Source organism: Pseudoalteromonas sp. S1727 (genome assembly GCF_005886375.1).
Taxonomy (GTDB): domain Bacteria; phylum Pseudomonadota; class Gammaproteobacteria; order Enterobacterales; family Alteromonadaceae; genus Pseudoalteromonas; species Pseudoalteromonas haloplanktis.
On sequence record NZ_PNDT01000091.1, the window covers coordinates 1 to 45,379 of the forward strand.

Consider the following 45,379-nt stretch of genomic DNA (forward strand, 5'->3'; position numbering starts at 1 on the left):
TAAAGAACGTTGCGATTAAAGCGCTTGGCTTTATCTCGCTAGGGCTGCGCATGTTACGCTTTCCTATTTTTTTGTCAACACTTAATTTTAAACTTTCTAAAAAATCTAAACTCAAGTTTTACTCGACTTACTAAGTGACTTACTTGGCTCGCTATGCGTTGCCTGCTCTGCCGTCTCAGTGGGGTCGCATTATAGGGAGATCCAGAAACAGATCAACCCTTTATTGAAGAAAACTTAAAATAAAACTCTGTTCGTTCAAAAATCAAACCAAACTCTACAAAAGTGATACTTTTTTTACTTCACCTTAACCTGTGGGAGTTATAAAACGTAAAAAGCCCAGTGATGATCACTGGGCTTTTTGTTAGATAACAATTTAACAAAGCTTAATTAAGCAATACCGTATTGCTCTCGGTAGGCTTTTACAGATGCTAAGTGCTCATTCATAGTACCTTTGCTTTCAAGGTAACTAATAAGATCGGCCAGTTTTACTATCGAAATAACTTTAGTACCAAAGTCACGCTCTACTTCTTGAATAGCTGATAACTCTGCTTTACCTTTTTCTTGACGATCAAGCGCGATTAACACCCCACTTAAGTCAGCACCGTTTTGTGCAATGATTTCCATTGATTCACGAATAGCTGTGCCTGCGGTGATCACGTCATCAACTAACATGATTTTACCTTTAAGCTCAGAGCCAACTAATGTGCCCCCTTCACCGTGTGCTTTCTTCTCTTTACGGTTAAAGCAATAAGGCACATCTTTATCGTGATGATCAGCAAGTGCAACTGCAGTAGTTGTTGCAATCGGAATACCTTTATAAGCTGGGCCAAATAATACATCATAGTCAATCGCAGCATCTTCAAGGGCTGCGGCATAAAAACGACCAAGACGTGCAAGGTCACGTCCTGTATTAAATAAACCAGCATTAAAGAAATAAGGGCTAGTACGGCCAGATTTTAAGGTAAACTCACCAAACTTTAGCACCTGCTTTTCAAGTGCAAATTCAATAAACTCGATTTGATAATCTTTCATTACTATATAAACCTATTTCTTTATTAAGCTAATGCTTGTTTTTGGACGTCAATAATTTCGCGAATCGAATGCTTAGCAAGAGTTAGTAACTCATCTAGTTCATCAAACGAGAATGGTTCACCTTCTGCGGTACCTTGTACTTCGATAATTTTACCGGTTTCAGTAAGAATGACATTCATATCGGTTTCAGCATCAGAATCTTCTAAATATTCTAAATCAGTAATTGCTTGGCCTTTATAAATACCAACCGAGATTGCTGCTATCATAAATTTAAGTGGGTTTGAATTGATCATACCTTTACTACGCATATGTGTAAGTGCATCGACTAACGCTACACACGCACCACTAATTGACGCGGTACGAGTACCGCCATCAGCTTGAATAACATCGCAATCGATAGTGATGGTATTTTCACCTAACGCTTTTAAGTCAACTGCGGCACGCAGAGCACGCGCAATTAAACGTTGAATTTCCATGGTACGACCGCCTTGCTTTCCACGCGCCGCTTCACGACCATTTCGAGTATGGGTTGAGCGCGGCAACATACCGTACTCAGCTGTGATCCATCCTTTACCTTGGCCTTTCATAAAACGCGGTACACCTGATTCAACAGTTGCTGTACAAAGTACTTTAGTGTTACCAAACTCAACCAGCACAGATCCTTCAGCATGTAATGTATAATTACGGGTAAATGTAACCGGTCTAATTTGGTTAGGTGTTCTTTCGCTTGGACGCATTAACGATCCCCTTAATTCATAATTTTACGTATTATAAGTCGATGTGTACTCAGATGCCATGCTGATTTGTACAAAAGCCGATTGTAAAATTCTCATCAACAAAAATTTCCGCTAGAGCTTATGCAGTGTTACGGTATAATCAAATTAATATTGAACAAATAAAACTAGGAAATCATCCATGATCCACAGTATGACTGCTTACGCGCGTCGCGAAATTAAAGGCGATTGGGGCACTGGCACGTGGGAAGTTCGTTCAGTCAACCAACGTTACCTTGAAACTTTTATTCGCGCCCCTGAGCAATTTCGTGGCATGGAGCCTGTTATTCGCGAGCGCTTACGTAAACATTTACAACGCGGTAAAGTCGAAGTCTTTTTAAAGTTCGTCGCAAATCCAGCCCACGTTGGTGAGCTATCTATTAATGAAGCACTGGCCGCGCAGCTAATTAATAGTGCTAAATGGGTTCAACAGCAAAGTAATGGCGATATTAACCCTGTTGATATCCTGCGCTGGCCTGGCGTTATGGAAGCTGAAGAGCTTGACATGGACAGCGTAAACACCGCACTTATTGCAGGTTTTGATCAAGTAATCGAAGACTTCAAGTTAGCAAGAGCTTCCGAAGGTGCTAACCTTGAAGAAATGATTGCAACGCGTCTTGATGGTATTTTAGAACAAGTTGCTGTTGTAGAAACCCATATGCCAGAGATTGCCAAATGGCAACGTGAAAAACTCAACCAAAAGTTGGAAGATTTAAAAACCGATATCGATGAGTCTCGTCTTGAACAGGAACTTATTTATCTTGCACAAAAACAAGACGTAGCCGAAGAGTTAGACCGCTTAAAATCGCATGTGAAAGAAACTAAAAAAATCCTTAAAAAAGGTGGCGCATGTGGTCGCCGTTTAGATTTCATGATGCAAGAGTTTAACCGCGAAGCTAACACCCTCGCCTCTAAATCAATCAACAGCGACATCACTAATGCCGCAGTAGAACTTAAAGTATTGATTGAGCAAATGCGCGAGCAGATCCAAAATATTGAATAATCAATAACTCGCTCAACTTGAGCAAAATTACTCAAATAAAGTACAATACAACTATTAAAGGCTTGAGTTACTCGTAACTCAAGCCTATTTATTTTTAGTAAGAGAACAAATTCATGACGCAAACTCGCGGAAACTTATTTATTTTATCGGCCCCTTCTGGTGCGGGTAAATCGAGCTTAATCAATGCATTGTTAGCAAAACATAGTGATATGAAAGTATCGGTATCACATACGACTCGCTCGCCTCGTCCAGGGGAAGAAAACGGTGTGCATTACCACTTTGTTACTGTTGAAGAATTTAAAGCGCTGATAGAGAAAAATGATTTTTTTGAGTGGGCGCAAGTTTTTGATAACTACTACGGTACATCTAAACAGGCTATTGAGCAGCAATTGACTGCTGGCATTGATGTATTTTTAGATATTGATTGGCAAGGCGCCCGCCAAGTTCGCGAACTAGTTGCTGATGTTGAAACTATTTTTATTCTACCACCATCGAAAGCTGAGCTTGAATCACGCTTAAATAATCGTGGCCAAGACTCTCAACAAGTAATTGCTGGCAGAATGGCAAAAGCACAGTCAGAAACATCTCATTTTGACGAATACGATTATGTTGTCGTTAATGATGATTTTGCTACTGCACTCAACGAAATTGAAACAATCGTATTAGCAAAGCGCTTATCACTTCAAAGCCAAGCTATACGTCATCAAAAATTGCTCACTGATTTGCTTAAATAATCGTTATTTTTATTAAGCCCGTATTTTATTTGTTTAAATTAACCACAAGCTATTGGCGAATCTGACTACGTGCAGTAAACTACGTCTTTGCTTAAAAATTTATTTGGAGTGCTGAAGATGGCTCGCGTAACTGTTGAAGATGCAGTAGATGCAATTGGTAATCGTTTTGACTTAATTTTAGTTGCGGCTCGTCGTGCCCGCCAAATCGCAGTGGGTGGTAAAAAACCATTTGTTGACCCTGAGAACGATAAACCAACAGTTGTTGCTTTACGTGAAATTGAACTTGGTTTAGTAGATAGTTCATCAATGGATCTTATCGATCGTGAAGAGCAACAACACCAAGAAGCAGCTGAAATGGCTGCTGTAGCAGCAATTGTAGGCGGCAACCAATAATCTGACTTACTAGTCTGATTTAGCCAACGGCGTAGTATTTCTACGCTAGCCGTTGGCAATCCCTTCTTTTCATCGTATATTCTTAACATACCGTTACCTAATTGCTTCACGAGAACATTGGAGTGTGAATGTATCTTTTTGAAGGTCTAAAAAAGAAAATATCTGAATACTTACCTGCGGCCGATGTAGAGTTAGTACAAAAAGCTTACGTGGTAGCCCGAGAGGCCCATGAAGGTCAAACTCGCTCAAGCGGCGAGCCTTACATTACTCACCCTGTTGAAGTAAGCCAAATTTTAGCTGGCATGCACTTAGATCATGAAACATTAATGGCCGCATTAATGCATGATGTGATTGAAGACACCGACTTTAGCCAACAAGATTTAGCAGAAATATTTGGCGATACTGTTGCCGAGTTGGTTGAAGGCGTTAGCAAACTAGATAAGCTCAGCTTTAAAGATAAAAAAGAGTTCCAAGCTGAGAATTATCGAAAAATGATTATGGCAATGACCCAAGACATTCGGGTTATTTTGATTAAGCTTGCCGATCGCACCCACAATATGCGTACTCTCGGTGCTCTACGTCCGGATAAGCGCCGCCGCATAGCACGTGAAACACTAGAAATTTATGCGCCAATTGCTAACCGTCTAGGTATTCACGATATAAAAAATGAGCTTGAGGATTTAGGCTTTCAAGCACTCTACCCTATGCGTCATCGCGCTTTAAAATCAGAAGTTGCTAAAGCCCGAGGTAATCGTAAAGAAGTCATTTCAAATATTCAAACAGAGATCACTGCTCGACTTGAGGAAGCAGGTATCAAAGCTACCGTTTCAGGTCGTGAGAAACATTTATATAGTATCTACAAAAAAATGTTGAATAAAGAGTTGCTATTTAATGAAGTGATGGACATTTACGCCTTTAGAATTGCAGTTGAATCAATGGACACCTGTTATCGCGTATTAGGGGTTGCACATAATTTATATAAACCGATTGAAACGCGCTTTAAAGACTATATTGCGGTACCAAAGACTAATGGCTATCAATCACTACATACTTCATTAGTAGGCCCACATGGTATCCCTGTTGAGATCCAAATTCGTACTCACGATATGGATCATATGGCAGATAAAGGCGTTGCTGCACATTGGATGTATAAAAAGGCCGGTGATAGCGCAGGCCACACGGCACAGCAACGTGCGCGTCAATGGATGCAAAGCTTACTAGAGTTACAACAAAGTGCCGGCTCGTCATTTGAATTTGTTGAAAACGTTAAAACAGAGCTATTCCCTGAAGAAATTTATGTGTTTACTCCCGATGGTCGCATAGTTGAATTACCCATGGGCGCAACAGCTGTTGATTTTGCCTATGCGGTACATACTGATGTTGGCAATACTTGTGTCGGTGCTCGTGTAAATCGTAAGCCTCATCCACTTAGTAAGGCACTTGATACGGGTCAAACTGTTGAGGTTATAACAAGTTCAGGTGCCCATCCTAATGCAACTTGGCTCAACTTTATTGTCACTGGCAAAGCCCGTTTGGGTATTCGAAACTACCTGAAGAGCCAACATCATGAAGAAGCTCTACTCCTTGGCCGTCGTTTATTGGATTCAGCTTTAGGTGAAACTAAATTTGATGACTTACCTGCAGAAAATATCAACCGTGTTTTAGCAGAGCATGAACTTAATACAGTGTTAGAGCTATTAGTTGAAATTGGCTGCGGTAATTTAATGAGTATGTTGATCGCGCGTCGCCTGTTACAAAACGATAATGATGACTTAAGCGATCTAACTAAAAATGCCAAAGCGACCATTATTGGTACTGAGGGCATGTTAGTTAACTATTCTAAATGTTGTAGACCAGTGCCTGGAGATGCAATTACGGCACACATTAGCCAAGGTAAAGGCATTACAGTTCATCGCCAGGAATGTAAAAATATTCGTGGTTGGGAAACTGAACGCTCTAAATATTTAGTAGTAAAATGGGATGATAACCCTGAGAAAGAGTATATTGCAGCACTGCGAGTAGAGATTATTAATCACCAAGGTGCATTAGCAAAATTAACCAATGTGATTGCGACAACCCAAGCAAACATAGTGGAAATTGCCACTGATGAAAAAGAAAGTAATTTGTACGTGATAGATTTAGGGATCACTGTTAAAAACCGTGTCCATGTTGCTAATATCATGCGCCGCATTCGCGTTATGCCTGATGTTCAAAAAGTCTATCGTAAAAAATAACATAGGAAAATCATGAATAAAGCATTTATCTCTACCGAACAAGCACCTGCTGCAATCGGTACATACAGCCAAGCTGTTAAGGTTGGCACGGCCGTTTACTTATCTGGTCAAATCCCTTTAGTGCCAGCTACGATGGAAGTGATCTCTGAAGATTTTGCAGAGCAGACACATCAAGTATTTAAAAATATCAGCGCGGTATGTAAAGAAGCCGGTGGTAGCATTCAAGATTTAGTAAAAGTGAACATCTATTTAACTGACTTATCTAATTTTGCTACTGTAAACGAAGTAATGAGCCAATATTTCAAAGCACCTTACCCTGCACGCGCAGCAATCGGTGTACGTGCACTACCAAAAAACGTGCAAGTTGAAATTGATGGAATTATGGAATTACCGTCTACAAACTAACCAAGACTAAAGGGGTAATAAACCTAAGAATAAATACTTAGGTTTATTGCCCTTATCTAATCTCACCTTCGATTTTCTTGACTCTACCCCAAATCTCTAGCACTCTATCATTATAAATAATAAAAACCTTTAACTTAATTGTTGTAAAAGGATAATCCGTGTTTAAGCTTGCTCATAACGGTAATGTATTACTTGATGTTATAGAACATTCACCACCCAGTGCCGCCTTCATTATTGAAGCACTCGAAAAATCGACATTCTGTGAATGCCGAATAGATCACGATGCCATAAACGCTTATTTTAAAGAACCCAATAGTGAACGCAGTTTAGTTGTCGCTAGTAAGCATGATGCCAGCCTAGTCGTGACTATCAGCGATGATAAAATGTTAGCCACCGGTGAACTTACAATTGCGCAAGGTGGTAAAGTGCTAGGTTTAGATTTAGCGAAGCAGCAATTAATTAAAGCGGGAGTTGCGAGAGGCTACAAACAAGTTTTTTTAGAACAGCTTTTACAGAAACAGTTTGAATTACCCGCAGGTACCACAGTTAAAGGCATACTCGCAAAAGGTCGCTTGCCTGAAGACGGAAAATCATCCAAACTTTTCCCTCAAGTACAAACACTAAAAGAACGGTTAAAAACACCGAAGTTACGTGAAGATGGCACTGTAGATATGCGCGACTTTGGCAAGTTGGCCAGTGTTGAACCGGGAACATTATTAGTTAAACAGCAACCTGCAACTCCAGGTAAAGAAGGCTTTACCGTCAAAGGTGATATTTTACCCGCGAAACCGGGGGAAAGTAGCCCTTTGGTTGCCGGAGAAGGCAGCGAAATATCTAAAACCAATCCGCTAGAGCTAATATCAACCATTGCAGGCGTACCAGTCGAAATTCAAAATGGTATGCGCGTTGATGATATTTTTACTATTTCCGATGTAACCGTGAAAAGTGGTCATGTTAATTTTGATGGCAGTGTTATCGTCACTCACAACATTGAGCCGGGCATGAAAGTGACTGCCAAAGGCGATATTACCGTTATGGGCACGGTTGAATCCGGTGAGTTAACTGCTCAAGGCGATATTACTATTAAACAAGGTGTTATTGGCCACCAGCTAGAAGATAAAACCCTCTCGTGTAAAATTATTTGTGAAGGTAATATTCATCTATCGCACGCCCAATATAGTTACCTTGCTGGTAATAATATTTTTATTGAACGCCAAGCGAGCCACTGCGCAATGAAAGCGACGCAGTTACTACAAATTGGCCAAGCTGATAATCCTCAAGGTAAACTATTTGGCGGTGAAATTCTTGATGCTGGGATGATCACAGCCGGTGAGATTGGCAATGAGTCTGGTGCCAAAATGCTCATTAATATGGCTGCATCAGGGCGAGCTATTACTGCAGAAACAGATGAGTGCCTAAAAGAGCTAGCTAAAACAGATGAGCAACTTGATACGTTGCAAGCGACTATTGAAAAAGCTGATTTACTTAAAGACGCGGAGAAGAAAAAACTCCTGCTAGCCAAAATAGGCGCTACTCAAACTCATTATTGCCAACAAGCTGAACAACTCGAAAAGCGCTTATCGAATTTAGAACATCACTTATATGGGCTACTCAATAATGCCAATCTAGCAGTTAATAAGAAATTACACTCGGGTGTTGAAATCCATATTTTTGATAAGGTATTGAAAACTAACCGTAGCTACCCTCCGTGCAATGTAAAATTGCAAGAAGGGAAGATAGAAATTGAATTTAAAACCAGTTGATCACAAACAGATAGAGACTACCCTTAGTTAGTCTCTTATTGCTTAATACTACTTACAAAATACCCGCAATATTTTGTTTTAAATCTGCAGGCCACACACCTACTTGTACTTGACCAATGTGCGACTTTTGCAATAACAACATAGCCAAACGTGATTGACCAATACCACCACCGATAGTTTGTGGTAGCTCTTTAGCGAGCAATTGCTTATGCCAATCAAACTCTAATCGTCCTTCGTCACCAGTGATCGCTAGTTGAGCAACTAACGCCTCTGGTGATACACGGATCCCCATTGAAGAAATTTCAAAAGCATCTTCAAGCACTGGGTTCCATAGTAAAATATCACCATTTAAACCACTATACTGCTCACAGGTTTGGGTTGACCAATCGTCATAATCAGGCGCACGTACATCATGAATTTTGCCATCAGCCAATACTCCACCAATACCTATTAAAAACACCGCGCCATACTCCTGAGTAATGGCTTTTTCACGCTGCTTAGCGGTAAAATCAGGATACATTTGACGTAATTGCTCACTATGCACAAAGGTAATTTCAGCTGGTAAAAAAGGGCTGATAGCAAATTCATCCGCAACAAATTGCTCAGTTGCTTTTAACCCTTTATACAATGCACGCACTGTTTCTTTTAATTTATCTAAAGAGCGCTCAGTGCTAGCACAAATGACTTTTTCCCAATCCCATTGGTCAACATACACTGAGTGGATCGGGCTTAGTGACTCTTCATCCGGGCGCAATGCTTTCATATGTGTATATAAGCCTTCACCAATAGCAAAACCATGATCCGCTAATGTTTTACGCTTCCACTTTGCTAAAGAGTGAACCACTTCAAATTGGCTCTGTGGAATGGTTTTAACATTTACCGCAACCGCATTTTCAGTGCCACTAAGGTTATCTTGAATACCGTCGCCTACTTTAGCCAAAATAGGGGCTTGTACTTCAATTAAGCCTAATTGTTGCTCTAATTGCTGTGAAAAATAGTGTTTCACTTTGCTAATTTGCAGCTGTTGCTGCATAAATTGTGAACTCATAATAATTGGCCTCATTCCCAGTTATTGTTACTTGCTAAAAGTGCATAGTTGCGCTGCAGCAACCATGTCGTTAAAGCAATCCTCAACTATTTAGCATTTTAATTCAATAACCAATAACAAAAAGAGCTTTAATATATGATTTCAATTAATTTGATGGTATAAAAAATAGAGATTCAATAATTATAGCGACTTATTTACATGGAAAATTATCAAATCGATAATCTCGATAAACAGATCCTTCACGCCTTAATGGATAATGCCCGTACTGCCTATGCAGAATTAGCTAAACGATTTGCAGTCAGTGCCGGGACTATTCATGTTCGTGTTGAAAAAATGAAACATGCAGGGATCATCACCGGCACTCAAGTAAGCATTAATGCCAAACAACTTGGCTATGACGTCTGCTGTTTTATAGGTATAAACCTTAATAATGCTCGGGACTACCCGCAAACTTTACTGCATTTAAAAGAACTTGAAGAAGTGGTTGAGGCTTATTACACAACCGGTAACTACAGTATTTTTATTAAGGTAATGACACGTTCAATTGATCATTTACAAGATGTACTGATCAATAAAATTCAAGCTATCGAAGCCATACAGTCAACCGAAACGCTCATTTCGCTACAAAATCCAATAAGCCGCTCAGTAATGCCTTAAGGCACTAATTCCCGTATAATTGCGGCAATTTTATGAGTTCAGACAAGGCTAAAAATGGAAAATACTCGCTACCATCGTATAAAACACGTACTTGATCGCCGTCAAACTGATTTAACCGTGTGCTTAGAAGATGTGCATAAACACCATAACTTGTCTGCGATTGTTCGCAGTGCGGATGCGGTAGGCTGCCATCATGTACATGCTGTGTGGCCACAAAACCAAAAATGGCTAACTAATAACACCTCTGGTGGCAGTAAAAATTGGATCGCAACGCACCTGCATAAGGATATTGATAATGCAGTGGCAATGATGCGTCAGCACAATCCGAAAGTCCAAGTTCTTGCTACTAATCTTAGCCCTGATGCCGTTGATTATCGCGATATAGACTACACACTTCCTACAGCAATTATTGTCGGCCAAGAAAAAACTGGCATATCGCCACAAGCACTGGCTCACGCTGATAAAAATATCATTATCCCAATGCAGGGAATGGCGCAGTCACTCAATGTATCAGTAGCAGCTGCTTTGATTTTATTTGAAGCACAAGACCAGCGCCTAAAAGCAGGTTTATATGAACGTACTATGCTTGATGAAACTGTAAAACATGCAATGCTATTTGAAGGCTGCCATCCAATCATTGCGCAAAAGTGCAGAGAAAAGTCACTCCCCTACCCAGCACTTGATGATAGTGGCGAGATCATGGCTGATGATGCCTTTTGGCAACGGCTAAAACATGCTTGATGACTAAAGCTTTCGCACGTAAACTAAAAACCATCTAAAAATGAATGATTTGAGCCTATTTTGTCAAAACCAGCTTTAAGTCGCTATCCAATTACTGATCTCAAAGGTGTTGGCCCGAAGATGGCTGAGCGCCTTAAAAAGCTGGGGATCAGCACAGTACAAGATATGCTCTTCCACTTACCACTGCGTTATGAAGACCGTACCCGTGTTTACAATATCTGTGATTTAGCTGTTCATAGCCATGTAACAATTGAAGCAACCATAGAAACCAGCCAAATCACGTTTGGTAAGCGACGTATGCTGGTGTGCCAAGTAAATGATGGTACCGGACGATTAACATTACGCTTTTTTAACTTTACGGCAGCACAAAAAAATAACTTAAGTAGTGGAAAAGTGATCCGCTGTTTTGGTGAAATACGCCGTGGCAGAGTGGGCTATGAAATGACCCACCCTGAATACAGCCTCAGCGATACACCGAGCGAACAGCCTACAGCGACCACGCTAACCCCCGTTTATCCAACAACTGAGGGCTTAAAACAACTCTCGATTCGCTCTTTAAGCGATCAAGCAATTGACTTGCTCAATAAGTATCACGTTGAAGAGCTATTACCCAAGCAATTTCAGCATGGCAATATTAACTTAACTGACGCACTATTATTACTGCATCGCCCAGCAAATAATGTTGACTTAACAGCCCTTGAGCAAGGCTTGCACCCAGCGCAGCAGCGGTTGGTATTTGAAGAGTTGCTAGCACAAAACCTAAGCTTATTGAAATTGCGCCAACAAGGTCAACAGCAGCAAGCCGTGCCACTGTCGCCAATAAATCAATTAGAGAAAGAGTTTTTAGCGCTACTGCCTTTTGCCCCAACCAATGCACAAAGTAAAGTGGTGGCAGAAATAAAAAGTGATTTACAGCACCCTTACCCAATGATGCGCTTAGTTCAAGGTGATGTTGGCTCAGGAAAAACACTCGTTGCCGCCTTAAGCGCCTTAACAGCAATCGCACAAGGCTATCAGGTCGCATTAATGGCACCTACTGAGATTTTATCTGAGCAACATGGCATAACCTTCGAAAACTGGTTTCAAGCGCTAGGTATCACTACAGCTTGGCTAGGTGGCAAAACCAAAGGCAAAGAGCGCAGTGCTACTTTAGAGAAAATAGCCTCTGGCGAAGCGCAAATGATTGTCGGCACCCACGCGTTATTTCAAGAGCAAGTAGTGTTTAATAACTTAGTATTGATCATTATCGATGAGCAACACCGATTTGGTGTCCACCAGCGCTTATCACTGCGAGAAAAAGGTCGCTTTAATAACTGTTACCCACATCAATTAGTGATGACGGCCACACCAATACCACGCACCTTGGCAATGACCGCCTATGCAGACTTAGAAACATCGATTATCGACGAGTTACCGCCGGGTCGAACCCCCATTACCACCGTTGCACTGCCTGACATTCGCCGTGATGAAATTATAGCTCGGGTAAGAACAGCTTGTACTGAACAAGGTCGTCAAGTTTATTGGGTATGCACATTAATTGATGAATCAGAAGCACTGCAATGCCAAGCAGCTGAAGACAGTGCTCAGCAATTAACCCAAGCCTTACCACAATTGAAGGTTGGTTTGGTGCACGGGCGCATGAAAGCCGCTGAAAAACAAGCAATTATGAGCGAATTCAAAGCGGGTAATATTCATGTATTAGTCGCAACCACGGTTATTGAAGTCGGGGTTGATGTGCCAAATGCTAGTTTAATTATTATTGAGAATCCTGAGCGCTTAGGTCTTGCCCAGTTACATCAGTTACGCGGCCGCGTAGGTCGAGGAGCCACGGCGTCGCATTGCGTATTACTGTATCACGCACCACTTTCATACACTGCACAAAAACGCCTAGCAGTACTCAGAGATAGTAATGATGGATTTGTTATCGCAGAGCGCGATTTAGAAATTCGTGGTCCTGGTGAGGTACTCGGTACCAAGCAAACGGGTTTAGCTGAATTTAAAATCGCTGATTTAACCCGAGATAAGCACACCTTGAACCAAGTCCGGCCGATTGCCTTGCAAATGTTAAAGCATCACCCACAACAGGTTGATATGTTAATCAGCCGCTGGCTTGCTGGTAAAGCTGACTATGCGCAGGCATAAAAAAGCCCCGCTAAATTGCAGGGCCTAGTTGATTACCGTAATTCGATAAACTAAAACTTATATTCAAGACCTAATGCTAAGTAGCTAGCATCATCTTTTAATGCGTAATCATAGTCGGTATAAAATGTGAATAAACGAGTATTCTTATTCAAGTTATAATCAGCACCAATACTATACCCCGATTTATCTAAGCCATCATCACTATCAAGGGTTTGATACTGTGCTTTTAGTGTAAATTGACTAATATCGTAGGCAGCTGACACCAAAAAACCATCCGAGTCTACTTTATCTATTAAACGCTCTTGGCTTTGATACATTGCACCTAGCTTTATCCCTGCAACTTTAGTTGCAACAGTTGCACGAATAATATCGTGACCTTCCATTTCGTAATCACCGGCAATGGCAGCATAAAACTTAGTTTCTTTTAATCTGCTATCGCCGTAAGTAACAGCAGCTGAATAAGAGTTATCGCCTTGTGCATTATCTTCCACTACATATGTTGCGTAAGCGCTAAAACCATTCATTGAGTTTGAAGTATAATGTAATGCATTACCGGTACGTACTTCACCTTTAAATACATTCTTTAAGTCACCTTCAAGGTCATTGAATTGGTCAATTTTACCTTGTGACTTACGCAAAGCCGAGTAATCACGACCTGCTGTCAACATTCCATAGCTACCTTTAAGACCGACAAATTGATTGCGTGCAGTTATGTTGTCTTCATCGCCTTTGGAGTCCGCATCCGATACATCAACTTTAAACTCAAATTGATAAATAACTTCTAATCCATCATTTATTTTTTCGCCGCCTTTAATACCGAAGCGTGACTCATTACTTTTTAGCTCAGTAAACGAGCCATCGCCTTCATCTGAAGACTGTGCTGTGATATTTGCTTTACCATATACTTCAACATCAGCTAATGCCGAGAAAGACACACCACTAATAGCCGCTAGTAACAGGCTCGATTTTGCAAATTTCATATTCTTTCCTCAATAAACGCAACAGACTAGTTTTGATACGGCTGCATTTTGCCATCGATAAATGACAGAAATATTACAGCAGACACATTTTCGACTTAAATATTTCATTAAAAATCATTCAAACTGAAATCAAATCAACATGAAATTGTCACAAACATTTATTGCACTGTGGCATGATAAAGTACCAGTAAAGCTATTTTACGCCAAATTCACTACTCATATTTGGCGTTAACTCAACCAACAGATTAACTAACGTTTCAAGTAACGGCTTTTGTTCGTTGTCTCTATGATACGCCACAAAAATATCGCGAGAAGTATGCTCGACATCTGGTACTCGATATAACTCACCTTTGTCTAAGTGAGGTTTCGCTAATACTTCTGGAATAAATGCACTCCCCCCGCATTGCAGTATTAAGTCTAGTGCAATACGTCCAGTACTGGTACGAAAATAAGGTGGAGTATGACCAGTAAACTGTCGCGCATGCCAAAGAGAAAACGTGGTTCCCCAATCTACGTATACATATTGATTATCAAAAAAGTTTTCATTGCCAACTCCTTCAAAGGCACTAATAGGAATAATAGGCAACGTGCAAATACGTTCAACAACCAACTCATCGACTTTAGGCGGATCAAATAAAATAGCGAGATCTAAAGTACGCTCTAATAATAACCGCGTGCTTTCTTGTTGCGCTTTCACTTCTGCAACCAGTGATACACCAGGCATAGCTGAAACGATATTTGTAATACCAAACTGCAAAAAAGCATCCCAAATATTTGGGGTACCTGCTAAACTCACTTGCTTATGCATATTGTCCGCAAGTGCAACGTCTAATTTAGCTCGTTGCATACCTGTTATAATCATTTGTGCATGGGGCAGCAAACGCTCTCCAGGAGCGGTCAATTGGATATTATTGCGTTGGCGGATAAATAAGTTAACCCCTAACCCTTGCTCTAATTGACGAATACGAAAACTCACTGCAGACTGTGTGATATAAAGGTTTTCAGCTGCTTTACCAAAGTGGCGAGTACGCACCACTTCAACAAAAGTTTTTAATAAATCTATATCCAATTATTTATCCTCACGATAAAAATTTTTTGTTTAATAAATTGCGCAACTTGATCCATACTCCAGCCAGTAAATAGGGCATGAGGAAACAGCCATGAGCAATGATATTTCATTACTTCGCCAAGCATTTGTAAGCCAACGTCAGTTTTATGATGACCAGAATTTTCCACGCGGATTCGGCCGCAGCGGTAACTTCACTTTATTAGAAGCTAGCATACTCGAGCAGCACGGCGTTGTTCTCAAAGGGTTATACAACAAAACCCTTGAACCACAAAACGAAATTCAAGCACAATTTCTTGCTGTTGTTTCAGGTAGTCAAGAGCCAACCAACGCAATTGAACGTGCGTGGATTAAATACCTCAAGCTGACAACCTGTAAAGCCAAGTTTCATACGCTATTTGGCCGCTCTAGGATCTCAAGTCCAACACCGCAGAGCCAAGACTACTATTCGGAGTCAGATAGTCTATAAAAATAATGATGTTATTTGCTTTTTCGTGTTTTAACAGTTACAACTTGTATAAGCAATTATATTTGGCTCAGCCAAAAAACAAGGTGTTACGTGACACGGAAAATACTCATCATTGAAGATACGCCAACTATAGCGCGAGTGCAAAAACACATTGCAATTAAAGTTGGCTATGACGCTGATATAGCCGAATCCCTAGCGCAAGCAAAAGAGTTGATCAGTAAAAATAACTATTTTTGTGCTGTTGTGGATTTTATTCTACCAGATGCCCCGCAAGGGGAAGCCGTTCCCTGCACTATTGAAGCAGAAATCCCCACTATTGTAATGACTGGTAACATCGATTTAAAAACCCGTGATACCGTTGAAAAATATCCCATTATTGATTACATCACCAAAGAAAATAAACAAGCTTACCAATATTTAGAGAAACAATTACAACGCCTTCCCCGTAATGAAAACGTTAAAGTATTAGTGGCCGATGATTCTCTTTCAACCCGCCGTCATATTTGTAGTTTATTAAAGCGTCATAAATACCAGGTTTTAGAAGCCAATGATGGTGTGGAGGCACTTGCTATACTTGCACACACTCCCGACATTGCCGTGATTATTACCGATAACGAAATGCCGAATATGAATGGCGATGAGTTATGCAGTGAGATCCGTCGCCTATACAGTAATGATGAAAAAGCCATCATTGGAATTTCTGGCTCTGATTCATCTCATCTATCAGCACGCTTTTTAAAAAATGGCGCTAACGACTATCTACGAAAACCCTTTAACAGTGAAGAGTTTTACTGTCGATTAAGCCAAAACGTTGATATGCTTGAGCAAATTGCCACGATTCGCTTACAAGCCAATACTGATTATTTAACTAAGCTTCCTAATCGTCGTTATTTCTTTGAAGAAACAGCAAAGTCATTAAAGCAAATGCATAAAGCAAAATTAACACCTTCGTTAGCCATGTTTGATATTGACCACTTTAAATCAATTAACGATACCTACGGCCATGATGCCGGTGATGAAGTACTTAAAGGACTTGCGAGATGCTTTGCTAAATACTTTAAAAAGTATTTGGCAGCTCGTTTGGGTGGTGAAGAATTTGCGGTCTATTTTAGTGATACCAACAGCAATGATGTGTTAAAGCATCTAGAAGGCTTTCGCCATTTCATTGAGCTCAACAGCCCAGAATTTAGCCAGCAAAAAATTCAATTTACGCTGTCTATCGGTTATGCGCATCAGCCTGTTTATCAAATCGATGAACTGTTGAAACAGGCTGATATTAAGCTTTATGAAGCCAAAGAAACAGGCCGCAATAAAGTCTGTACTTAATTAGTATAAACTCTGGTTAAATAGGCTTAGTGGGTGCTGGGATATTTTCACGCTTGCGCTTTTGTGATTGGCGGTAAGAATCCCAGCTAAAAATAGCAAGGGCGCTCCAAATACATGCAAAAGTCACCACTCTTTCATTGCTAAATACTTCCCCATAAAACATAACTGCCAAGATAAACATTAAGCTTGGCCCTATGTATTGAAAAAAGCCTAAGGTCGTATACTGTAAGCGCTTAGCAGCCCCTGTAAAACAAAGTAATGGTAAGGTGGTAACGACACCAGCACTGATCAGTAATGCATTCATATGCCAATCGTTTAAAATCAAATTAGAACTTGCAGTCGGCGCCATTAACCACCAATAAATAAGCGCAACAGGTAATAAAATCACAGCCTCTAATAGTAAACCAGGCAGAGACTCTATCGGCAGTTTTTTACGTAATAACCCATAGATAGCAAAAGATCCTGCTAATGAAAATGCCACAACAGGAAACGAGCCAAAACTGATCAACTGAATCGCAACACCACTTAATGCAAGTGCAACCGCAACGCCTTGCCACTTACGAAGTTTTTCATCTAAAAAGAGCATACCAAGTAATACATTTAAAAGCGGGTTTATGTAATAACCTAAACTTGCATCCAACATATGATCATTGTTTACCGCCCAAATGAACAACCCCCAATTAAAACCTAATAGCGCAGCAGTTAAAGCCAACATCAATAATAATTTAGGCTTCCTTATTACAGCTTGAATTTTATGCCATTGCTGCATAACGGATACAATGACAACAATAAACAAAACAGACCATACAACACGGTGCATTAATATTTCAAATGCTGATATATGTTGTAATAACTTAAAATAGATCGGCGCAAGGCCCCACATAAAAAAGGCCATACACGCTAATATAACGCCTTTACGCTGCTCAAGATTAGTTGGCATAAATTGATTCTAAAAGGGATGAAAGGCGGCTAGTTTACCTGCCTCTTAGGCTTTATCCAACTAAATAAGTCGCGGTACCAAAAGCTATTTGTGTACCAAGTTCATTATGCAGCTCCATCCGACATACGCACACCTTGTTTCCTGAGCGGATCAGCTTTGCGCTGGCGGTAAACTCAAGCCCTTTGCCGGGTCTTAAGTAGTCGGTTCGTAAGTCAATAGTACCTAAGGTTGCCAATTTTTTTTGTAGGCTTGGCAGGTCAAGTTCGGTAAGTTTATCGATCATCGCTGCCGCAGCAAGCATCCCCCCAACATTATCAAGTACTGAGGAGATCACTCCGCCATGAAGGATTTTTTGCGCCGGATTACCAATAAAAACATCCTGCCAAGGAAAACTTATTTGTGCTTGTTCTGCATCCAGTGACTCTACTTTTATTTGTAGAAACTGATTAAACGGCATTTGCTCAACAAACACCTTAGCAACTCGATCAATTAAAATAGCTTTATTCATTATTATTATCCGCTTTTTATGACTGGTAAGACGAGTAAAGCACAACTAAAAAGAAAGTGCGATAAAATCACCTATGCAAGGTCGCCTAAAAGCTCTAAAATGACCGCGATGAATACACCAACCCCCACTCCAAGCACCATTGTGCGCAGTCCCGCCGCTATACTCAAACAAGTGTTTGGTTATAGTGAATTTCGTGATGGCCAAGAAACGGTGATCAATGCAGCCCTCAGTGGCCAAGACACCCTCGTGTTATTACCCACTGGCGGTGGCAAATCAGTATGCTACCAAGTGCCGGCACTGGCCTTGAGTGGCCTTACCGTGGTTATCTCACCATTGATCTCACTCATGCAAGATCAAGTGTCACAACTCCAAGCGCTTGGAGTAAAAGCGGCGTATATTAACAATAGCCTGAACCGCGACGAGCAACAACAAATATACCAACAACTACACAGTGGCTTGATAAAACTACTGTATGTTGCTCCAGAAAAAATTCTACAACACGAATTTAAAGAACGCTTAGGTCACCTTAATATTAGTTTATTTGCGATTGATGAAGCACATTGTGTGTCGCATTGGGGTCATGATTTTCGCCCGCATTATTGTCGCCTAAGCGAGCTTAAGCTGCATTTCCCACACGTGCCTATGATGGCACTAACTGCTACAGCTGACAAAGCAACGCGGTTTGATATTGTGCAACAGTTAGGTTTACAAGCTCCCTATATTCATACTGGCAGTTTTGATAGGCCTAATATTCGTTATACCATAGAAGAAAAGTTCAAGCCGCTCGCACAGCTCTTACGCTATTTAAAAGAACAACAAAATCAAAGTGGCATCATTTATTGCACTAGCCGTAAACGCGTTGATGAAATAGCTGAAAAGATAGCTGACGCAGGAATGAACGCTGCGGCTTACCATGCTGGCATGAGTAACGAGCAACGCCAGTTTGTGCAAACAGGTTTTGCCCGTGATGATATTCAAATCGTGGTTGCCACCGTGGCCTTTGGGATGGGTATTAATAAGCCCAATGTGCGATTTGTACTACATTACGATATTCCAAAAAGTATTGAATCTTACTATCAAGAAACGGGCCGCGCTGGGCGTGATGGCCTTGCGGCTGAAGCAATCATGTACTTTGATCCTGCTGACATTGGTCGAGTAAGACGCTTTTTTGAAGACATTGAAGATGAACAGCGTCGTCGTGTCGAAGAGCAACGATTTAATGCCATGGCCAGCTTTGCAGAAGCACAAACCTGCCGCCGACAAATACTGCTTAACTATTTTAGTGAATACCAACGAGAACCGTGTGGCAACTGTGATATTTGCTTGAATCCACCAAAAAGCTTTGATGGTACTTTAGTTGCCCAGCAAGCACTCTCATGTGTGTACCGTGCCGAGCAGCGTTTTGGTTTAGGTTATATTGTTGAATTATTACGCGGGGCTAATACTAGCCGCATTCGTGATAACAATCACCACCAGCTAAGCACCTACGGTATCGGCAAAGATCACAGTAGTGAATTTTGGCTGAGTATTTTACGCCAACTTATTCACCAAGGATTGCTCAGCCAGGATATCACCCAAGGTTCTGCTCTGCGTTTAACTGAAGGTGCTCGTGCGATTTTTAAAGGCGAATACGCACTGCAAATGGCCGAGCCACGCTTGCAGGCTAAGCACGTTTATCAAGATAAACTGGCCCAATTTAATTATGATAAAAAGCTCTTTGCTAAACTACGCGCCCTGCGCAAAGAACTTGCTGATGCTGATGATGTACCACCTTATGTGGTATTTAACGATAAAACTCTTGCAGAAATGGCACAGTTGATGCCAACCAATGACAGTGAATTTCTCAAAGTTTCAGGAGTTGGTTTTACCAAACTTAACAAATACGGCAGCCCATTTTTGCATGCTATTCGCAACTATTTAGCGACTTCCTAAGTACCGAGTAACAACATGACTGAATTTCAATTAGACCCCCGTCATAATGTAATCATTATCAAACCAAGCGAAATGCCCAATGATGATGACTTTGAACTATGGGCACATTTATTTTTGCATGCTCCCGCGCTCAGCATTAGCGAATTTGCCAGTGGTGCCGATCGCCACCAATGTCGCTTTAGCTACGCGCAACAAAACTTTAATTTAAACTTTGAACATTACAGTAATAGTATATGGATTAATGGTGAAGGAGTTGAAGCTGAGCAATTATTAGCTGTACTTGTGCATTATTTTCTTACACAAATGCAGCAATGAGGTGGACTTATACTGCAAGTTAGTGTGTAGTAAGCAAAGACTAAAGTTCATTTTCAAGGATTTAAATGGCCGTAAGCAGATGTTTTAAATTTTTATTTTTGAGCTGTTCTAGCTACCTGCTCTATGCCCCCTATTGCCTTGCACAATCACCTATGCAAAGCGAATCTAGCTGCCAAAAACAACAAACAACAACAGCCACTGAAACAAACCTTCACCGCCAACTTGATGGTGAGGAACTACTGCCTGAAAAAACCCCGGGCGCTAAAATAGCAAAAATCGAACTGAACCAACTTAACGTTTTTAATACTGAACTCGAAGAAGAGAATAACGCATTATTTAGATTTGCTAATCGTGCACATATGACCACCGAGCCTGATGTTATTAAAAGCATTCTGTTATTTATGCCTGAAGATAACTATGAGCCAAAAAAATTAGCCGAATCAGAACGCTTACTACGTCGCCAAGCTTACCTGTACGATGCAAATATAAGTGCACAAACTAATTGTGACGGTAATATTGATGTCACAGTTGAGACCCGCGATTTATGGACATTACTCCCAGAGGTAAGCTTTAGTCGAAGTGGCGGCGAAAATAAATCGAGCATAGGCTTTCGTGAGTCTAACTTATTTGGCTGGGGAAAACGCCTATCACTGTCACGTACAACTGATGCTGAGCGCAATGGTTATTTATTTGTTTATGATGACCCGAACATACTGTCTAGCCGTTACCGTGGCCGCGTCGAGTATTCTGATAACGATGATGGGAAACGCCATTTACTTGAGTTAACTTACCCGTTTTATTCAATTGACACACCTTATAGTTATGGCTTGTTGAGCTACTCAGATCAACGAACTGAATCGCTTTATGAACGCGGCGAAGTGTTCAGCCAATTTTCCCAAAAAACTGAATATAACCGTATTTACTTCGGTCATTCTAAACGCCTAAGTAATAGCTGGACACAGCGACTTACCGTAGGTTATACCCACGAACAACAGAGCTTTGCTAGTACTTTAGAGACCAATACACCACTGGCTGAAGAGCGAGAGCTAAGTTATCCCTATGTAAGCGGTCATTGGTTTGAAGATCACTTTGTAAAAGTTAGAAACTTCGACAGTATTTATCGCACCGAAGACCTTAATTTAGGGTGGAATGTACAAGCTTTACTCGGTTACTCAAGTGAAGAAGTCAGTAATGATGCCAGTCGCGCTGTGTACTCTTTTAATGCCAAAAAAGCGCACTTTAGCGGCAACGATACACTTTGGCGCTTTCATGCCAGTCTCGATGGTTATTGGAACGAGGAGCAAGGCAAAGTAGAGAACCTTTTAGCCAGCAGCCAAGTACAATATTATTTAAATACCAGTTTAGAGCAATCATGGTATGCCAGAATGCGACTTGATTATGCGGGTAATCTCACCCCAGATAAACAATTGAGTTTAGGTGGTGAAAATGGCTTACGTGGCTACCCATTGGACTATCAACAAGGTGATCGCAGCTTTTTGATTAATTTAGAGAAACGTTATTATTGGGAATACGACTTGCTGCAGCTTTTTAAAGTCGGCGGGGCTGCATTTTTTGATATTGGGCGCGCCTGGTTTAACGATAAAAATAACGGCGATAATGGTCAGGTATTAAAAAATATTGGTGTTGGTTTAAGGCTAGCACCGAGTAGAGCCAATGCCGGTACGGTGATTCATTTAGATATTGCCGCTCCCCTAGATAAAGATGATGACGTTGATTCAATCCAATGGCTTGTTACTGTAAAAAATACCTTTTAAAGGTCGCGAAAAACGCTAGAATACGGCTTAAGTAAAGCTGATTGGGACAACCTGTGGAACTACTTGATATTCTTATTATGCAATATAGGTGGGTGGTAACATTAGTTGCCTTGCTGGCATTTCCATTACTATTAAAACTCACTACTAAATTACTCGAAAAAACTATCAAAGGTAAGGTCGATATTCACAGAAAGTACCGTGCCGAACTGTTGCTAAAAATTATTCTCGCATTTGTGATGATCTGTTTAGTGCTGGTTTTTTGGGGCATTGAGCTACGAGGCTTACTGGTGTTAGGGTCTTCCTTGTTTGCTATGTTAGGGGTTGCGCTTTTTGCCGCATGGTCACTTTTAAGCAATCTAACTTCCTTCTTACTGATGTTTATCCAAAATGATTGCCGTGTTGGCTATTGGGTTCGCGTGATTGATGGCGCTAATTTTGTGGAAGGGCGCATTGTCGAAATGGGCCTAATGAATGTGGTACTTGAGCATATCGATGGCCACCGTGTTATTTACCCAAATAACTTGTTTGTTACCCGGCCTGTAATGGTATTAAGCAATGAACCCAAACCCACTAAAGTAGCTCCAATAAAGCGTATTATCGGCCCTAAAAAGTCACCTCAGTAGTCTAACGGGTACAAAAAAGCCGCTGAAGAAAAAACCTTTTCAGCGGCTTTTTAAACCAATGTGTTCGTAAATCTCTTAAGCAGACTAATTATTTAAATCAGCAGTTTTTAACTCATCTTCAAGATCACTAATTTCATCAATAAAGGTTTCTAACTGTTGCTCTACTAAGCTATTCGCGTGGGCAAAATAAGCTAAGTGGAACACGGCATCCCCTTCATTAACTAATGGCATTGTTTGTTGCCCTATAACAATACCACTGCGTGGAGCTAACAGCTCAAGCTCTGAGTCGCCTAATGGGCTGCTGATATATGCTAATATCTGGCCCTTCATTACGCGCTCACCTAATGATACTTGTGCGCGTACAATACCATCAACCTCTGCACGCACCCAACTGGTCGAGCTCGCGATGATAGGTTCAGGCAGCTTTTTAGCACGCTTACCACGGATCATTTTTAAATGTCGCATCACGTAATCTACGCCTTGCATACCTGCGGCAATGGCTATTGGGTCAAAACGTAATGCTTCACCTGCTTCATAGGTAATAACTGGAATACCTAAGTTAGCAGCTTCGCTACGCAATGAGCCATTACGTAAAGAGGCATCAATCACCGCCGGCGTACCAAATGCTTTAGCCATTTGTGCTGTGGCTTCATCACTTAAATTGGCACGGATTTGTGGCAAGTTAGTACGATGAATCGCCCCAGTATGTAAATCAATAATGTGCGTACAGTGAACGGCCACTTGCGAAAAGAACATATGCGCCATACGTCCTGCAAGAGAGCCACGAGTAGAACCCGGAAAGCTACGATTCATGTCGCGACGATCGGGTAGATAACGTGACTTATGGATAAAGCCAAATACATTCACAATAGGCACCGCAATTAACGTACCCCGTAACTGAGACGGATCTATTTTCGCTAATAATTGGCGTACTACTTCAACACCATTGAGTTCATCACCATGAATTGCTGCGCAGACCATTAACACTGGGCCAGCTTGCACTCCATTCACTACTTCGATAGGAATATTTAACGGTGAGTGGGTGTACAGCTTTGCAGCTTCCAAGGCCAGTGTTTTACGCTCGCCTACACCTACCGTTTCACCTAATAAAGTAAACGCACTATTGATTTTAACCTTTGCCACGCGTTGCGGTCCTTTTAGTCGCAGCGGTTTTTTCGATAAATTCGATCACCATGCCTGCAATATCTTTTCCTGTCGCCACTTCAATACCTTCAAGACCTGGTGATGAATTTACTTCCATTACCAAAGGCCCGCGAGATGAGCGAAGTAAGTCAACCCCAGCTACATTCAAGCCCATCGCTTTAGCCGCAGCCACAGCTGTTCTACGTTCTTCAGGCGTGATACGCACTAATGTTGCACTGCCACCGCGGTGTAAATTAGAACGGAACTCGCCTTCTTGTGCTTGACGCTTCATCGCGGCAATCACTTTATCACCTAATACAAAACAGCGAATATCAGCACCACCCGCTTCTTTAATATACTCTTGCACCATAATGTTAGCTTTTAGACCCATAAAGGCTTCAATAACACTTTCTGCTGCTTTACGCGTTTCAGCTAACACCACACCAATACCTTGTGTACCCTCGAGCAATTTAATGACCACGGGTGCACCACCTACCATTTCAAGTAAGTCTTTCACATCGTCTGGTTTACTAGCAAAGCCTGTTACTGGCATGCCTACGCCTTTGCGCGACAATAACTGTAACGAGCGTAATTTATCTCGCGAACGTGAAATTGCCACAGACTCATTAACAGGAAACACATTCATCATTTCAAATTGACGTAATACGGCGCAACCATAAAACGTAACCGAAGCACCAATACGCGGGATAATGGTATCAAAGTCTTTTAGATTTTCACCGCGGTAGTGGATCTCTGGTTGTTCAGAGTTAATGTTCATGTAGCAACGTAATGCATCAATCACTTTCACTTCATGACCACGCAACTGGGCAGCCTCGATTAAACGACGTGTTGAATATAAATTTTTGTTGCGAGATAAAATACCGATTTTCATAGTTAATACCTTAACTATCTAATAAATGAGATAAAGCCGGATCAACGACTATACGATTTTCCATGGCTGTACGCCCTAATAACATTCTAAATTTCATGCTGGCTCGACTGGTTAAAGTCACCTCAATAGTCCAACTTTGACCACCTGCACAGAGCTGAGTTTCAATAAAATACCGTAACTCCCGTTGCCCACTTGAGCTAGTTACATACTTCATCTTTTTTACTTTAGCATGACACTGCACTTGAGTATGTTCGTCTTCTTGTAAAGGCTGGGCAGTAAACTTCACCCATTTTTCGCCTTCTAGTTCATATTCTTCAATATTAAGTGCATGGATACATGAGGTACGGGCACCCGTATCAATTTTAGCCTTAATTTGATTAATGCCAAGCTCAGGTAAACTTAACCACTCACGCCAACCAACAATTATCTTTGCCGTCATAAATGTGCCCTTTAATAAAAAACTGTCTTATACGCTACACGAGTAAAAACACCAATGAAATAAATTTATTAAGTCGATGAGTCAATTTGATTGACCTAAGTCTTTCAATAGTCAACTATATTAACCATACAGCAATTAAGGGAATTTACTATGTTCAATGGTTTACTTCACGCACTTACCCTCGATGAGCAGGGCGGAGCGCATATAATAGAGAGCAGCACTGACTTAAATAATTGGCAACCTGAGCAAGGAAAACTCTGGGTCCATCTAGATTATAGTCAAGCTGATGCTATTGAGTGGCTAAAAAACAGTGAACTACTCACTGATTATGAGCTAGCTTCATTAACTGCCGATGAAACGCGGCCTCGGATCACCAAAGTCACCAACGGCTGTATGTTATTTTTACGTGGCGTTAATCTAAATCCGGCACAAAGCCCAGAAGACATGGTGTCTATTCGTTTATTCATTAATGAAAACATCGTGATCACGACACGCAAACGCCGCCTACTTTCGGTACAAGATGTGCTTATGTCATTAACAGAAAAAACCGGCCCCAGCAGTATTTCTGAGCTTGTTTGCCAATTAACGCATAATCTTACTTCTCGTATGCAAGGCGTTATTGATAACTTAGACGATTCTCTTGACGAGTTTGAAGATGAAATTGACGAGCCAACAAAACGTTTCGATAACCAAGGTTTGTCGCAATTACGTCGTCAAACCATTGGCTTAAAGCGCTATCTAAAACCGCAAAAAGAAGCGCTTACCATGCTAATGACAAACCGCTATAGCTGGTTAGATGAAAATGATAAAGCGAAACTAAATGAAACAACCAACTTACTTATTCGTTTTATTGAAGAGTTAGACAACTCGATTGAACGAGCACAAATTATTCAGCAAACGATGACCAGCCAAGTTTCTGAGCAACTTAATCAGCGTATGTATGTCATGTCGGTCGTTGCCGCATTGTTTTTACCACTAGGCTTTTTAACTGGATTGCTCGGCGTCAATGTCGGCGGTATCCCGGGCACTGAAAGTCCTTATGCGTTTAGCGCCTTTGTAATTTTTCTGGTAGTCCTGACTGGTGCAATTGGCGTGTACTTTAAAAATAAGCGATGGCTTTGATCTGGTCAAGGCGAACTAAATGTTCGCCTTGACCTTCACATTTAATAAGTAAAAACTCCCCCTGCCCTTTATAGTTCTCAAGATTAATAGCTTTACCAATTAACGTTTCATCATCCGTTGTTGTAATTGTGACCTTAGCTTGCTGTATACAAAAAAGTTCAAGCTGATCGTAAACTGTACATTTTATAGGCTGATAAGTCATAACAATAAACTCCTATACTCAACGATTAGTAACGCTTACCTCGTTTCCTAGTCAAGATAGTCACGACGGCCAATGCGCTCAACGACAATTGCCCACACCACCATACAATGGCCGAGCCTGCATTTAATTGCGTGATATTTATTAACAAGGAAAGACTAATAATGAGCAAACCAGCAGATAAATAGATCTGCTCACCAATGGCTGATATTGGCGTCAAAGCAAACGTTTTACGGTGCCTTGCCATTCCCAATGCTAATACTATAAAACCAATAAGGCTAATAATTAAACTGATAAATAATATCATCAACGAGACTCCACAGGCTGATGATTTTTATGCAACATATCACCGGCATACAATGCAGCGCTAGAGATCACAATACCAGCAATAATAATTACACTACACCGCATTAATTTATTACTGGCAAATATCCACATAACTAAACAACAATATAAGACGATACCAATCAGCATCAACCATAACATCAGTGTGGCTTTACTCAGGTGAAATAAAGCACTGCCTAAGCTTGCTACGCCAGCGATAAACACACTTAAAAAAATGAATCCTAGAACACTTGCCAGCACGACTCGCCATAATATTTGCATACCCTTAGCATTGCTGATTGCTTGTAAAAAAGCCTTGATTGTCATTGTACGACTCCTCGTGGCGGCCTTTTAGGACGAGCAGTCACAGCTGGCTCATGTCCTTTACGCCAAACTATATGCGCAATATAAATAAACAACCCTCCGGTAAAAAATAACAATAAATCCATAAACAGCAAAGTGGCATCTCGCTCAAATTGATAGTTGAGAATGTGGCGTGAAGTAGTAAAAATACTGATTACAGGTAATGCTAAATAACTCACGCCTGTAATAAAGCTCAGTTCTTGCCAGCTGTGTTTGCACCCTCTTAGTATCGGGTAAACAAACGCCATAAGCCAAACAATAAAAAAACAATGAATTTCCCATTCGGCACGACTTTCAAGCTGCAAAGGTAGTAACCGGTTTGCAGCAAAATACCCCGAAATAGCTAAAGGTAGACCTATAATAGATGCTAAGTTAGTCACATCCATGATTTTATAACCTATGCGAAAACGTGGATTCATTTTTTGCTTACGTTTATTAGACCAAAGCAACAGGCCTGTGCCGACCATGGCTGTTCCCATGATCCCAGACAAGAAATACAGCCAACGTAGCGAAGTATCAGCAAAACGCCCGGCATGCAGACTAATCATGGTTCGTCGGGTTTGCTCTGCTGCGTTTGTTACCCCTGAATCATGCAATAGTTCACCTGTGACACCATGGTATCTAAGTGTTCGGTAATCTGAAGTGAGTTCTTCGGTTGCATTTTCATACACTTCCACCATAGCGATACTATCGCCAGGGTTACTTACAATAATTGAGCCGATACCAGCGTGCCCTAACTGAGCTTTGGCGCTGTTGTAAATATCACCAAGAGGAAGTAATTGTGCTTTTTCTCCTGACGCTTTTAAAGCTGGGGCTTGATCGCTAAATGCCGAGAAGAAGCTACGTCTATCCCCATCGCCCATATTCATCGCCCATGAGAAGTACATAAGCATTAATGTCACTATCCCTGTGTAAGTGATCATAATATGAAAAGGAAGCGCAAGTACTGAACACACAGTGTGGCTATTGAGCCAGCTTTTTGCTCCTTTGTTAAATTGCAGTGTAAAAAAGTCTTTGAATATTTTTTTGTGAACCACAATGCCGGTTATAATTCCCACCAGCATCAACATTGCTGCTATGCCCACTAGCCAACGGGCATAAAATACCGGCATATAATGTAAATCAAAGTGAAACCGGTATAAAAACTCGCCTCCACGCGTTGCGCGGCTGTTAATTTCGTTACCTTGTTCATCAAGGCGAGCAACACTAAATCGGCCTGTAGTATTTTTATCACGCCAATAAGCGACAATCGGCGAAAAACGTTCATTAGGCGGCACTATGGTCCAGCGCGGAGCGTTTTCTGTATGCGTATTTAAATAAGCCTGAGCCTGATTAATCGCTTTGTCTTTATGTTGGATCTGCTCTACTTCTGGTTGCATCCAATGAGTAATTTCATATTGAAAATACGCCAATGTCCCAGTTAAAAACACAGCAAATAAAAGGCAACCTAGCACCACACAAGACCATGTGTGTAACCAGTTCATGCTGTCTCTAAAACGTAATTTCACTTAATTTTTCCTACTTACATAAAACACTAAAGGCGCACTGGTCGCCTTTAGTAAATTACAGCGGACGAGCGGTCCGCTTATCATTGTGTTCAGCTTAAAAGTTATAGCTAAAGCTCACTGATACACTACGTGGCGCGCCATAGCGATAGAGGTTTGATCTACCTGCAGTCATATAGTTATAGTACTTTTCGTCAAACAGGTTGTTAACGTTAGCTTGCACTTTCATTGCCTCGTTAATGTCATAACGCGCCATTAAATTAACCAGCGCATATGAACCTTGCTCTACGTTAACCGTACTGCCTTGTGCATAAGATTTACTTTGCCAATTGACACCGCCACCAATTGTCAGATCAGGTAATTGCTCAACAAATTGATAGGTGGTAAACAATTTAAACTGCTTACGAGGTGCCGAGGTATTTACTTTAACATCATCCGCATCTTCCGCTTCAAACTGCGAGTAACCAGCAGAGATATTCCAACCATCGACTGGTTCACCCATTACTTCAAACTCAAAACCACGACTTTGCGTGCCCTCAGCACCATAATAAGCTGACATCTGTTCTGCAGTCGGTACGTAATTTGGATCTTCAACGGCTAAGTTGTCCTGTTGAATATCAAAAATCGCAAGTGACGTTTGTAGACGCTCGTCAAAGTAAGCACTCTTCAAGCCGATTTCACTTGCTTTACCATCGATTGGATCGAGGTATTCACCATTAGCATCTAAGCTATTCTGTGGTTTGAATATTTCAGTGTAGCTTGCATAAATACGGTGCTGAGAGTTCAGATCATATAAGGCACCAAAGTAGGGAACAAACACGCCTGAGTTGCCGTAATTTTGCTCTGCACCGTAGTAATAACGCTTACGATCCCACGATGAAATACGCCCACCACCAATCACTTTAAATGCATCAGTAATCGAAATACGTGTAGCAGCGTAAAAGCCTTTTTGCTCAGTATCATTATCGTCTTGTACTGTGGCTTCTTCAGTCCAGTTTGGCTCTGCAATTGAATCGCCGGCAAAGTTATAGAAGTCATCAATTGGCACAGCATCCCATGCGGTACCACCAATAATAGGATCAGGATCACGTGTACTGGTTGTGCCTGCTTGTTTTGAATACAAAGCACCTAGCACAAAGTCATGAGTTTGATCGAATAAGTTGTATTGGCCTTTTAATTGTAAATCAAAGCTATCTTGCTCTGTGGTACCAAACGAGAAATAACGCTGGCCAGTTAAACCGGCACCAGTTTCTTTATCAAGCGCACCATATACATAGAATAATTTTGTTTCTTTGTCGTATTCTGAGTGGTTGTAATTAGCAACAAACTGCCAGCCATTTGAGAATACATGCTCAAGTGAAGCAAAATAATTGGTGTGCTCAGTTTCCCAGCGCGTCCAATCTACTGCTGTGGTTTTTGATACATCCCAATCTGCTGCTGTACCGTCTGTATAATAAGCGGGTAATGCACCCCACACTGGCCCATGTGGATCACTTTTTTGATAGCTACCGCCTACACGAAAAATAGTGTCTGCAGTTAAATCAGTTTCTAATACACCGTAAAAAATCTTTTTATTTTCTTCGTATAAGTCAATGTAAGACTCGCTATCAACGACTTTAGCAACAACACGTCCACGCACTGAACCACTGTCGTTCAAGCCATTGGCAAGATCAACGGTTAGCTCTTTTTTATTCCAGCTACCTATTGATAAATCAACATAGCCTGTTAAATCAGTGTTACTTGCACGCTTACGAACCAGGTTAATTGATGCAGACGGGTCGCCTGCACCAGTTAATAAGCCAGTAGCACCACGAACAAACTCAACTCGCTCATAAATGGCCACATCCGCTGATGTTTCTCCTGAATCCCCAGCCAAACTCCATGATAATGGCACACCATCTATTTGATAATTAGATACGCTAAAACCACGCGACTGCATAGTGTTACGGATGTTATCCATTTTTGATGATGATAAACCTACGGTGTTATCAACCGCATCAATAATGGTATCAAGATCTTGGTCACGAATACGTTCAGCAGTGAATACAGTGACTGATTGAGGAGTTTCACGGATAGATAAGCCTAATCCTGTGGCAGTATCGATGTTTTCATTAACAATATATTTGCCGTTAACAGTGATTTTTTCTATTTTATTTTCGTCTTTACTGTCGCTTTCTGCAGCAGCTAGATTCATTGACATTAGCGCGACACTGACAGCTGTCGCAATTGGCAGTAGGGTAAAATGCATGGTAATACTCTAATAAGAAAAACAACAACGCAAAAGATATCACGAATGATAACTACTTGCATCAAATTATTGTAATATAATACCACTTGAAGAAGTCACAATGTCAAATCTATCCACCATGTAAACTAATGCTCTATAAATACGCTTTGCAACTATTAAAAAATTACTTAACTTAAATTCGAGATAAGCAACTTAACAAAACATAAAGTGCTTACCTCTAACTTTAATTACTTAACTTGAAAACTAATTGTTACAATATTATACGTACTATCAACCTGATTACCGGCAATCACCGCCTTACCCGCAACCGGATGATCACTCGAAATAATATAGGTTCCTTGTTCTTCGCTAGTAACTGTTAGTTGACCATGTTTATCTGTAATTGTTTTTACTTGGTGCTTAGGTGTTTGCACTAATACTTCATGATCAACAACCGGTTTATTTTTATAAACAAGTGTGAAGGTATCCCCGTTTGATTTAGTTGGTACAAATTCAAGCTCTTGCTTTGCTTGGATCTCTTCACGGCCTGCTTTCGCAAATAACTTAGCCGCTTGAAATGTATCTGTATCTTGCTCTGATACTTTTTCCATTTTCCAAGGCTTCCATAAATCATCCGTAAACGCTCTTACATCCCCTTGTTCAGTAAGCTCTGCTGACCAAAAGTTTTGCTGTTGAGTCAGTGTTAAAGTCGACTCTGTTGAATCTACAAATACTTTTGTATTCTTCAGCCCTGCAATTTTATCGCCGGACTCAGGCTCACCAGGCTCACCTAAATACAATTTTACAGCATCACCTTTCGCCGACTTTACCAACCAAATTTCATGTGCAATCGCAAAGTTACTACACGTTAAAAGCGCAGCAATAAAAAGAGAATTCTTTAGGCTTTTCATTAGATTTCCTTTAAGTCTGTTAATAATTCATTTAGCAAATGGTCTAAAACTCAGCTTTAAATTAAAAGTACACAAAAGCTAACCGCACTTATCAATCTACCTTCACCGCAATGCCAAGTAGTAAGCGACGTTGCTCAACACCGCGATAACAATAATGATTATCAATTGAATTTGCAATAACTTGAGGTACTTTTTAGCTCGCTAGAATGGTTAAATATTTAAGTTGGTTGGTATTAGCTAGACAAACAAAAGGGAGTAATTAGAAACAAAATAGCGAATTCTATTTAGTTCGATAATAACTTGTAGATTAGCAAATGGCGCTCTCGGTAGGGATCGAACCTACAACTTAGCCTCCGGAGGGCCACGTGATATCCATTTCACCACGAGAGCACATTTGTGCCACCACACTAACTCGCGATATCAGTGCTTAGGCGCAGCAATAATAAAGGCATCTGCAATGAATTGCCAGCATCTATCGCCTAGTTGATTATAAAACAAACGAAATAGAATAAATTACTTCACAAGTAAGCAAAAAACCGCTATTAAATTATACTTAATGAAAATAAATAACCATTTTGCAACATATCAATGCCCGTCGAACAACTTATAAGGCGCTTGTAAAAGGTTTAACACGAGGAAGTATTATGAGTTTAATGTCAACCGAGCAAGTCGCAGAATTTTTAGGTGTTAAAACTGAGCGTGTAAAGCGTTTAGCCAGAGAAAGCTTACTGATCGCAAAAGGTGAAGACGCTAATGGCGATCCGCAGTTTGATGCCGATGAAGTTGCAAAGTATAAAGAACTTGCCGCTCGTTTTGGCGGTCTTTAATTACTGCTTTTACGGTTAATTAAACGATCTAACTGCGTACGTAATAATGATACTTTATCTTCGACTGAGCGTGCGCTGTACCAACAAATACATAAAACTAAAAAGACCACTTGATAACACTCTAACTTGTTTATGCTGCAATAAAACTGCTGACCATCAGGTAAAAGTTGTTGATAGTGTGCCAACAAATTAGTTTTTTGCTTATCATCAAGCGAAAAACTAACTACCAGCGCGGCTAAATCAAAGTAAACATCGTTGCACTTCGCGTATTCAAAATCAATTAAGAACATCCCCTGCTGATTAACTATAATATTTTCCTTCACCAAATCATTATGGCAAAAACCGTTATCGCGAGGAAACAAAGCTATTTGCTGCAATGCTTTTGCAATACTCACTTGGTAATACTGATATAAGGGCGTTTGTTGATAAAAAGCGAGTTCATCATTGATGTTCATTGGTACTGTTTGGGCATGATAACCATGTAAAGTGACTAACTTTTTTAAAAGCTCTGTAGTGTAATTCCCTTGTGCAATATCGCCCTCTAAGTAATCAAAAATAGCGATTTTATTGGCTTTATCAGTCCAAAGTGGCTGTGGGCAAATACCTTGTGCTGCAAAATCGGTTTGCGCTATTAAACCAACTTCAGGCCAATGATCACGATAACACTTTAATAAATAAGCCTGTGGCTGGTGCTTCCACTGTGCACGTACTAAAAAATTATCGTTACTCAAACCGCTATGCAATCGTTCGCTGCTAACGATGTTTAATTGCGAGTTAAAAGCGGCAAAAATGCCGCTAATTTCGTGACCTGTCATAGTGCTTCTTATAGTTGTGCTAACGGCTTAGCTTGAGTTTGCTCGTACTCTTCGTACCAAGTTTTAAATGCCCACGCCGCCATAATGGTGTAAAACACAAAAAGCACCAGTGTAGGGTAATATCCTTTCTCATAATATAAGTACATAGACGCCGCATCGATCACTATCCAATATAGCCAGTTTTCAAGCACTTTTTTTGCAACCAAGTAAGTAGTAACAACGGCAAAGCAAGTTGTAAAGCTGTCTAAATAGGCAAAATCTGCATGGGTATAATTACTCATTACATACCCTAAGACTACAGCCACAATTGACGTGCCCATAATGATCAATAAATGCTGATTTAAACGCCATGACGTTATAGCTAATTCAAGCTTATTTTCTCCTCCTTTACGCCATGCAAGCCAGCCATAAACTGCCATATACATATAGTAAAAGTGCAATAGCGATTCCATCAGTAAGGCACCATTCCAATACATGATGGTATAAATTAAAGTACTAAAAAATGCCGCAGGCCAACACCACAAGCTCTCTTTAATAGCCAGCAGTAAATACGCCATCGACAAAGCTACAGCGATATATTCCCAGTGCGACATGGCCGTAAAGCCTGCAAGCGTTTGCGTGATAAAATCCATGTTGACTCTCTAAGAAGTTAACGGTTATTCAGGAGAAAGATCACCATTGAGAAATTTGCACACAAAAATGGCTTTACCAAACTCTTCATATGAACGTTTAATCTCTGTGCTAAGCACGGACATAACGAGATCATAATCACCAAAAATTTGCGTTGATAACGTATTGGTAATCACTTTTAAGTCATCGTAACTATTTAAACGGTCAATAAAACCTTTAATAAAAGGAATGTAATCTTGATGTAGTGGGTATTTGCTGATCTCAACAGTTAGTTTCATGATGTTCCTTTGCTGCGGCTACAAAATAAGTCACCATTGTAACTTGAGCTTAGCCACAAGTCATTCAAAGGTAGAGAGGATGACGAATAAGGTATAAAATCAGGGCAATTTAATTCAATTTACGAGTTCCCCATGGCACGACGCATTACGTATAAGTTTAAAAATCAACCGCGCGAAATTAATTTTGCTAAAGATAAGTACCACGATATGTACCAAGCCATTGCAGCCGCTGAAGGGATTGATTTAACAAATTACTTAAAAATGGAACAGCAAATTGCTATGACCTCAAAAGGCTCTGCAGCAGTACGTAATTTTCGTGATGAAGAGTTTGCCCGTATGGGCTTCAGTGATGTGTATTTTATTAAAGAGTAACGCTTAACGTTACTCTCATTAGTTTAAGTTAAATACTCATAACTTACCCGAGGGGTGATATTACACAATAGCTCGTAAGGTATTGTTGTAGCGCACAGGGCTATTTCTTCCACGGGAAGTTCTGGCCCCCACATTACCACCTCATCGCCTACTTTGATATTGTCGCTATTATCACCAATATCCACACTGATCATGTCCATTGATACGTTCCCAGCGATACCGTAACGCTTATTACCGATGACCACAGGCGTACCATGTTTTGCATGACGCGGATAACCATCACCATACCCCATAGCAACCACAGCAAGCTTAGTCGCCTTGACGCTGTGCCAACGACCACCATAGCCAACACATTGTCCTGCTGCTACATCACGAATTGCAATCACCTTAGTGGTTAAGCGCATCACAGGCTTTAAATCATGTTGCGCTCCCGTGCAGTTAAGCATAGGTGACACGCCATACAGCATTAAACCAGGTCGCACCCAGTCACCATGCCCTGCAGGCCAAGCAATAATGCCAGCAGAATTAGCTAAACAATGGGCTTGCTGCTTTGTTGCTACTAACGAATCAAATAAACTAATTTGCTCTGCTGTTTTGGTATCGCTCACATCGTCAGCACACGAAAAATGAGTCATTAAATTAATCTCATTTTTCGCATTTGGGGTCGCCAGTAAACGCTGATAAAAATCTTCAAACTGAGTCGCAGCAATCCCTAATCGATGCATGCCCGTGTTGATTTTCAACCAACAGCTGATCGGTGCATCTAACTGGGCTTGTTCTAGCGCGACAAGTTGGTTTTCATCATGAATAATGGTTTGAAAGTTATTTGCCAATAAAATGGGTAAGTCATCTTGATGAAAAAAGCCTTCAAGTAACACTATTGGTTTAGTTAACCCACCTGCGCGCAAAGCCAAAGCCTCATCTATACGAGCAACAGCAAAGGCATCAGCTGCGTTGAGATGTTGGGCAATCTTCACTAAACCATGACCATAGGCATTGGCTTTTAAAACCGCCATAATTTTACTATCAGGGGCAAACTGACGCACTTGCGCTAGGTTATGGGCAAGTGCTTGCAGATTAATTTCGGCTATCGCTAAACGCATTAGTAATCATCATCTATTGCAGGGCCCGCGTAATTATCAAAACGCGAGAACTGACCCTGGAAAGTTAAGCGCACTTTACCGATTGGGCCGTTACGTTGTTTACCTATGATGATTTCAGCCACACCTTTTTCGGTGCTGTCTTCGTTATACACTTCATCACGGTAGATAAACATGATCAAATCGGCATCCTGCTCGATAGAGCCTGATTCACGTAAGTCAGAGTTGATTGGCCGCTTATCGGCACGTTGCTCTAGGGTACGGTTTAGCTGTGACAACGCAACAACCGGACATTGCAGCTCTTTGGCTAAGGACTTAAGTGAGCGAGATATTTCCGCAATTTCTAAGGTACGATTATCTGATAAGCTCGGTACGCGCATTAATTGCAGATAATCGACCATAATCATACTGATACCGCCATGATCGCGAGCAATACGACGCGCACGAGAACGCACATCAGTTGGCGTTAAGCCCGAGGCATCATCCACATACATCTTGCCTTTTTCCATCAACAAGCCCATGGTGGATGATAAACGCGCCCAATCTTCATCATCGAGCTGACCAGTACGTACTTTGGTTTGGTTGATGCGACCAAGTGATGCCAACATCCTCATCATGATTTGCTCCGAGGGCATCTCTAATGAGTAAATTAACACGGGTTTATCTTGGGTCATCGCAGCGTGCTCAGCTAAGTTCATCGCAAAGGTGGTTTTACCCATTGATGGACGCGCGGCAACAATGATCAAATCTGAAGGCTGCAAACCTGTGGTCATCTTGTCTAAGTCAGCATACCCAGTACTTACTCCTGTCACACCATCTTGCGGTGACTGGTAAAGCTCTTCAATTTTATCGACGGTTTTTTCTAGAATGCTGTGTAAGCTTTGTGGGCCATCGTTGCTTTTAGTGCGTTGCTCAGCAATTTTAAAAACCTTACTCTCTGCAAAATCGAGTAGATCGTGGCTGGTGCGCCCTTCGGGGTTAAATCCCGCTTCGGCAATTTCATTGGCAACACCAATCATTTCTCGCACTACGGCACGTTCACGTACAATGTTTGCATAAGCGTCGATATTCGCCGCACTAGGTGTGTTTTTAGCGATCTCAGCTAAATAAGCAAAACCACCAATGCCACTGAGTAAATTCTTCTTCTCTAAGCTTTCAGAGATAGTGATTAAATCGATTGGATCACCCACCTCAGCAAGCTCAACCATGGCCTCAAAAATCAGCTTGTGGGTACGGGTATAAAAGTCTTGTGAAACAACCAATTCAGCAACACGGTCAAAGGCTTGATTATCAAGCATTAAGCCACCTAAAACAGATTGCTCTGCTTCAATGGAATGAGGAGGAACTTTAAGAGTGTCGACTTGTTTATCTGGTTTAGCCATATGTAGCCATAACTTCGCAATACTAACAATGAATGGCCTCTATTCTATCGACTTGGCTAAGCCGTGCAAAGAGCAAAGCAGGATTTCTTTTCCTGCTTTGCTTAAGGAGATTAGTTTTGCTTACGTAATTCAATGCGTCCGCTGATCGTATCTATTTCAATATCTGCATCACCACCGTTAACTGCAAATTCTAATTCACTAGAAGGACCGTACTTGGCTTTTTTCACTTTATCATTGCTCAATTCATTAACGATTTTGCCATTGGCATGAGCTTCGATTTCAAAGTGAGCCGATACATTCGCAGGGAAATAAAAGTCGGCATCACCACTAACTGATTCATACGTGATCTGCGCGCCTTTTAATAACTGATTAATATGGATTTCACTTTCCCCATTAACGGTATTAATGCGTAAACTTTTCAACGCTGCAAATGCAAAATCAATATCACCGTTCACATTTTCTAAACGTACTTCTTGCGCCGCTGTTTTAGATTTAATATCGCCGTTAACCGCAGTAAAGCGCAGTGTCCCCTGTGAATCTTTATCATTAATTTCACCGTTAACAGTTTCATAGCGTATATCACCTTTTAATCCGATAGCATTAACATCACCATTGACGGTATCAACACTAATATTGCCGCTGATACTGTGTAAGTTTATATCACCGTTAACAACATCAATATCAACTCCGGCATGTAACTCTTTAGCAGTGATGTTGGCATTCACTCCCGTAAACTCAAGCTCGCTACTTTTTGGTATATAAATAGTCAGCTGTGAACCATCACCACTGTTCCAACCATTATTGTTGCGCGGCATTTTAACAATAAATTCGATGCGACCGTCTCGATCCTCTAAACGGTAACCTTGCGCTTTATCATCAAGTTCACCAGTGATCTGTAGTTGCGCTTTATCCCACCCCTCAATACGGACATCACCACGTTGGTTATCAATAAAAATGCGTTTATTAACTGGCACCTCAATTTGCTCGTTAATTTTTTCACCCGCCGTAGCTATAAACGGCAATAAAGTCAGTGCTATTAGTAATGTTTTCATGATTGTTACTCCTAAATTTGTTGCCACTTCGGTGCATGTACCTTATTAATTAAATCTAATTGCTGTTGATAAACCTGCGCCAGCATCTTTAATAACGCGGGGTTCTCAGGTTCATTCTCTAATGCTTGCTTAATTGCTCGCTCAGCATCTTCTAGCTCCGCTAACTGTTGCTGCCAATTGTCGGTCAAAGCTGGTTGGTTTTGATATTGCACCAACAAGGTTTGCTTTTGTTGGGTAAAATAATCACTCATCGCCACACTGGTTGCAGGCTCTGCCCCCGAAAATATTAATTGCACACTTAATAAAGCGGCGACCGAGCATGCCGCAACTCCCGCTAATTTAGGCCATAAAATCGTTTTAGATTGCGACACAGGAGCATGCGTTAGTGCTTTTTCTATGCCTGGCCATAAGTCTTTTTGTGGCGTAATTTCTGAGTCAGTGTTGTTAATAGACTCAGCTAAAAAGGTTTCAAAATCTGGCTTATTCATTTTCATACCACTCTTTTAATAACTGACGGGCGCGATGAAATTGCGACTTACTCGATCCAACTGCCATACCTAACATACTGGCAATCTCTTCATGCCGATAACCTTCTATGGCATGTAAAACAAACACCATACGCGCTCGCTCAGGGAGCCTTAGTACTAATTTATCGAGTCCATTTAATCCTTGGCAATCAGCAGCACTTTGCTCATCCATACCGCTTTGCTCGAAGCTCACCACTTTTTGCAACCAATTTTTATGTTTGCGTAAATAGCTGATCGCAATATTGCTAGTAACACTGTGCAACCAAGTAGAAAACTGTGACTGCCCTTCAAAGCTGGCTATCTTATGCCACAATTGCACAAACACTTCCTGAGTTGCATCTTCCGCATGTTCGCGATCCGCTAATAAGCGCAAGCACAAACCGTAGACCCGTTTTACATGTAACTCATAAAGTGCCGCATAGGCATTTTGATCACCACTTTTAACACGTGTAATAAGTGTATCTTCACTTAGCTGTGTAAAAGCCTGTTTTACATCTATCAACATCGTTGATGCTGTCCCTTTATGATTATTATTCTGAATTTAGTGTATACCCAACCGCGGTGGAAATACGATCTTTCAGATGTTTTATGTTTCTTGAATAGTTAGACGTAGAGAAAGAATGAAAAGGTTTAAAGCTGATTGAAAAATTTTAAAAGATAAATACAAAAACGGCTAGCTTAACAGTTAGCCGTTTAGGTGAGAATTAAATTGTCGGTTCTACGGGCTCTTCAACCGGCTCCTCTGGAGCCTGAGCGGGTACTTTATATGACCAGCCAAGAAAAGCAATTTTAGCACCGCTGCTGGAGCCCCCACCTGATGTAATATTCTTTAATGCCACATCATAGCGTGTTTCCCCATTACCGCAGTTTGATACACTACCACCTCGAATCGAGCCTGTATACTGAGCTCCGGCATCAACCCGCACATCAGTATCAGGTGCATAAATTGTGGCATACATTTCAGTATTCGATGCGATGTAAATACCAAATTTATCACTGGCACCATCTTTATCCTTACATGATAAAGAGCCATCACCTGATTTATATCCAGAGTAAATATTGAATGCATAGGCATCAGATGGAGTGAGTTTTACGATCGTTTCTTCTACTATTGGACTAGTGCGAATATGAATTTTCCCCATTACATATAGACTTAAACTCACTCCCTTATGTATTTTAAAGTGTGATTCACCACTGGCTGTAATTGTAAAGTCACCTGCAACATAAACAGCTACTTTCTTATTTTCGGCCCCAGCTAAAAGCGCATCTAAACTGCCACCATTTACAGTGAGATTATTAAAAAAGTACATGTTTTCTTGAACGCGCCCTAAGACAGTAACCTCCTTCGGTAAGTACTCTGTTACAGTCCCATTGTCAGTAAATACAGCTTTGTTTTCATTTAATGTTATTTTCTTAGTATTATTCGTCAGTTGTAAATCAGGAAATGGCCCTAATGCATTTAACTCGCTTAATGTACTAATGTTTAAAGGATCACATTGATCTTTTATGTATATAGGTGAACTTGTAGGATCATCGGGATCTAACCCTGCGACATTTGGCACAGTCAAGCCTTCAACATAAGCCGTATCAGGTAAAGTCTTTACAACTGAGTTATTTGTATAGCTGCTAGAGCTTAATACACTGCCACCATAAAGAATATCTGGAATATCAGCCGTACTATGATTTACATGAACACCATTATTTAGCGTTAAATTCTTTTCAGTACGAACATAACCATTCACCATCATATCTTTAAGTTGGACATTGCCATTAGCTAAAATATTACCATTAATCTTTGTACTCCAAGTGCTAGTACCTGACGGGAAAGTTATATCCTTATTAGCCCACAAATCTCCTTCCACAGATTGTGAGGAGCTGACAATAATCGAGCCAGTCGACGCCACACTGCCTTTTATTGTGCCGGTTCCATTTAATGTAACGTTTGCATTATGAACGGTGGTCCTTACATCTGCGTCATTCCCTGCATAACTCGCATCCGTTGAATCATAACTGGTAATTTTACCTGAACCGCCTAATGACACCCCTCGACAACCTATTATTGCATCTGAGTAAGGGGTTAAATTATTACCCGGGATCAAACCAAACCTTGCGACTAAGTTACTTTGCGCATCACCATCATAACGCTGTCCAAGGCTAGCTATTTCCAGTTCACCTGCGGCATTTTTAGTGATACTGGCATGATAAGTGGCATCATCACCAATCAAGCCACTGCCGAAGGCATTACCGGTAGCGGCAATTAAGCCGTCTATATCTAATGTTTGATCATTTAATAAAGCTTGTTGCAATAATTTGGCTTCTTCAAACACGCCCTTTTCTGCAAGCAGTCGGCTATTCATTTTCTTTTGAAAATTACCACTCATGCGCTCTTGAACAATATTTTCACGCAATGAATTAAGCACCACAATACTTGCCATACTGGTGAGGATTAATACTGTTATTAACGTGAAACCGTGCTGCTTTTTAGCCATTACACACCACCGAATGCATTGTTTAAAATCACATTAGATACCGCAATATCTACAATAATTGCGCCACCAAATTGGCTCGGTAAGTTTTCAGGCCCTACATTAATGGTTACAACATTATTATTAAGTGAAAAACTCAATTGTGTGATCCCAGTTAACAGCCGCTGAGCAGGGGCAGCGTCTAAGGCGCACATTAAGCTATTGCCTGCTAAGCTATAAACCTCTGTAACATCAGCAGCCGAAACACTCCCATCACAGGTAATAACCCCTGCTGGCTGATAAATAGTAATTGTCGAGCCATCTGCCGCAATTTCAGGAAGCTTTGGGGTTTGTTTAATACTGCGCGTAAAAACTTTACTGGTATAGCGGATCACTTCTTGCGCATTTTCCAGCTCTTTACCAACCAAAATCGTACCTTTAATTGCTGAATATGACAGGCTAACACCTGCTAATAAAAACGCACCGGCAGCTAATGCAACCATTAGCTCAACAAGGGTGTAACCTCGTGTACGATAAATCGATATCATCAAATACACCCTGCAGGTAGTTCGGGGTAACTGGCATTCAAGGTAATCTGATTCTCTAATTGAGCAGGATCTTGCTGCTTAATTCGTTCATCACTCCAAGACACTGTAATTTGCATATCATGTGCGTACGCCGCAGGTAACGTCAGCTGGTAATCATTAATTTGCGGACCTAAAGAAGCACGAAAGTTAGCATCTGTAAATAATGCAGGGTTTGTTGTTTGTAGCTCACATAAACGAGGCCAAATTCGCTCTAAAGTGTTTTGTCCTTGTACTAAAGAGATGGTGTAATTAAAGCTATTGGTCGCATACTGTAATGATTTTAGTTGCGCTGCGGCCAAACCTAGTAATGCAATACCTGCAATTACCACAGATAGCATCACTTCCAATAATGAAAAGCCCTGTTGTTTGTTCATTATGCACACGCCGCTGACTGTTCAGCTAACCAATTTTGGCCGCTTTTTAAAATGCACAGATAGTAGTCGACCGTCTTTTCATTATCATCTTTAATTAATATTTGGCTTGCCGCAGATATTTCACCAGTAGACCAAACAGTACGATCAACTAATCCAACGGTTACACCTTGATGTTGAATTACAAACTCTTTTAAAACAGTGTCAACGCCATCAACAGATGCTTTTACTTGCCACTTTGTACCACTTACAATCAATTTAATATCGCGATCGCGCTTTACAGCTTCACTACGCGCGTATTTGTAAACACTGTTCAATTGATTAGCTGTGGTTACTACGCGATCTTGCATTATTTGCTGGCTAAATGATGGAAAAGCTAATACGGCCATGATCGCAACAATTCCCACCACAATCATGAGTTCTACTAATGTGAAGCCTGCTGCAGTTCGAATCATTATTATTCCCAGCAGTTACTTGCATCAGCTGATTGTGTACCATCGTGCTTGATCACTAAAGCACCGCAGCGATCTCCCGCTTGAGCAGAACCAAGCTTTGGTGTTGCCGTTAATGTAAATGCACGGCTTTTAAAGTTTTCACTTGCCGCGGCGCCTGTAACACGGTTTAACGCTGTATAAGTGAACGTGTAAAACTCTGTATTTACCGCCGCATCAAAAGTATTTGGATAACCACCATTACGCGAATATATACGCTCCAAAGACGCCCCATGTTGTAACATAACTTGCTGAATATCAGCACGGCGGCTACGCTCCATATGCTCAACATATGAAGGCATGGCAACGCTATACAAAATGCCTAAAATGGCGACTACGATTAATAACTCTATTAATGTAAAACCAGCAGGTGGTTTCACATTGCTCATCATGTGTTGTTTCAATTATTGCATCCTTAACACTATGCCCAGTGCACAAACAATATACAGTGACAACGCTGTCAATGTCAATTAACTGTAACCTAATTACAATATTGCTACATTATAACAAGCATAAATCATTAGTTTTTTATTCTTTTAATTTAAAACAAGCAAATAAGAAACTAGCTAAAATGGAAATTCTACTGCATTTTACCTGTATTTGATACATAAGAACCTAAACTTCATATTATAAAGCGCTTAAGCAGCATTGGGTTAATATTTATTAAATTAGTGGGCGACTATAGCAATAGTAAAATAGCTATAAACAATGAGGAAATAAAAATTATAACAATTCAAACAAAAAAGCCGCGCTTTTCAGCACGGCTTTTCTTGCTTAATTAAAATTAAGCTTCAGCGATTACGATTACTTTGATAGTAGCCGTAACGTCTGAGTGTACTGCGATTGATACGTCAAATTCGCCAGTCTCACGGATAGTACCTAGAGGTAAACGAACTTCTGACTTAGCAACTTCAACACCAACAGCTGAGATAGCGTCAGCGATGTCACGAGTACCGATTGAACCGAATAATTTGCCTTCATCACCAGCTTTAGAAACTAGTGTAACTTCTGCTAATGCTTCAAGCTTATCAGCGCGTGCTTGTGCAGCAACAAGCTGTTCAGCGATTTTCGCTTCAAGCTCTGCACGACGTGCGTCAAAAGTTTCAATGTTAGCTTTAGTTGCAGGAACTGCCTTACCTTGTGGGAAAAGGAAGTTACGTGCGAAGCCAGATTTAACTACAACCTGGTCACCTAGGCCACCTAGGTTTGCGATCTTATCTAGTAGAATAACTTGCATGTTTCTACACCTTTTAAAAACGTGTTAATCCGCTGCTTACTTATGTAAGTCAGTGTATGGAAGAAGGGCTAAGTAGCGAGCACGCTTAATAGCAGTTGCTAGCTGGCGCTGGTATTTAGCGCTAGTACCTGTGATACGGCTAGGTACGATTTTGCCACTTTCTGTAACATAGTTTCTAAGAGTAGCTAGATCTTTATAATCGATTTGTTGTACGCCTTCCGCTTTAAAGCGGCAGAACTTACGACGTCTGAAATAACGTGCCATGAGATAAATTCCTCAAATAATTCTTTCTATATGCTGAGCATGCAAAACCAATTGGCTAAGGCCGTTACGACCTTCGTGACGATTTAAAAAACCGCTCACTTGCAATGCCTGCCCAACGTGCAAATGTTGAGTCTGTTGTTGCATTTGCTTACCACTGGCAACCACTTGAAGTCTGACATAACTATTACGGTTAAGGTCTGCTTCAACTTGCATTGATTTATGTTCTACAACAAAAATACAATGTGGGATACCAGCAGGGCTTTGGCTATACTTAGGTGTTTTACAAACAACCCCAGAGATAACCAGCTGATTCATAAAAGGACTGACCATATGGTTTACCTTAAAATTCTCGCTGATCAAACGCCATGCTTGGACTCAAAACAATTAAGCAGCTGGTGCTTCTTTCTTCTCTTCTCTTACAAGAGGAGATGCTTCAGTTACAGCGTCTTTAGTACGCATAACTAAGTTACGAAGCACTGCATCGTTGTAGCGGAAAGTAGTTTCTAGCTCGCTGATTACTTCAGTTGGTGCTTCAACGTTCATAAGAACATAATGAGCTTTGTGAAGCTTGTTGATTGGGTAAGCCAATTGACGGCGACCCCAGTCTTCAAGACGGTGGATAGTACCACCAGCTTCAGTGATAGAACCAGTATAACGTTCGATCATACCAGCAACTTGCTCACTCTGATCTGGGTGAACCATGAATACGATTTCGTAATGACGCATGGATATTCCTTACGGTTAATAGAGCCTTCTACCGTTTCAGCCAGTCGGTTTAAGGCAAGGAATTAATATTAATTAGGCCGAAATGAGCGCGCATTTTACGCTTAGTGGGAAAATTAAGCAAGTAGGTATTTTAGCTTTAAATAAGATCAGCTATCAGCTATCAGCTATCAGCTATCAGCTATCAGCTATCAGCTATCAGCTATCAGCTATCAGCTAGAGATTTTGCTCGTATTAACTTACGTGTCCTTTCTTTCGATGATCTGAATCTTCC

At 40.9% G+C, this 45,379-nt stretch carries 51 protein-coding genes and 1 tRNA gene; 18 read left to right on the forward strand and 34 right to left on the reverse strand.

Annotation, left to right across the window (positions count from 1 at the left end; genetic code table 11):
* Positions 1-387: 387 nt before the first annotated feature.
* Positions 388-1,032, reverse strand: coding sequence for an orotate phosphoribosyltransferase (gene pyrE / locus CWB85_RS17670; RefSeq protein ID WP_016709392.1), 645 nt, complete (start codon positions 1,030-1,032; stop codon positions 388-390).
* Positions 1,033-1,055: 23 nt separating this feature from the next.
* The gene (gene rph, locus CWB85_RS17675; protein ID WP_138555587.1) at positions 1,056-1,769 is read right to left on the reverse strand and encodes a ribonuclease PH; all 714 of its coding nucleotides are present in this window, start codon (positions 1,767-1,769) and stop codon (positions 1,056-1,058) included.
* Between the two features lie 178 nt (positions 1,770-1,947).
* Between rph and CWB85_RS17680 the strand changes: the two genes are divergently transcribed.
* The 6 genes from CWB85_RS17680 (at position 1,948) to CWB85_RS17705 (ending at position 8,337) form a co-directional block, all read left to right on the forward strand.
* Positions 1,948-2,808, forward strand: coding sequence for a YicC/YloC family endoribonuclease (locus tag CWB85_RS17680; protein WP_016709394.1), 861 nt, complete (start codon positions 1,948-1,950; stop codon positions 2,806-2,808).
* Positions 2,809-2,921: 113 nt separating this feature from the next.
* A complete protein-coding gene (gene gmk / locus CWB85_RS17685; protein WP_016709395.1) occupies positions 2,922-3,542 on the forward strand; it encodes a guanylate kinase in 621 nt (206 codons plus the stop codon).
* Positions 3,543-3,659: 117 nt separating this feature from the next.
* Positions 3,660-3,935, forward strand: coding sequence for a DNA-directed RNA polymerase subunit omega (gene rpoZ, locus CWB85_RS17690; protein WP_016709396.1), 276 nt, complete (start codon positions 3,660-3,662; stop codon positions 3,933-3,935).
* A 128-nt stretch (positions 3,936-4,063) separates the two neighbouring features.
* Positions 4,064-6,169, forward strand: coding sequence for a bifunctional GTP diphosphokinase/guanosine-3',5'-bis pyrophosphate 3'-pyrophosphohydrolase (spoT, locus tag CWB85_RS17695; RefSeq protein WP_016709397.1), 2,106 nt, complete (start codon positions 4,064-4,066; stop codon positions 6,167-6,169).
* 12 nt (positions 6,170-6,181) lie between these two features.
* Positions 6,182-6,574 (forward strand): RidA family protein, encoded by a 393-nt coding sequence (locus CWB85_RS17700; protein ID WP_016709398.1) that lies wholly within the window; start codon positions 6,182-6,184, stop codon positions 6,572-6,574.
* 158 nt (positions 6,575-6,732) lie between these two features.
* Complete coding sequence (locus tag CWB85_RS17705) at positions 6,733-8,337, forward strand: flagellar assembly protein A (RefSeq protein WP_016709399.1); 1,605 nt, start codon at positions 6,733-6,735, stop codon at positions 8,335-8,337.
* A gap of 52 nt (positions 8,338-8,389) precedes the next feature.
* On the opposite strand, the gene asnA is transcribed toward CWB85_RS17705, so the two are convergent.
* The gene (gene asnA / locus CWB85_RS17710; RefSeq protein ID WP_138555588.1) at positions 8,390-9,385 is read right to left on the reverse strand and encodes an aspartate--ammonia ligase; all 996 of its coding nucleotides are present in this window, start codon (positions 9,383-9,385) and stop codon (positions 8,390-8,392) included.
* Between the two features lie 198 nt (positions 9,386-9,583).
* Between asnA and asnC the strand changes: the two genes are divergently transcribed.
* The 3 genes from asnC to recG are packed head-to-tail and all read left to right on the forward strand — an operon-like array spanning position 9,584 to position 12,925.
* Complete coding sequence (asnC, locus tag CWB85_RS17715) at positions 9,584-10,042, forward strand: transcriptional regulator AsnC (protein ID WP_016709401.1); 459 nt, start codon at positions 9,584-9,586, stop codon at positions 10,040-10,042.
* A 54-nt stretch (positions 10,043-10,096) separates the two neighbouring features.
* The gene (trmH, locus tag CWB85_RS17720) at positions 10,097-10,783 is read left to right on the forward strand and encodes a tRNA (guanosine(18)-2'-O)-methyltransferase TrmH (protein WP_138555589.1); all 687 of its coding nucleotides are present in this window, start codon (positions 10,097-10,099) and stop codon (positions 10,781-10,783) included.
* Positions 10,784-10,843: 60 nt separating this feature from the next.
* A complete protein-coding gene (recG, locus tag CWB85_RS17725; protein WP_029216197.1) occupies positions 10,844-12,925 on the forward strand; it encodes an ATP-dependent DNA helicase RecG in 2,082 nt (693 codons plus the stop codon).
* 50 nt (positions 12,926-12,975) lie between these two features.
* Here the strand turns inward: recG and CWB85_RS17730 are convergent, their stop codons facing one another.
* Both CWB85_RS17730 and CWB85_RS17735 read right to left on the reverse strand, forming a co-directional pair.
* On the reverse strand, positions 12,976-13,905 hold the full coding sequence (locus tag CWB85_RS17730) for a porin (RefSeq protein WP_016709404.1): 930 nt from the start codon (positions 13,903-13,905) through the stop codon (positions 12,976-12,978).
* A 193-nt stretch (positions 13,906-14,098) separates the two neighbouring features.
* Positions 14,099-14,974 carry a LysR family transcriptional regulator gene (locus tag CWB85_RS17735; protein ID WP_016709405.1) on the reverse strand — a complete coding sequence of 292 codons (876 nt, stop codon included), beginning with the start codon at positions 14,972-14,974 and terminating at the stop codon, positions 14,099-14,101.
* Between the two features lie 91 nt (positions 14,975-15,065).
* On the opposite strand from CWB85_RS17735, the gene CWB85_RS17740 reads away from it, so the two are divergent.
* Entirely contained in the window at positions 15,066-15,440 is a 375-nt protein-coding gene (locus CWB85_RS17740; RefSeq protein WP_016709407.1) for a MaoP family protein, read from the forward strand.
* A 90-nt stretch (positions 15,441-15,530) separates the two neighbouring features.
* Positions 15,531-16,766: a response regulator gene (locus CWB85_RS17745; protein ID WP_016709408.1), complete on the forward strand. Its 1,236-nt coding sequence runs from the start codon at positions 15,531-15,533 to the stop codon at positions 16,764-16,766.
* 16 nt (positions 16,767-16,782) lie between these two features.
* On the opposite strand, the gene rarD is transcribed toward CWB85_RS17745, so the two are convergent.
* Positions 16,783-17,706: an EamA family transporter RarD gene (rarD, locus tag CWB85_RS17750; protein ID WP_016709409.1), complete on the reverse strand. Its 924-nt coding sequence runs from the start codon at positions 17,704-17,706 to the stop codon at positions 16,783-16,785.
* 52 nt (positions 17,707-17,758) lie between these two features.
* Positions 17,759-18,214: a thioesterase family protein gene (locus tag CWB85_RS17755; protein WP_016709410.1), complete on the reverse strand. Its 456-nt coding sequence runs from the start codon at positions 18,212-18,214 to the stop codon at positions 17,759-17,761.
* A 108-nt stretch (positions 18,215-18,322) separates the two neighbouring features.
* Here CWB85_RS17755 and recQ point away from each other — a divergent pair, with 108 nt between their 5' ends.
* The 4 genes from recQ (at position 18,323) to CWB85_RS17775 (ending at position 22,859) form a co-directional block, all read left to right on the forward strand.
* Complete coding sequence (gene recQ, locus CWB85_RS17760) at positions 18,323-20,146, forward strand: DNA helicase RecQ (protein WP_138555601.1); 1,824 nt, start codon at positions 18,323-18,325, stop codon at positions 20,144-20,146.
* Between the two features lie 15 nt (positions 20,147-20,161).
* Entirely contained in the window at positions 20,162-20,461 is a 300-nt protein-coding gene (locus tag CWB85_RS17765; protein ID WP_016709412.1) for a DUF3630 family protein, read from the forward strand.
* Between the two features lie 65 nt (positions 20,462-20,526).
* Complete coding sequence (locus CWB85_RS17770) at positions 20,527-22,236, forward strand: BamA/TamA family outer membrane protein (protein WP_138555590.1); 1,710 nt, start codon at positions 20,527-20,529, stop codon at positions 22,234-22,236.
* 77 nt (positions 22,237-22,313) lie between these two features.
* The gene (locus tag CWB85_RS17775) at positions 22,314-22,859 is read left to right on the forward strand and encodes a mechanosensitive ion channel domain-containing protein (RefSeq protein WP_138555591.1); all 546 of its coding nucleotides are present in this window, start codon (positions 22,314-22,316) and stop codon (positions 22,857-22,859) included.
* A gap of 84 nt (positions 22,860-22,943) precedes the next feature.
* Here the strand turns inward: CWB85_RS17775 and CWB85_RS17780 are convergent, their stop codons facing one another.
* Genes CWB85_RS17780 through CWB85_RS17790 form a run of 3 tightly spaced genes read right to left on the reverse strand, consistent with a single transcriptional unit; the run spans position 22,944 to position 25,333 of the window.
* The gene (locus CWB85_RS17780) at positions 22,944-24,002 is read right to left on the reverse strand and encodes a succinylglutamate desuccinylase/aspartoacylase family protein (protein ID WP_016709415.1); all 1,059 of its coding nucleotides are present in this window, start codon (positions 24,000-24,002) and stop codon (positions 22,944-22,946) included.
* Entirely contained in the window at positions 23,989-24,894 is a 906-nt protein-coding gene (gene rimK / locus CWB85_RS17785) for a 30S ribosomal protein S6--L-glutamate ligase (protein WP_016709416.1), read from the reverse strand. Before rimK ends, CWB85_RS17780 begins: the two co-directional genes overlap by 14 nt.
* Before the next feature lie 10 nt (positions 24,895-24,904).
* A complete protein-coding gene (locus tag CWB85_RS17790; RefSeq protein WP_016709417.1) occupies positions 24,905-25,333 on the reverse strand; it encodes an ATP-dependent zinc protease family protein in 429 nt (142 codons plus the stop codon).
* Between the two features lie 150 nt (positions 25,334-25,483).
* Here CWB85_RS17790 and CWB85_RS17795 point away from each other — a divergent pair, with 150 nt between their 5' ends.
* Positions 25,484-26,455, forward strand: a complete 972-nt coding sequence (locus tag CWB85_RS17795; RefSeq protein WP_138555592.1) for a zinc transporter ZntB — start codon at positions 25,484-25,486, stop codon at positions 26,453-26,455.
* On the opposite strand, the gene CWB85_RS17800 is transcribed toward CWB85_RS17795, so the two are convergent.
* The 7 genes from CWB85_RS17800 to CWB85_RS17830 form a co-directional block, all read right to left on the reverse strand.
* Positions 26,433-26,657: a Rho-binding antiterminator gene (locus CWB85_RS17800; RefSeq protein ID WP_016709419.1), complete on the reverse strand. Its 225-nt coding sequence runs from the start codon at positions 26,655-26,657 to the stop codon at positions 26,433-26,435. The two genes, CWB85_RS17795 and CWB85_RS17800, sit on opposite strands and share 23 nt — an antisense overlap.
* A 25-nt stretch (positions 26,658-26,682) precedes the next feature.
* Positions 26,683-26,961, reverse strand: a complete 279-nt coding sequence (locus CWB85_RS17805; RefSeq protein WP_016709420.1) for a DUF3325 family protein — start codon at positions 26,959-26,961, stop codon at positions 26,683-26,685.
* Complete coding sequence (locus CWB85_RS17810) at positions 26,961-27,305, reverse strand: hypothetical protein (RefSeq protein ID WP_016709421.1); 345 nt, start codon at positions 27,303-27,305, stop codon at positions 26,961-26,963. The genes CWB85_RS17805 and CWB85_RS17810 overlap by 1 nt, the downstream gene beginning before the upstream one ends.
* Positions 27,302-28,849, reverse strand: coding sequence for a PepSY-associated TM helix domain-containing protein (locus CWB85_RS17815; RefSeq protein WP_249314908.1), 1,548 nt, complete (start codon positions 28,847-28,849; stop codon positions 27,302-27,304). Before CWB85_RS17815 ends, CWB85_RS17810 begins: the two co-directional genes overlap by 4 nt.
* Before the next feature lie 94 nt (positions 28,850-28,943).
* On the reverse strand, positions 28,944-31,094 hold the full coding sequence (locus CWB85_RS17820; protein ID WP_138555593.1) for a TonB-dependent siderophore receptor: 2,151 nt from the start codon (positions 31,092-31,094) through the stop codon (positions 28,944-28,946).
* 227 nt (positions 31,095-31,321) lie between these two features.
* Complete coding sequence (locus CWB85_RS17825; RefSeq protein WP_138555594.1) at positions 31,322-31,984, reverse strand: hypothetical protein; 663 nt, start codon at positions 31,982-31,984, stop codon at positions 31,322-31,324.
* A gap of 315 nt (positions 31,985-32,299) precedes the next feature.
* Positions 32,300-32,374, reverse strand: a tRNA-Arg gene (locus CWB85_RS17830).
* A 254-nt stretch (positions 32,375-32,628) separates the two neighbouring features.
* Here CWB85_RS17830 and CWB85_RS17835 point away from each other — a divergent pair.
* Positions 32,629-32,811: a hypothetical protein gene (locus CWB85_RS17835; protein WP_016709425.1), complete on the forward strand. Its 183-nt coding sequence runs from the start codon at positions 32,629-32,631 to the stop codon at positions 32,809-32,811.
* On the opposite strand, the gene CWB85_RS17840 is transcribed toward CWB85_RS17835, so the two are convergent.
* The 3 genes from CWB85_RS17840 to CWB85_RS17850 are packed head-to-tail and all read right to left on the reverse strand — an operon-like array spanning position 32,808 to position 34,534.
* The gene (locus CWB85_RS17840) at positions 32,808-33,626 is read right to left on the reverse strand and encodes a phosphotransferase (protein ID WP_138555595.1); all 819 of its coding nucleotides are present in this window, start codon (positions 33,624-33,626) and stop codon (positions 32,808-32,810) included. The two genes, CWB85_RS17835 and CWB85_RS17840, sit on opposite strands and share 4 nt — an antisense overlap.
* A gap of 8 nt (positions 33,627-33,634) precedes the next feature.
* Positions 33,635-34,258, reverse strand: coding sequence for a nicotinamide riboside transporter PnuC (pnuC, locus tag CWB85_RS17845; protein WP_016709427.1), 624 nt, complete (start codon positions 34,256-34,258; stop codon positions 33,635-33,637).
* Between the two features lie 24 nt (positions 34,259-34,282).
* A complete protein-coding gene (locus tag CWB85_RS17850) occupies positions 34,283-34,534 on the reverse strand; it encodes a hypothetical protein (RefSeq protein WP_016709428.1) in 252 nt (83 codons plus the stop codon).
* A 132-nt stretch (positions 34,535-34,666) separates the two neighbouring features.
* On the opposite strand from CWB85_RS17850, the gene CWB85_RS17855 reads away from it, so the two are divergent.
* Complete coding sequence (locus tag CWB85_RS17855; protein ID WP_016709429.1) at positions 34,667-34,906, forward strand: DUF2960 domain-containing protein; 240 nt, start codon at positions 34,667-34,669, stop codon at positions 34,904-34,906.
* Positions 34,907-34,929: 23 nt separating this feature from the next.
* Here the strand turns inward: CWB85_RS17855 and alr are convergent, their stop codons facing one another.
* The 14 genes from alr to rpsF form a co-directional block, all read right to left on the reverse strand.
* Positions 34,930-36,009: an alanine racemase gene (gene alr, locus CWB85_RS17860; protein ID WP_138555596.1), complete on the reverse strand. Its 1,080-nt coding sequence runs from the start codon at positions 36,007-36,009 to the stop codon at positions 34,930-34,932.
* Positions 36,009-37,388 carry a replicative DNA helicase gene (dnaB, locus tag CWB85_RS17865; protein WP_016709432.1) on the reverse strand — a complete coding sequence of 460 codons (1,380 nt, stop codon included), beginning with the start codon at positions 37,386-37,388 and terminating at the stop codon, positions 36,009-36,011. The genes alr and dnaB overlap by 1 nt, the downstream gene beginning before the upstream one ends.
* Before the next feature lie 110 nt (positions 37,389-37,498).
* Entirely contained in the window at positions 37,499-38,440 is a 942-nt protein-coding gene (locus CWB85_RS17870; protein ID WP_138555597.1) for a DUF4097 family beta strand repeat-containing protein, read from the reverse strand.
* A gap of 11 nt (positions 38,441-38,451) precedes the next feature.
* The gene (locus CWB85_RS17875; protein WP_016709434.1) at positions 38,452-38,934 is read right to left on the reverse strand and encodes a hypothetical protein; all 483 of its coding nucleotides are present in this window, start codon (positions 38,932-38,934) and stop codon (positions 38,452-38,454) included.
* On the reverse strand, positions 38,921-39,472 hold the full coding sequence (locus CWB85_RS17880; protein WP_138555598.1) for an RNA polymerase sigma factor: 552 nt from the start codon (positions 39,470-39,472) through the stop codon (positions 38,921-38,923). The genes CWB85_RS17875 and CWB85_RS17880 overlap by 14 nt, the downstream gene beginning before the upstream one ends.
* Positions 39,473-39,671: 199 nt before the next feature.
* Positions 39,672-41,456 (reverse strand): pilus assembly PilX family protein, encoded by a 1,785-nt coding sequence (locus CWB85_RS17885; RefSeq protein WP_138555599.1) that lies wholly within the window; start codon positions 41,454-41,456, stop codon positions 39,672-39,674.
* A complete protein-coding gene (locus tag CWB85_RS17890; RefSeq protein WP_016709437.1) occupies positions 41,456-41,980 on the reverse strand; it encodes a prepilin-type N-terminal cleavage/methylation domain-containing protein in 525 nt (174 codons plus the stop codon). The genes CWB85_RS17885 and CWB85_RS17890 overlap by 1 nt, the downstream gene beginning before the upstream one ends.
* On the reverse strand, positions 41,980-42,393 hold the full coding sequence (locus tag CWB85_RS17895) for a type IV pilus modification PilV family protein (RefSeq protein ID WP_016709438.1): 414 nt from the start codon (positions 42,391-42,393) through the stop codon (positions 41,980-41,982). The genes CWB85_RS17890 and CWB85_RS17895 overlap by 1 nt, the downstream gene beginning before the upstream one ends.
* Positions 42,393-42,845: a GspH/FimT family pseudopilin gene (locus CWB85_RS17900; RefSeq protein ID WP_138555600.1), complete on the reverse strand. Its 453-nt coding sequence runs from the start codon at positions 42,843-42,845 to the stop codon at positions 42,393-42,395. The genes CWB85_RS17895 and CWB85_RS17900 overlap by 1 nt, the downstream gene beginning before the upstream one ends.
* 2 nt (positions 42,846-42,847) lie before the next feature.
* A complete protein-coding gene (locus tag CWB85_RS17905; RefSeq protein ID WP_138555603.1) occupies positions 42,848-43,273 on the reverse strand; it encodes a type IV pilin protein in 426 nt (141 codons plus the stop codon).
* A 392-nt stretch (positions 43,274-43,665) separates the two neighbouring features.
* Positions 43,666-44,118: a 50S ribosomal protein L9 gene (gene rplI, locus CWB85_RS17910; RefSeq protein ID WP_016709441.1), complete on the reverse strand. Its 453-nt coding sequence runs from the start codon at positions 44,116-44,118 to the stop codon at positions 43,666-43,668.
* Between the two features lie 36 nt (positions 44,119-44,154).
* Complete coding sequence (rpsR, locus tag CWB85_RS17915; RefSeq protein ID WP_002962753.1) at positions 44,155-44,382, reverse strand: 30S ribosomal protein S18; 228 nt, start codon at positions 44,380-44,382, stop codon at positions 44,155-44,157.
* 12 nt (positions 44,383-44,394) lie between these two features.
* Complete coding sequence (gene priB, locus CWB85_RS17920; RefSeq protein WP_016709442.1) at positions 44,395-44,712, reverse strand: primosomal replication protein N; 318 nt, start codon at positions 44,710-44,712, stop codon at positions 44,395-44,397.
* Positions 44,713-44,766: 54 nt separating this feature from the next.
* Positions 44,767-45,108 (reverse strand): 30S ribosomal protein S6, encoded by a 342-nt coding sequence (gene rpsF, locus CWB85_RS17925; RefSeq protein ID WP_016709443.1) that lies wholly within the window; start codon positions 45,106-45,108, stop codon positions 44,767-44,769.
* Between the last annotated feature and the right edge of the window lie 271 nt (positions 45,109-45,379).

Excerpts from the sequence above, each read along its gene's own strand:
- gmk (WP_016709395.1), top strand. The coding sequence starts at position 2,922 with ATGACGCAAACTCGCGGAAACTTATTTATTTTATCGGCCCCTTCTGGT.
- alr (WP_138555596.1), bottom strand. The coding sequence starts at position 36,009 with ATGCGTTTAGCGATAGCCGAAATTAATCTGCAAGCACTTGCCCATAAC.
- CWB85_RS17810 (WP_016709421.1), bottom strand. The coding sequence starts at position 27,305 with ATGACAATCAAGGCTTTTTTACAAGCAATCAGCAATGCTAAGGGTATG.
- CWB85_RS17770 (WP_138555590.1), top strand. The coding sequence starts at position 20,527 with ATGGCCGTAAGCAGATGTTTTAAATTTTTATTTTTGAGCTGTTCTAGC.
- spoT (WP_016709397.1), top strand. The coding sequence starts at position 4,064 with ATGTATCTTTTTGAAGGTCTAAAAAAGAAAATATCTGAATACTTACCT.
- CWB85_RS17755 (WP_016709410.1), bottom strand. The coding sequence starts at position 18,214 with ATGAATAAAGCTATTTTAATTGATCGAGTTGCTAAGGTGTTTGTTGAG.
- asnA (WP_138555588.1), bottom strand. The coding sequence starts at position 9,385 with ATGAGTTCACAATTTATGCAGCAACAGCTGCAAATTAGCAAAGTGAAA.
- CWB85_RS17765 (WP_016709412.1), top strand. The coding sequence starts at position 20,162 with ATGACTGAATTTCAATTAGACCCCCGTCATAATGTAATCATTATCAAA.
- CWB85_RS17875 (WP_016709434.1), bottom strand. The coding sequence starts at position 38,934 with ATGAAAATGAATAAGCCAGATTTTGAAACCTTTTTAGCTGAGTCTATT.
- dnaB (WP_016709432.1), bottom strand. The coding sequence starts at position 37,388 with ATGGCTAAACCAGATAAACAAGTCGACACTCTTAAAGTTCCTCCTCAT.
- CWB85_RS17905 (WP_138555603.1), bottom strand. The coding sequence starts at position 43,273 with ATGATGAGCAATGTGAAACCACCTGCTGGTTTTACATTAATAGAGTTA.
- CWB85_RS17795 (WP_138555592.1), top strand. The coding sequence starts at position 25,484 with ATGTTCAATGGTTTACTTCACGCACTTACCCTCGATGAGCAGGGCGGA.
- priB (WP_016709442.1), bottom strand. The coding sequence starts at position 44,712 with ATGGTCAGTCCTTTTATGAATCAGCTGGTTATCTCTGGGGTTGTTTGT.
- CWB85_RS17680 (WP_016709394.1), top strand. The coding sequence starts at position 1,948 with ATGATCCACAGTATGACTGCTTACGCGCGTCGCGAAATTAAAGGCGAT.
- CWB85_RS17825 (WP_138555594.1), bottom strand. The coding sequence starts at position 31,984 with ATGAAAAGCCTAAAGAATTCTCTTTTTATTGCTGCGCTTTTAACGTGT.
- CWB85_RS17835 (WP_016709425.1), top strand. The coding sequence starts at position 32,629 with ATGAGTTTAATGTCAACCGAGCAAGTCGCAGAATTTTTAGGTGTTAAA.
- CWB85_RS17820 (WP_138555593.1), bottom strand. The coding sequence starts at position 31,094 with ATGCATTTTACCCTACTGCCAATTGCGACAGCTGTCAGTGTCGCGCTA.
- rpoZ (WP_016709396.1), top strand. The coding sequence starts at position 3,660 with ATGGCTCGCGTAACTGTTGAAGATGCAGTAGATGCAATTGGTAATCGT.
- CWB85_RS17775 (WP_138555591.1), top strand. The coding sequence starts at position 22,314 with ATGCAATATAGGTGGGTGGTAACATTAGTTGCCTTGCTGGCATTTCCA.
- pyrE (WP_016709392.1), bottom strand. The coding sequence starts at position 1,032 with ATGAAAGATTATCAAATCGAGTTTATTGAATTTGCACTTGAAAAGCAG.
- rpsR (WP_002962753.1), bottom strand. The coding sequence starts at position 44,382 with ATGGCACGTTATTTCAGACGTCGTAAGTTCTGCCGCTTTAAAGCGGAA.
- CWB85_RS17700 (WP_016709398.1), top strand. The coding sequence starts at position 6,182 with ATGAATAAAGCATTTATCTCTACCGAACAAGCACCTGCTGCAATCGGT.
- CWB85_RS17870 (WP_138555597.1), bottom strand. The coding sequence starts at position 38,440 with ATGAAAACATTACTAATAGCACTGACTTTATTGCCGTTTATAGCTACG.
- CWB85_RS17885 (WP_138555599.1), bottom strand. The coding sequence starts at position 41,456 with ATGGCTAAAAAGCAGCACGGTTTCACGTTAATAACAGTATTAATCCTC.
- CWB85_RS17805 (WP_016709420.1), bottom strand. The coding sequence starts at position 26,961 with ATGATATTATTTATCAGTTTAATTATTAGCCTTATTGGTTTTATAGTA.
- trmH (WP_138555589.1), top strand. The coding sequence starts at position 10,097 with ATGGAAAATACTCGCTACCATCGTATAAAACACGTACTTGATCGCCGT.
- CWB85_RS17740 (WP_016709407.1), top strand. The coding sequence starts at position 15,066 with ATGAGCAATGATATTTCATTACTTCGCCAAGCATTTGTAAGCCAACGT.
- CWB85_RS17900 (WP_138555600.1), bottom strand. The coding sequence starts at position 42,845 with ATGATTCGAACTGCAGCAGGCTTCACATTAGTAGAACTCATGATTGTG.
- CWB85_RS17730 (WP_016709404.1), bottom strand. The coding sequence starts at position 13,905 with ATGAAATTTGCAAAATCGAGCCTGTTACTAGCGGCTATTAGTGGTGTG.
- CWB85_RS17790 (WP_016709417.1), bottom strand. The coding sequence starts at position 25,333 with ATGACGGCAAAGATAATTGTTGGTTGGCGTGAGTGGTTAAGTTTACCT.
- recQ (WP_138555601.1), top strand. The coding sequence starts at position 18,323 with ATGAATACACCAACCCCCACTCCAAGCACCATTGTGCGCAGTCCCGCC.
- rph (WP_138555587.1), bottom strand. The coding sequence starts at position 1,769 with ATGCGTCCAAGCGAAAGAACACCTAACCAAATTAGACCGGTTACATTT.
- CWB85_RS17800 (WP_016709419.1), bottom strand. The coding sequence starts at position 26,657 with ATGACTTATCAGCCTATAAAATGTACAGTTTACGATCAGCTTGAACTT.
- CWB85_RS17840 (WP_138555595.1), bottom strand. The coding sequence starts at position 33,626 with ATGACAGGTCACGAAATTAGCGGCATTTTTGCCGCTTTTAACTCGCAA.
- rarD (WP_016709409.1), bottom strand. The coding sequence starts at position 17,706 with ATGCCAACTAATCTTGAGCAGCGTAAAGGCGTTATATTAGCGTGTATG.
- rplI (WP_016709441.1), bottom strand. The coding sequence starts at position 44,118 with ATGCAAGTTATTCTACTAGATAAGATCGCAAACCTAGGTGGCCTAGGT.
- rimK (WP_016709416.1), bottom strand. The coding sequence starts at position 24,894 with ATGAAAATCGGTATTTTATCTCGCAACAAAAATTTATATTCAACACGT.
- CWB85_RS17850 (WP_016709428.1), bottom strand. The coding sequence starts at position 34,534 with ATGAAACTAACTGTTGAGATCAGCAAATACCCACTACATCAAGATTAC.
- asnC (WP_016709401.1), top strand. The coding sequence starts at position 9,584 with ATGGAAAATTATCAAATCGATAATCTCGATAAACAGATCCTTCACGCC.
- pnuC (WP_016709427.1), bottom strand. The coding sequence starts at position 34,258 with ATGGATTTTATCACGCAAACGCTTGCAGGCTTTACGGCCATGTCGCAC.
- rpsF (WP_016709443.1), bottom strand. The coding sequence starts at position 45,108 with ATGCGTCATTACGAAATCGTATTCATGGTTCACCCAGATCAGAGTGAG.
- CWB85_RS17890 (WP_016709437.1), bottom strand. The coding sequence starts at position 41,980 with ATGATATCGATTTATCGTACACGAGGTTACACCCTTGTTGAGCTAATG.
- CWB85_RS17880 (WP_138555598.1), bottom strand. The coding sequence starts at position 39,472 with ATGTTGATAGATGTAAAACAGGCTTTTACACAGCTAAGTGAAGATACA.
- CWB85_RS17855 (WP_016709429.1), top strand. The coding sequence starts at position 34,667 with ATGGCACGACGCATTACGTATAAGTTTAAAAATCAACCGCGCGAAATT.
- CWB85_RS17895 (WP_016709438.1), bottom strand. The coding sequence starts at position 42,393 with ATGAACAAACAACAGGGCTTTTCATTATTGGAAGTGATGCTATCTGTG.